Consider the following 57,671-nt stretch of genomic DNA (forward strand, 5'->3'; position numbering starts at 1 on the left):
ACTGCTCTGAAATATTTTTTAACAAGCCTTGCTCATTTTCTTTAGCATACTTGACTTTACACAAAAACCAGGTTCTCATAATATTTTCAATTGGGCTTTGAAGGTAAAGCTTATCAGGGGATTGATCATACTTGCAAGCCTGAAAATTATTTTGTTTTTAATTCAAGAGAATTTAAATCTTTGACTATCAGAAATCTGTGGATTTGAATTTTCTTCTGCTTAAAAAAGAAGTATATTTTAGCGAATACTCCATCATGGCAAACAAGATTTGGTATAGTTTTCCGATTCAGCTTTTGCTCCTGCATTTGCGAAAAAATCTGGCCCTTGTGCTGATTTGGGTGCTATTATTAGCAATCATTTTCGAGTCTTTTGGCGTGGTGTTGGGGATTCCTTTTCTTTTTTTGGACCCGGAGTACTTGCATCAAGTCTCTTGGATCAGTTTTATGCTCATGGGGTTTGGTTTTGCCGCTTTTACGATGGCCTTCCACATGACGACCTACATCATGGACGGGCGGCAGTTTTCTTTTTTGGCGGTGACCCATAAACCCTTCATCCATTACTGCATCAATAATTCCATCATTCCTCTGATTTTTTATCTCTGTTACTGTTTTCGGTTTATTGGTTTTCAATTGCAAAATGACCTGGAATCAGACTGGCAAGTAGCAGGGTACTTTGGTGGATTTACCTTAGGAAGTTTGCTTTCGTATGGAGTGATTTTCGGCTATTTTGCCTGGACAAACAAGGATTTTTTCGTGCTTTTTGCTGGTAATTTGGACCGAAGGCTACGCAAAGTCAAACTGACTCAAGCTAATGCCCTGAGTAGATTTCGAGAAGCTAAAAATCGAAGAAATCAGGTGCATCATTATTTGGATCTTAATCTAAGACTCCAACCGGTAAGACCGGATATTTCCAGATTTGAGCAGGCAAAATTGCTTCGGGTTTTTGATCAAAATCACCTGAATCTCCTCTTGATTCAGGTTTTCTTGATTGCGTTGGTTCTTTTTTTAGGTGTGTTCAAAGAGCAACCTTTTCTCCAATTACCCGCTGCAATGAGTGCCACGATCCTATTGTCAATTTTGATTATGCTTGTCGGAGCAACTAGTTTTTGGCTCAGAAGCTGGTCCACTGTGACGGTCTTTTTTGGAATTTTGTTGATCAATTACTTCTCCAACTTTGACTTTCTCAATCGCCCACATGAAGCCTATGGCCTAAACTATCAAGCTGAGCCTGCTCCCTATACGATTGAGCAGCTGGATGCGCTGCTTCATCCTGATACGGTGAAAAAAGACCGTCAGAATATGATTCAAATTCTGGACAACTGGAAAGCACAGCAGGAAGACTCTCTTCCCAAGTTAGTCATGATCGCTTCAAGTGGTGGCGGGCAGCGAGCGGCACTCTGGACACTGCATGTGCTGCAATACATCTATGGAATCAGTGACGGTAAGGTAATCAAACAAACCGAACTGATGACGGGGGCATCCGGTGGGGTTTTAGGCGCTGCGATGTTTCGCGAACTTTATCTCCAATCTCTGGAAAATCCCGAGATCAATCCAGCCGACACCATTTACCGTGATCAAATATCAGCGGACAATCTCAACCCGATTATTTTCACCTTATTGGTCAATGATCTACTTATTCGAAATCAATATTTCGAATACGCCGGATACCGACATTTGAAAGACCGGGGATTTGCTTTTGAAAATCAGCTGAATATCAATACGGAAAAATTGCTGGATAAACCGCTAAAAGCCTATAAGGAGCCTGAGTTTTCGGGAAAAATCCCATTGCTACCCGTGACTAGTCTAATCACCAATGATGGGAGAAAATTGATCGTTTCTCCGCACTCCATGTCCTTTTTAGGCACCTCTATTTTGGGAAAAACGGGTGCGATGGAGAAAAAGCAAAGTGTTGATTTTCTCCGCTTTTTTCAAAAACAAGGAAGTGAAAATCTTCGCTTTTTATCAGCTTTGAGAATGAGTTCTACTTTTCCTTTTATTACACCTAATGTCCAATTACCCTCTCGTCCCGTGATGGAAACCATGGACACTGGGCTTTCTGATAATTTTGGGATTCAGGATGCTCTTCGCTTTCTATATGTATTTCAGGAGTGGATTGGTGAAAATACAGCTGGAGTTTACCTGATTACGATTCGAGATTCAGAAAAAATCGAGGAGATTCCTGCTCATCCTTTCCCCAGAATTTTTGAAAAAGTTTTTAATCCTTTGAAAAATATTTATTCCAATTGGTCCAATGTGCAGACTATCCAAAATGAAGTACTTTTTAGCTACATGGCTGAATCCATGCCTTTTCCGCTGGAGAAAATAGAATTTGAGTATGCTCCTGAAAAAGTGCAGCCGGGCGAATTGACATCTACACAGGAAACGATGCAGCGTGCTTCCCTCAATTGGCGATTAACGGCCCGGGAGAAAAAATCAATTTTGATGAGTATCTATACCTCGAAAAACCAAGAAGCTTTGGCCAAATTAAGGGAGATTTTTGAAAAATAACCGTTGAGTATCTACCTCCTTTCAAATGGAGAAAAAGCGGATTTTTATTTTTTGAAATCAATAGGCAAAGCCAAATTTTTTGTAAATAAAATGCATCAGCCAAGCCGGGCCAATCATCAAAAACTGAATATCTTTCAGAAAGGATGGTTTTTTCCCTTCGATTTTATGTCCATAAAACTGGAAAATCCAGGCTACAAAAAAAATCGCCAAACTGATTGCCCATAATTTTCCCGGCAGAATCAAATCAATAAAATTGGCTAAGGCTAGGCAAAGAGCCGAGAAGAACAACATCCCAAAAGCTAATGGCGCGGAAAGTGTCACATAATAAATCAAGACTAAAACCAGGGCGATAGTAGCCCAGTTGGCGAAGTTCTCGAGAAAGGGAAGTATTTCGGGTAGTGGACCGGCAGGTATGCTATAAATCAATCCTACTACGCTGAAAAATATAGCGGGTACACAAAACCAATGAATAAGTTTATTCGTGTGGTTTTGGTGACTCAAGCCATATTCATGAAGTAATGCATCTATTTTTCTCATGGTTTTTTGGGTAATTAGTGGTTAGATTGCTATCAAATTACTAATTCTTGATTTTAATATTTCAATCTGAGTTTAAAATGTTTAGCTATTGGGAGAAGAAAAATTTTTTGAAATACGATTTAGTGGTCGTTGGAGCGGGCTTCGTAGGACTATCTACAGCCATTCATTTCAGCCGAAAACGACCCAAATCAAAGGTTTTGATTCTAGAGCGAGGAGTGTTTCCCAGTGGGGCGAGCACAAAAAATGCCGGTTTTGCCTGCTTCGGTAGCCTCACAGAGCTCTTGGATGATTTTTGGCAGATGACCCCTGACGAGGTCCTGGCATTGGTCCAAAGAAGACATCAGGGATTGCAAAAAATCCGAAAGGAATTTGGAGACAAAAGTATCGCTTATCGTCCCAGCAAAGGGTTTGAACTGCTGGAAGAAAGTCAGATTTCGGCACTGGATCGGATGGATGAAATCAATCAGTTTTTGAAGCCAATCTTCAAAAAGCCAGTATTCACCTCCCTGAAAAAAAAGAAGAATTTTGGCTTTTCGGATCAGATCAAGGCAATTGTTCAGAATGATTTTGAAGGAGAACTTGATCCTGCGAAATATATTCAGGCACTATGGTCCGAGGCCGGTAAGAGGGGAATTAAGATTTTAACCGGCACTGAGGTTGAATCAGTGGACCATACTTCTGGAATAGTGCTTGCCAAAAATCACCTTGCTTCTGATTTAATTGAGTTTGAAGCCAACCAAGTGGCGATTTGTATCAATGCATTTTCTAAAAATCTTTTGCCGGATTTGGACCTTGAGCCCGGACGGGGTTTAGTGATGACTTCGAAAGAATTGGATTCTAGTATTCCTTGGAAGGGAACATTCCATATGGATAAGGGCTATGTTTATTTTAGAAAAGTGGGGAATCGATTATTGCTTGGAGGAGCGAGAAATATCGATGTGGAGGTTGAAAAAACGCTAGAGAACCACGTAAACCCGACAATCAAAGCACATCTCACGCATTTGGCAGAGGACATTATTTTTCCTGGCAAAAAGATAGTATGGGAATTGGAATGGACAGGCGTGATGGCTTTTGGTAGCAAAAAAACACCAATCATTCAGCGAATCGGACCCAAATCAGTCATTGGAGTTAGGCTGGGAGGAATGGGTGTAGCCATCGGATGGCAAGTAGGAAAGGAACTTAGCGTGCTACTCAGAAATGGGAATTAATTTTTTTTGTTTAGATTCAAAACTTCATTTCATTTAAACTGATTCATGGAAGAAAAAACTCGAGTGTCTAGTGTCGGGGAAGCCCTTATTCCCTTGATTTTTTTGATAGTCCTTTTGGTTTTAAATATCCAGGTTTTTGGCACTGATGGACTCTCTGGTTCCAATCAAATCGTCTTGATTTTGTCGGCAGGAGTGGCAGCTTTGGTAGCAGTTTACCGTTTGGGATATCGCTGGGATACGCTTCAGGAAGGAATGGTCAATAGTATCAGCTCTGCCATGTCGAGTATTTTAATTCTTTTTCTAATTGGGGCACTAGCAGGTACTTGGATGATCAGTGGAATTGTGCCGGCTATGATTTACTATGGTTTACAGATTCTAAATCCTGTGATTTTTCTCGTAGCAGCTTGTATTGTATGTGGGATTGTGTCGGTAGCGACAGGAAGCTCCTGGACCACGGTAGCCACTGTAGGGATTGCGCTATTGGGAATAGGAAAAGCCCTGGGTTTTGAAGAAGGTATCATTGCAGGAGCGATTATTTCTGGAGCTTATTTTGGAGATAAAATGTCACCGCTTTCGGATACGACCAACTTGGCACCAGCCATGGCAGGTACTGATCTTTTTACCCATATCCGCCACATGGCGAAAACCACCATTCCCTCGATGACCATCACACTTATTTTGTTTATCGTCATTGGGATGAATTATGAGACCCAGGGATCGGTAGAAAATGTGAAGGCGATTTCGGCGATTATTTTAGAAAAATTCAATATCAATGGCTGGCTCTTTATTGTGCCGGTCGTGGTTTTGGTCATGATAATCAAAAAAGTCCCTGCTATTCCTGCCTTGCTTACGGGTGCTTTGTTGGGCGGTGTTTTTGCGGTGATTTTTCAGCCGCAAATCATTACGGGTATTGCCAACGAAAGCAGTGGATCTTATGCCTATTTGAGTTTCAAAGCCGTGATGATGGCACTTTACGGAGAGATCTCGGTGGTTACCAGCAATGATGTGGTCAATGAACTTTTGATTACCCGAGGAATGGGGGGGATGCTCTATACGATTTGGTTGATTGTCTGTGCGATGGTTTTTGGAGGCATTATGGAAGTCAGTGGAATGCTGCGGGTGCTCGCAGAGGCCATCATCAAAAAAGTGCACACCGTTGGTTCATTGATCGCCTCTACGGCGGCTACTTGTATGTTTTTCAATGTGACTACTTCGGATCAATATTTGGCCATCTTAGTTCCTGGCAGGATGTATGCTGATATTTACAGAAAAAGAGGCTTAAAACCAGAAAATCTCAGCCGGACCTTAGAAGACTCGGCAACAGTAACCTCGGTATTGGTTCCTTGGAATACCTGTGGTGCCACTCAGGCATCAGTTTTAGGTGTAGCCACTTTTGTGTATGCGCCGTATTGTTTTTTTAATATCATCAGTCCCATTATGACGATTCTGTATGGGTACCTGAATATTGGAATAAGTTATTACGAGGAGGACGAAGAAGAATTACAGTATGATTCCATTGCAAATAAGTAAGGAGGAAGTTAATCAGCTTCCGTTGGGACAGTTTGAGGGTGAAATTTACTTAATCGACCAAGCAGAAGATGTAGACGAGGTCGTGGAGTTTTTAGAGAGACAGCATGTGCTGGGTTTTGATACGGAAACCAAACCCGCCTTTAGAAAAGGGGTAGTAAATCAGGTTTCACTGCTGCAGATTTCAACTTCCGAGCAGGCATTTTTATTTCGGTTAAATCATGTCGGTTTTCCGGATTCTATCCGAAATCTTCTTGAGCGGGAGCATATTGTCAAAGTAGGTGCTGCCGTGCATGACGATATCAAAGGCTTGGCAAAATTGACAGATTCTTTTTATGCCAGTTCGTTTTTTGACCTCAATGATGAATTAAAGAAAATAGGCTTTCATAATGTCGGGGTGCGAAATCTCAGCGGAATGGTGTTGGGAATCAGAATATCCAAGTCCGAGCAAGTATCCAATTGGGAGGCGGAGGAACTCACCGAGCGACAGCAACGCTATGCGGCGACAGATGCTTGGGCCTGTTTGGAGATTTTCAAAAAACTGAATGGGGAAGGGTATTTTGACTCACTCTTTAACTTCAAGAATCTCAAGTAGCTCGATCGTTTGAAGTGATTGGTGGACTTCCTCAAAGAGATTTTGTCGCATTTGTAGCGTCGTTTCGCAATCCAGATGCATTTCCTGATTCAGGATTTCCAGATCAAGATTTTTTACCAATTTCATGACCTCATTCATCTGGGGATAGGGGAATTTAATTTTTATCACAGACTTGACTTGCTCCTCGATTATTTCATTGGCCTCAATGGCGAGCGCTGCGGAAGTTTTGTAGGCCTGAATCAAACCGCTGATTCCTAGTTTTGTACCTCCAAAATATCGAACCACAACGATCAAAACGTTGGTCAGTTGATGGGATCTGATCTGCCCTAGGATAGGATCTCCGGCGGAGTGATTGGGTTCACCATCATCATTTGCACGATAATTTTCCCCGTCTTTTCCAAGAATCCACGCAAAGCAATGGTGTCGGGCATTGTAAAAGGTTTTTCTCAGTTCACCGAGATGTGTTTTGATTTCTTCTTCGGTTTTTACAGGAAAAGCGAAATAATGAAACTTGCTGCTTTTGTCTTTATAAAGACCCGAGGAAGTATGGGCAAGGGTACGATAGGAATCAGAAAGATCCATGGAGGCGTTCAAAGGGACCAATTCAAAGTGAAGATCAAAAAACGAAGATAGAAAATTAATACAGGGGATTTCCTGAATCCTTTTGAATTGTCTTATTTTAGACTGATAAATAATACAATGAGCTCAAAAATTTCACTTCAAAAAGTTCAATTAATCGATTTTCCGAAGGTAAAAGATTCTACGGGAATTCTTCATTTTTTAGAGCGGGCAGATTTACTTCCAGAAGGAATCAAGCGAGCTTTTTGGATCAGTGAGGTAAGTGAGCAAAGCAATAGGGGCAAGCATGCTCATCTGCGTGAGTCGCAGGTTTTGGTAGCTGTCAGCGGCATCGTGGAAGTATGGGCTCATCAAGCCGGGCAGAAAGCGGTTAAATTTTCTTTAGACCGTCCCAATTTGGGGGTTTTTATTCCAGCCTTAACTTGGGTGGAAACCAAATTTTCCAAGGGGGCGATTTTATTGGGTTTTTCCAATCAGGAATTTTCAGAAAGTGACTACATCAGAAATCTCGATGAATTTGAAAAATATCAATGAAGTAGCTTTAGGTGAATTCACCCTTTCAGTCTCACAGGGATCTAGCTGTAAGCTGGATTACTTTTTGGCCTCAAATTTTGAAGGACCTACTTCCTCTTCCCTGCTGGAATTTGTCTGGAAAAAAGGTTCAAAGACATTGGCCTGTCTGCCCGTTCGGAGGAAAGAAGGAGGAATTATTACTTCTCTGGATAAGTCTCCTTTCGGAGGAATTTGGGCTCATGCTCAATTAAAATCAGGCTGCATCCAAGAATTCATTGATGCGGTTTTGGATCAATGTAGAATAATGGAAATAAAGGAGTTGCACCTGATTCAGGTGCCAAAACCATACGAACCCCATTCAGATTTAATCAATTATCTACTTTTCAAATCCGGATTTGAACTTCAATCCATTTTATCCCATCAGTTTTTTGTAGGGAAGAAGAAAATCAAAAAACTAGTCGATGAACGATTTGTAAAAACCATGGCAAAACTGAAGCAAGAGCATGCGGAAGTTCGCTCAAGTTCGATTCAGCATTTTTCTTTTTTGGACAATATCAAAAAGTGGAACCAAAAGCGAGGATATGATTTTGGAGTAGATGAGGATAGCCTGATCAAACAGGTTTCTTTGTTTCCAGAGCGGTATTTTTTGATTTCCATCGTGAAAAATGATCAGCCAATAGCCCACAGTTTGGCGGTCAAACTAACGTCAAATTCCCTGTATTATTTTTTATCAGCGATCGATCCAGCTTCAGGATTGAAAAACGGAGGGGATTACATGCTGATGAAGTTGTTTCAATTGGCTGTTTTGGAAAAGTCCGAATTTATTGACTTGGGTACCTCCGATCAGATCAGCAGTGCCAATCATCCCTTAATGTTTTTCAAATCGCGTTTTTCCAACGATATTTCTAATAAAGTCAGTTGGATTAAGTTTCTTTGAGCATGGTAAAACCCACGGTTTGTATTATTTGTATCGCTTACAACCATGAAAAGTGGATCCAAGAAGCCTTGGAAAGTGTCGCTATTCAGGACTATTATTATAAAGAACTGATCATCGTCGATAATGGCAGTACAGATGAAAGCCGTGAAAAAATCCAATCTTGGGTCAATGGATTCACAGGTTTGTTTACGGTCAGAACCGTATTCAAAAATGAGGAGCAACCCTATTGTACTCTTTTCAATGAAGTATTGGCAGATGTAGATTGTGATTATGTGGTGGATTTGGCGGGTGATGATGTCATGTATCCGGACCATCTCAGTCAATCGGTCAAGCAATTGGAGAAAGATAAGTATGCGGCTTTTGTTTTTTCGGATGCCTATATTTTGGACGAAAAAGGCGGGATCAATACCTTTTACAAGCGTAATGGCTTTGGGGAATTGATGGAAGAAATCGAGTTGGGGATAATTTATGAAACCCTGCTCAGAAGGAGTTTTATCTGTGCCGCTACGATTGTCTTCAATGCCCGGATTTTAAAGGCCGAGGGTGGATATGACGCAAGTCTGTATTATGAGGATTTTGATATTCAGCTCCGCTTGACGAGGAAATACCCAGTCTTGTTTTCTGATCATGTGGGGGTCTTAAAGCGGCAGCACGGGGATTCGATGTCTGCAGGACAATATACAAGTCATCGCTCAAACATGCTGCCGAGTACAGTTTTGATCTGTGAAAAGGCCAAAGAAATGAATCGAACTCCAGAGGAAGATCGTGCCTTGGGTGAGCGAGTGATGTACGAACTCAAGCATGCGCTTTGGTCAGCCAATTTCGATGCTGCAGAGGCACTTGTAGATCTAGGTAAAAAGCTCAAAATAAAAAAACTGCTTTTTGGCTTTTATAAACTTTGGACGAAGTTCAGAATAGATATTTCATGGATATATGAAAAAGCTACCTAGCCAACGATCACTTCGATGAATGGACTGTTTTTAAAGTATTTTTCTCCAGTTTGGATAATATCTCTGGTCGAGAAACTTTTCAGAAACTCCAATTTTTTTGAATAAAAGTCCAACGCCAAGTCTGAATGATGTACAGCCCGGAAGCGATCCATTAGATCAAAGGACGAACTAAATCGACTTAGCATTTGACCAATCTGAAAATTCCGGACAGTTTCAAGTTCCTCAGGCTCTAAGGGTTCGTTTACCAATCGCTGAATCTCCTGGTGAATTTCGGAAATGACCGCACGATTAAATGATTTTTGAACATCCGCGCTGACTACCCAATAATTTGAGTTTCCGATTTCGGCGAGACTGGAATAGATTCCATAAGTATGCCCTTTATCTTCCCTGATATTCTTAATCAACCTAGACCCAAAATATCCACCCAAAATGGTATTAAAAACACTAAGTGGAATAAAATCTGGATGATTTTTTGGAATGGATAAGTACCCTAATCGAATACTGCTTTGAACCGCTGTTTCACGATTCTCGTACAGATGCTCCAAAGGATTGATCTCAGGTAAAAGAATTCCTTCTACCTTAGATTTGATGGGAAGCTGCTCAAAATACTGTAGTGTGGCATCAAGCTTTTCCGCAGAAAAATCTCCAGAAATAAAAACTTCCGTTTCTTGCCAAAGCAATTGGTCGCTGTAGAAGCGGATTTTCTCAGGAGTAATTATATCCACTTCCTTTTCTCCAACTTCAAATCCATAAGGATGTGTTGCCCCAAATAGCCCCTTGCGAAAAAGTTGTCCCGCACGGGAGTTGGTTTTTTCCCGTTCGAGCTGTAGGCTTAACTTCCGTTGGGATTTTCGTTTGTCCAGCATTTCTACTGGAAAAGCCGGTTTTTGAACCATTTCAATTAACAAATCCAAAACAGGCATAAGGTGCTTTTGGGTACTCAGGACCGAAAGTCCTTCCTTAGAAAAAGTAAGTATTGGACTGATTTCGCTGGCATGGAAATCCAGAAAGTTGGCAAGATCGGCAGCGGTTTTGTTTTCTGTTCCCTCAGAAAGCATCTGAAGGGTAAAGGATGGCAGAAGTGTTTGCTCCAGTGGAAGTTTATCCCGCTGCCCTAAACAGGTGATATCTATTTTTACCGCATCAATACCTTTGGTAGGAAAAAAGAAAACCTGAATTCCATTTTTAAGGGAGAATTTTTCAGGATAAAGCAATTCAAAATCCTCCGGAATTTTAAATTCAGGAGCTTGACTTCGGTCTAATAGCATTAGTTGGAGGCAATCGTATAAAGCAAGGAAAACCGCAAAGTTTCTGCCAATGGATGATTTTGGGTTTGTGGTACTAAATAGGAAAAGTCAAACCCCAGTCTTTTCATGTCAAATCCTGCCCCCATGGTGAAGTACCTTCTCCCACCTTTGGAGGGGTTTTCGTAAAAGTATCCAGTTCGCAGAGCAAACTTTTCATTGTAGGAATATTCCACCCCGAAAGACACCATTACCTCCTGCAATTCCTCAGAAAATCCATCAGGAGCATCAGCGAAGGATCCAAACATTCCGGAGATCAGAGGACGATTGGGATCTTTTCCTCTCAAGACTTCCAAGTTGCCATTTTCATCCGTATAAAGGCTTCCATTGTCATTGGTTCGATAGACAGGTGGAGTGGGCACTAAAAGTTTGTTGAAATCCAAAGCAAAGGTAATCGAGTTCAATTCATTCAATTCAACGCCATAGGCGGTTCCGATTCTAAAATTGGTCGGGATAAAGTCCAAATCATCAGCGGAATTGTAGGTGATTTTTGGGCCAATATTTGTCAAACTGACACCCCAGGAGAAGGTTCCTTCTTTGGAACCCGCTAAAATAGGCTTGGAGTAATAGAGTCCCACATCCGTTCCCACGCTGATTCCAGGTCTGCCTTCTGATCCTCCTACTGAGGAAATACTCCCGGAGAGGTTGGAATGGATAAATCGGGCGGATATACCCAATCCCAAGTTAGATGATAATTTTCTGGAGTAAGTTCCCCCGATGGCAATATCTCGTGGATTAAACTCGCCTAGCGGGTTTCCTCGACCGTCGGTGAGTTGGATATCACCCATATTGAAATAGCGGAGATCAAAGCCAAAAGCAGAGTTTTCATCGATTTTGATGAAGCCAGTCAGATAGCTTAGAGACATGTCGTTGACCAATTTGCCAAGCCAGGGAGAATAGGAAAGCGAAAAGCCTGCATCGTCCTTGACAAAAGCAAGTTTACCGGCATTCAAGTGAGCCGAATTAGCATCTGGAGAGGTTGCCACCCCTACATCACCCATTCCGGAGTGTCTAGAGTCAGGAGCAAAATTCAAAAAAGGAACAGCCGTAGTGATGACACGTCGCTCCGGATCCTGACCGGAAATGATTACGGAATTTTGCGCAATGGTTGAATAGCTAGCCAGAGCGAAAATTGCAATCAGTATGCTTATCCGGTTTGTTTTGGCCATAGATTTCATTCAATTATGATTTTCCCGCTGGCAATATTGGTGGTTTGATCCACTTCTGACTGTAGCGCTATTTTGTAAATATAAGTTCCTTTTGCTGGATATTTGGTTTGGCTTTGTAAAAAAATCCAAGATAAATCATCAATCACAGCATCAGCTTCCACTAAACGAAGAGAATTACTAAATAGTATTCGACCCTCTAAAGTATAAACTTCTAAGGCCAAAATAAGGTTTTCTCCCGGACGATTATGTGTGATACTAAAGTTGCTTTGAATCGAGGCGGGATTGGGAAAAGTCGAGTGGGAAAGGATCTGAATCCGCTCACTTCCTTCAACTTCGATCTCGAAGGTAACTGTAGTTTCATTGCCTGCCAAATCAAAAGCAGTAATCCGAATTGGATTGCTACCTTCTTCCAGTCCTTCCAAATTTAGAATTACGTTTCCTCGGGTAAAGCTTCCATCGAGGGCTTGGTAAGATTTATTCAGTTTGATTTCTGGATTTTCATTGACTTGTAAAATCAAGTTTTTTGTGGGATCTAGTCCGCTGACGTCAATTCCACTGCTGTCTTCCAATAAAATTTCAGCTGGGATTAGGCGGGTTTTGAACGGGCCTGCCTCATCTGCTGAGATACCTTCTAAGTTCAACGTGATTTCTGGTCCTAAATTATCTTCTGGAAGTTCCTCGGCTGTTCCGCCGATTTGCGGGCGACTAAATCCGGCTGCATCTCGATTCAGTTCGATATCTTCTGCGAAAATCCGGATAGCTCCGCGATCGATTTTTCCCTCTACCTGAGCAGGAATTCTAACCTTTCCGTTCATTCTTCCATTCTCAACTTTCACGTTACCCTGAAAGAGCAGGGTTTTTTCTTCGGGAAACTCAGTTGGGCTACTTTCATCTCCTAGTGTTGCGGTAGGCTTAGGGCGGTCCCAGAGTTGGATGGTAGCCATGCCGTTAAAATCCCCAATCAGATCTCCCGAAGGTGGATCGACCACTTCTGCTTCATAGCTTATTTCACCATTTGCCGGAAGTGATTCTACTGATTCTTCTTTCTGATTTTTCAAATCCAATAACCTGATTTCATAATCCGGTGAGGCCAATTTGAGAGATGGATCTCCCAAAAGGCTGAAATTACGATTCAGCGAACCATTTAGGCTGTTATTCTTTGTTTCTCTAAAAATGGATCCAAGGTCGGCGAATTCCTGATTTTCTTTTTGAAAAACCGCTTGGATAAAAGCTTGGTTAAGGGAAAAGTTAATGCTACTAAATACTGGTCTTCCAGTTGTGAGCAGCCCGATGGCTCCTTTTCCCTCAATAGTCAATAATTCCTCAGCCGCAGAACGGATAAATGGACTATCATGCCGCCCAAATTCACATGTGGCCGTAACCCAAAGTGGCAGATTTTTATGATTCGGCCAATCCTGTATGTCCTCGACCCGAAATATCTGCTCAGCCGCGAGGGTGGTTTCATTTCCATGTCCGATGTAATTTAAAAATAGCGTCCCTTCCTCCAAGGCACTTTTTAGGGCTTCTTTCGCTTCAGGAATACGCTGCGAAGTGCCATCGTTTATTTGCTCATATCGATCCAGGTAAAGTTTGGTTTGACTGAATTCTGGATGATTAGCTGCCAAAAATTGACTGTGGGATTCGGCATCTCTGAGGTGAATATTGTTGTCTGCATCATCCGCCATCAAAGTGAAATTTCGTTTCCATTGCAAACCGGAAGAGTTCGATTCGTAGTTGATTATTTTTTGTACTACTATGCTAGCTTCTCGGGCATTGATTACAGGAAGCCTGCCCACCCCGATTTGCAGGAGTTCATCGCCTTCACGGCTTTCGATCCATTCCCCCTGACCAAAATCAATGAGTCCAAAAAAGTCATCGGAGCTGAATGTGGTTAGCGGATTGAGGCTGTTTCTGCTGGTATAGGTTGGGATCAGATTAGGCCGACCACCCAGCTTTGATTTGTAGTCGAAGGTTCCTTTTCCAAAAAGAAGTACATTTTTTAACTGCCCTTCTTGATGAAAATGCCAAGCGATAAAATTTCGGATCGCTACTGGGTCAGGATTGCCGTAGCCAAATTCATCATAAATAGATTGTAGAGAAATTACCTCAGCAAAAATCCCTTGGGAAAGTTTATGAATCCGAAGAGATTCGGCAGCATTGAGTAGCAAATCGGGACTGATAATCAATAAATCTGGCCAAGCCGTCGAAAGGCGAAGGTTAAATTCAAGAGGAGAAATCTGCTCTATGGGTTGAATATCACTTTCATCAAAAAGATAAATCTCTGAAGTATTGATTTGCACCAGATTCCCCGAGTGAGAAATGTTTTTGGGTTGGAGGAAATCCTCAACTGCCCAAATCGATTGATCCGTGGAGGCTTGGATGGTACAAAAATCTTGGTTGGAATGGTAGTTACCGGAGGAGGGGTTTTCTTCATCGATCGGCATTCCGACCAATAAATAATCCAAATAACCTGAGGCTGCTGTATTGCTGCTTTGATATTCGAGTCGTATGGCATTCAATTGTCCATTTTCCGGCCTAAACTCAGCATTAACCTCCGACGCGTTTCCCTTTACACCATACGTGGTCGAGGGGATGGCCGCCATATTCACGGATTGGATGAGTTGCTCCTGAGCAATAATTTCAAAATTGCCTCCTGCTGTGGATGCGCCCATCAATACTCCCTGGATTTTCCAGGGCTCTTGACTGGAGCTGTTTAGGTCAAAAGGAAAAGATCGCGATCCTCCTGCTCGGATGGGTTCTGAATACCAGGTTCTTCCCGAATTCAGGAGATTCACGGCATCTTCCTTTACCGGATGCCATTGGTATAACTGTGTACTGTTGCTACTTGCCTCTGCGGCTTCCACGGTGTTAATTCTTTTGGGTTGATCAGTTGTTCCGATCAAGTAATGCAAGGTGTCCGTATAATAATGATGTCGATACTTTGGATAGTTCGAGAAATCCAAAAGGGTATGCGGTCCAGTGAGGTAAACTCGGAGTCCATTTGAAGTTTGCTGGGCGGGTATTTCCTGAAGCTCCAAACTGGTAGAATCCAGTCGTTGCGGGAGGCGACCGGGATATCCGAAAAAAGAAACTCTTGAAGCATCCTGAATACCTAATTCCGCTAATTTTTCATTGGAAACCTCGTAAATACCGGCTTTTACGATGGAGAATTTAAAAAATCGTTCTTGGGCAAAAGTTTCCTTACAGAGCAAAAAAAGCCCGAGGAATCCTAGAAAGAAATTTTTTTTAGAACTTAAAATCATGCCTTGATGAGGCTGTTTTCTATAAGGGATAAGGCCAGATAGCTCAGAATAATCAAGGGAATACCTGCCAGTCCAAACACCAAAATCAATCCAATCCCTAATCCAATCAGCACATATCTAAATACATTATTTTTGAAGGAAAAGTTTTTGAATTTCAGGGCGATGAGTGGGATTTCGGCCACTAAAAGAAAAGAGAGAATCCATGCTAAAACCAAATAAGTCCATGGAGTCAGAAAGACTCGCTCCAAATCTATCCATTCACTGAAAAGGTACGGAAGAGTAGAGATAAACAGCGCATTGGCCGGAGTGGGCAAGCCGATAAATCGATCTGACTGCCGGGTATCCAGATTGAATTTGGCGAGTCTAAGGGCGGAAAAAAGCGGAATAGTCAAAGTCAAGTAAGGAAGCCAGGATGCTGAGCTGACCTGCTCACACAACTTAAAAAGTACAAATCCCGGCAATACCCCAAACGAAACCAAATCTGCCAAAGAATCCAATTGCTTGCCTAACTCGCCACTGACATTTAACAACCTAGCCGCAAACCCATCCAGAAAATCAAAGAAGGCAGAAAGTATAATAAACCAGGCCGCGTAGTAAAATTTCCCCTCCAAAACCCAGAAAATACCGATGACGCCGGACAGTAAATTCAACAAGGTGAGGGAATTTGGAATATGCGATATCAGCTTCAAAATCTTGCGTTTTTGCCTACAAAGGGATTATTTATTTTTTCGTAACCGATCGTGGTTACCGGTCCGTGTCCCGGGTATACGACAGTTTCCTCTGGAAGGCTAAAGAGTTCTGATTTGATTTTTTCGAGCAATAGATCATGATTTCCTCCAGGAAGGTCTGTTCGACCGATACTCTCGCGAAACAAAGTATCTCCGGCGATACAGGTTCCGCTTTCAGGATGGTAAAATACGACATGACCAGGTGCGTGGCCTGGTACAAAACGGACTTCCAGCGTTTGATCTCCTATTTTGATGTCCTGATCGGTAGATAAGTATCCATCAGGCTCGGTAGGCTCATATTGTTGAAACCCATAATTTGGAGCATAAATTTTCACAGAATTGAGCACGGCTATATCTTTATCGTGAATGAGCAAAGGAATATCAAAAGTGCGCTTAACCCAGGCATTTCCCAAAACATGATCAATATGGCAATGTGTATTAAGCAATAGCTGGGGAGAGAGGTTTTCTTCCAGAATAAAACTCCTTAAAGTTTCACGCTCTTCTGATTCGTAGCAGCCCGGGTCCACAATGGCTGCAGCCCCATTCTGATCATAGATTACGTAGGTATTCTCCTGAAAGGGATTGAATGTGAATAGCTTAATTTTTAACATGGTTTTTGTGTCTGGATGATTAACAAAATAAGGAATAAAACCTTTTATTTGGACTATGGAAACAGATTTTTTGCTTATCGGGCAAGGTTTGGCGGGGACTGCATTGGGCTTTAGGCTCAAGGAGGCAGGAAAATCAGTTAAGGTTTTTGACCGACCGGATCTCAATCAGTCCAGTAGAGTAGCTGCGGGATTGTTCAATCCGGTGACAGGAAGAAAAATGGTAAAAACTTGGAATGCAGATGCATTATTTCCAGAAATTATCCCTTTCTACCGCCAAGTGGAAAAGCTGACTTCGAAAAAATTTCTTCGGGAGCAGGGGATTTATCGACCTTTTTTATCGATCGAGGAGCAGAATGAATGGATGGGACATAGCGCTGATCCGAGTTTTTCCCAATACCTATCAGCAATTCATCAGCAAAGTCAATCTCCCAATCTCCATGACCCTTTTGGAGGAGTGATGCTTAAAAATAGCGGCTGGCTAGATATCAATCCGCTCTTGGATGGGATGAGGGGATATTTTGGAGAGGATTTGATTTTGGATCAAATTGAAGCATCAGACTTTCAGCAGGAGGATGGACATTGGATAATAAAAGGTATTAAAGCCAACTCCATTATATTTTGCAATGGATTAGGAGCTATGAAAACTGATTTTTTCGATTTTTTGCCTTTTGCCCCCGTCAAGGGAGAAATTTTGGAAGTCAAACAAGCCTTTTCCCCAGATTACATCGTAAATAGAGGAGTCTTCAGAGTGCATCTTGGAAATGACCTACATCGGGTGGGATCTACCTATACATGGCATGATTTGGATCAAGGTCCTACCGAAACGGCCAAAAAGGAACTGACAGAGCGGTTAGCCGGCTTGGTCAATTTGCCCATTGATGATTATATTTCTCAAAAAGTGGGCATACGCCCGGCTACCAAGGATAGAAAACCATTTTTGGGAAAACATCCTGAAAGGCAGAACGTTTACATATTCGATGGTTTTGGAGCTAAAGGAGTGTCATTGATCCCATATTACAGCAAGGTTATGACTTCTTTTCTAATAAGAAATATTCCACTACCTCGGGAGGTAGATATCGCAAGGTATTTTAATTATATTTAACCGGTTAAGAAAAATTTTCGAATGCGATTAAAAGTGAACCGTCTTCTTCTATTAATAAGCCTCTGTTTGATTACCGGCGTTAGCTTTGCGCAATTTGATCAGGAGCGATTCGGTAAAAACAGGATTCAGCATAAGGACTTCGAATGGTATTATTTTTCCTCCAATAATTTTGAAGTCTACTATTATGATCGGGGTGGAGCCAATGCCAAAATGGCGATCGAATTTCTTGAAGAAGAATTTCAGCGGCTAACCCAAATGATCGGGTATGTAGCCTATACCAAACCTAAAATTTACATTTACAATTCACCCGAGGAACTGCTTCAGAGTAATTTAAATCTGAACAAAGAAGAATACAATGAAGAGGGGCAGACCAACTTCAGTCGGCTCATCGCAGAAGTAGCCTATAAAGGCAGAGTGGATTTGCTCAAGGAGGATTTGATCTATGCCACCTCCAAGGTTATCATTCAGGAAATGCTGTACGGAGCCTCGGTAGCCGATGCATTCCAATCCAACTTAATGAATTCTTTTCCGGATTGGTATGTGGAAGGAATTGCACTTTATCTGGCAAAAGGATGGAGTAGGGAAATGGATGATTTTACGCGACAATATTTTAAAGAAGAAGAGAATCCAAAAATCCTCAAATTGAACGGCTTGGAGGCCGGGTTGGTCGGTCAATCGGTCTGGAATTATATTGCGGAGCGATACGGAAGGCGCTATATTTCCAGTATTCTCAACTTGTCGAGAATTAATAGAAATGAAGAAAATAGTATTGCTAACACGGTAGGTCTAAACTACCGAACTTTTACGGAAGACTGGAAAAACTATTACCTCAATATCAACAAACAAGTCAATACAAATTTTAAGTCAATCGACCAGTCTCAGTCTGTTGCCAATACCTCAGCCCGGGTGACGGGTTCTATTAGTGATATTAAGTTTAGTCCCGACGGGATTCATTTGGCCTACGTGCTCAATAACGGAGGCAAATACAAAGTCCAAATCAGGGAATTGTCCAGCGGTGTGGAGCGAACTCTACTCCAAGGTGGGGCAGTCCATGAAGATCAAGATGCTAATCTTCTGACTCCTGTGATTGCATGGAGGGATTCGGCTAACTTAGCTATCGCATCTTTCAAAAGAGGCTTGACTACGCTGAGATTAAGATCTATCGACGGTACTAATCAGGATAAGATTTTTCTCCGAAACATCACTCAAATATTGAGTATGGACTATAATAGCACCGGTAGAAACATGGTCCTTTCGGCGATTTCCAATGGCAAAACGGATATCTATTCCCTGAATGCCCAAGGTGGAGGTCGACGACTCACCAATGATGAGTTTGATGATCTTACGCCGATGTTCTTAAATGATTCTACCGTAATTTATTCGACCAATTATTCTGACATTCCAGATTCAGTGGCTGCAGAGAATCCCAGCCTGACCAAATTCGATGAAAGTTATAATCTGTTTAAAATCGAAGTAAGGGACACCATTCGAATTTCTCGATTGACCAATTCCTTTAGTAAGAATTTATTACCTAGGAAAGTCAACACCAATAATCTCGTTTACCTCAGTGATCTCAGTGGCATTAATAATATGATGCGCTTGAATATAGGTAATGAGATTGCTAATCAAATTTCCGCATTCGATAAAAGTGTGGAGGTATTTGATGTCAACAGCAGGATGAATAAGATTGCTTTTGCAGTACGAGAAGGCAGACAATCTTTTCTGGTCGTTCAAAATTACAGTACTGCGGATCAGTTTACCCCGAGTACACCTCGAATTCAATTGGAGCAGGCCAAAAGCCTGAATGAACGAATTGCGGCTAGGCGGCGATTGGAAAACAATAATGCGGAAGAACGGGTGGAAACTCCCCGTACAGCGGAAGAAAGACCTGCAGTAACGGAGCCAGAGGTTCCGGTCGATACCCTTCGAAAAGGCCAGCAGACGTCGAGTATCAATTTGGATCGCTTAAAATTTCAAAATCCTCGAGGAATCAATACTGAGAATTATGAGTTTGACACCATCCCAGGAAATTTTCCTTCCCAAGAATCCGGACAAGGACAAAATCAAATCAATTTGCTGGAGAGTTTCCGTTCGCAAAACCTTCAAAAACGGGTAGTTGGACCGCGATTTATGGAGCCTCAGTTTTTTACCAATAGCATCAATTCAAGATTTGTTGTGGATCCGCTTCGTGGATTTGGGATCAATCTCCATGGTAAGATGACCGATCTATTGGACAATCACGTCTTTCAGGGCGGAATTATGACTGCTTTGGATTTCAGATCCGGTGGCGATATTTTCTTTGAATACGAATACCTAAAAAGCCGTTTGGACTTCCGGGGACGTTTTGATCGAAGAACCATCAGAGTGACTGAGGGTGATATTACCTTTCAGAAATATGTCTTAACCAAAGCTGAACTGGGGGTCTCGTATCCATTTAATATTAATTCGAGATTTACATTGGCTCCTTTCATTGCAAAAAGTCAATATTTTAATCTGAACCCAGATTCATTAATCTTAGCCACTAATCCCGAATTGAACCGATTTGATGTCAACTATGTGGGTGGAAAAGCCGAATTTGTTTACGACCGTACTCAGCAGATCGGCTTATATTCTCAGGCAGGATTGAAGGGGAAAATTGGAATCGTCCATTATCAGGGCCTAAATGAAGGTAACCGTAGCTTCTCTAATTTTTATATGGACATCCGCAATTATCAGCGCATCCATAAAAACATAGTCTTGGCAACTCGTCTTTATACCGGATCATTCTTCGGAAACAATCCCCAGACCTATCTTGTGGGAGGAATGGACAACTGGCTATTCAATGCCTTTTATAGACCTCCTTCCAATAGACCTGAAGTGTCTCCCGTGCGAAATCCAGCTGGTGAGGAAAATTCCAATATCCTCTTTGCTGATTTTGTCGATTTGAGAGGGTATGATTATGATGAAATCCGGGGAAATAATGTGATCACCTTTACTACAGAATTGCGGATTCCGGTATTCTCATATCTGACACGGGGAAATATTACTTCCAATTTTATCCGAAATTTCCAGTTGGTAGGTTTTTATGATATTGGTTCGGCTTGGGATGAAGCGGCTCCATGGGAGCGGGTCAATGATCAAAACACAGAAGTCATCAACACTGAGGGCTCACCGTTTACGATTACGTTGAATAATTTCAACAATCCTTGGCTTCAAAGTTACGGTGCGGGTATTCGTACGGTTCTGCTCAATTACTATGTCAAATTTGACATTGCCAGACCAATCAGGAATTATGAGACTGAAGACTTAAAGTTCTACGTATCTTTGGGCTATAATTTCTAATCGAAAAAAATCATCATGATAAAATCAATGACCGGCTTTGGTAATGCCGGATGGGAAGATGATCACTACGTCGTTCACGTAGAAGTAAAATCCCTCAATTCCAAGTTTTTAGATTTATCCATTAGAAGTCCCCGTCAGTTTTCGGATAAAGAGTTAGAAATCAGAACGGTTGTTCAGCGTATTTTGGAGCGTGGGAAAGTCAGTGTGACGATTGAATTCCTCTCAAAAGCAAGCAGTGATTTGCCTGTGGTAATCAATGCGGACTTGTTTCGGTCCTACTACCACAAGTTTAAAGATTTGGCTGACTCGGTCAATGCTGATCAAGCTGAGGTCTTTAAACTTGCACTTCAAGCCCCGTCAGTGATGAATACTACCGCAATCGAGACAGGGGATGTGGCCGAAGAATGGAACTTGGTCAAGCGGGTTTTGGAAGAGGCGGTATTGAAATGTGATGGATTCCGTCAAGATGAAGGGGAGGTTCTTTTCGAAAAATTGAATGAAAATATTGAGTCTATTGCCCAAAATCTCGACTCAGTAAAGGCTGAAGAAGGAAGGAGAAAGACTAAGATTCAGGATCGGATTCGTAACCATTTTCAGGAATGGTTGGAAGAAAATTCCTTTGATGAGAATCGATTTGAGCAGGAACTTATCTATTATTTCGAGAAACTGGACATTACCGAAGAACTGGTAAGGCTGGATACACATTTAAATTACTTTACCAAAACGCTCTCTGAAGAAACAGGTCAAGGTAAAAAGCTGGGGTTTATTTCTCAGGAAATTGGAAGAGAAATCAATACCATCGGTTCAAAAGCCAATGATGCAGGAATTCAGCGCTATGTCATTCGTATGAAAGACGAATTGGAAAAAATCAAAGAGCAAGCCCTGAATGTATTGTAATCAGGGGTTTAAAATTTAAGGAAAGCAGCGAAAATCGTTTTCGCTGCTTTTTTTGTTCATTATGGCTGATTTTTTCGCAGAACCTGACCATATCCCTGATTCAAAAAGCGATTATCTTCCACCGCCATCTGACCGTTGATGATGACATAAGGAATCCCTTCGGGGTATTGATGAGGATCGGTAAAGGTTGCCTTGTCAATGATGTTTTCGGCATCGAAAATGACAATATCCGCAAAGTTTCCTTCTTCGATACTTCCTCGATCTTGAATTCCCAGTCGTTTCGCAGAAAGCCCCGTCATTTTATATAATGCCGTTTGAAGATCCAATACTCCTTTTTCTCTCGTGTAATAGCCAAGAACTCTGGGAAAGGTGCCATAAGCTCTAGGATGCGGATGCCCTTCTCCCGGACGGGAGAGGCGACCGTCTGAACCGATCATAGTCATCGGATGCTTCATGATATTTTCCACATCTTTTTCATCCATGGCATGGTAGATTGTTCCTGTTCCACCATTAAGTTGAGCTTGGATGACTAGTTCCGCACCATTTTCAATAGTAGATTCCATTTCTTCCATTTCCAGCCAATCCGCTAAGGTTTTGCCCTCTAACTCTTCCTTCCAGCTAACACGTGAAAATTGTATTCTTCGCAAATCGTTTCCACCACGATCATTCAGAATGTTGAAAATAATTCCTGATTTGATACTGTCTTTTAATACGGGATCATTTACTCTTTCTTCAAATTTATCTCCTTCCAACGCCCAACTGGGGATCAAAACGCTAATTCCGGTATGACTGGCGGCGTAGGGGTATTGATCCATCATGATATCCAATCCCGCCGATCTGGCCGAATCCACCAGAGCAAGAGTGCGGGCACTTTGTCCCCACATTTTTACGCCTATGGCTTTATGATGGGTGAGAACTACAGGGATATCGGCATCTTGAGAAATTTGAATCGCTTCCTGTACTGCTTCAATTAATCCCAATCCCTCTTCTCGCAAGTGTGAAGTATAAATGCCGCCGGAGGCTGCGGCAACTTGAGAAAGCGCTATAATTTCATCCAGTTTGGCAAAGGTTCCGGGGAGGTATTTGAGACCTGTGGAAATGCCAAAAGCCCCGGCATCCATCGCTTGGGCAACATAATTCTTGAGTGTCTCCAATTCAGAAGCAGTAGGCTCGCGATCCTCATTTCCCATAATCTCACGGCGGATAGTATTGTGTCCGACGAGATAGGCTAGGTTAGGCCCGATATCCATTTGATCCAGAGAATCCAAATAATCCGAAAAAGGCCAAGGCCCGCCACCATCAGGTCCTCCCAATGCCAAAGTTACGCCCTGTCGGACCAGACTTTCAGCTAAGGGCAATTCCATAATCGGCTCGAGATGGGTGTGCATGTCAATAAACCCGGGAGCAACTGTCAACCCCTCGGCATTGATAGTTTTTCTGGATTTTTGTCCATCGAGCTCACCAATGCTCACTAGTTTACCATCTCTAATCCCCAAATCTGCTTGAAAAGGTGGATTATCCAATCCGTCATAGATGGTTCCATTTAAGATCAGGATATCAAATGTGTCCTGTCGTCCGCAGGAAATAGAAATGAAAAAAATGAGAATTATTGGCCAGATTGGATTTTTCATTAAGGATTTTTTTTAGCTCAATGAAAAATAAGTCTTTTTATTAAAAATACCTGAAACCCAGAATTCAACCAGCTGAATTTGAATTCAAAGAATAAGCGCTTTATAAAAAATAAGGGGCTGTCTCATCAATGCCCAATGACACAGGAGGCTTCTACTTTGGTGAACAGACTTAGAGTAGATTTTTCAGTTCGCCTTAGAAATGACGTTTGAGACAGCCTCTTTAACTAATTTAGCTTAAACTTAATCGGCATCACCATTCGGGATCTGACGATTTGTCCTTTTAATTTTCCGGGAATCCAATCCGGGGAGTTGCTAATCACCTCCATCGCCACTTCATCACACCCACCTCCAAGAGGCCGGAGAACCTCCACATCCTGCACGCTCCCGTCCTTATTGATCACAAATCTCACCAGTACGGTTCCTTCGATTCCCATTCGCTTAGCAAGACTTGGATATCGAAGGTTTTTATTCAAATAGTTATACCAGGCTTTCATCCCCCCTTTAAAAGTAGCTGTGACATCAGTAAAGTCCATGACTTCATCAGCTGTCTCTGTTATAGGGGGATTCTCGTTCAGGATTACTTCAGGGATTTCTTCAGAATCGGAAGGATTAATGTCGATATCCAAATCCAGGTCATCCAACTCGATTTCATTATCTACTTCTTTGATTTCGACAGTAGTTACCGGAGGGGGTGGGGGAGGCGGGGTTTGAATAGTCAATGGGATGTCCTCAATTACCCAATTTTCCGAACTTGTCCCAATCTCCTTCAGTGGTCCTGAGTATGGACTTTTCCATTCAAAAGCTACCAAGACTAAACCTACACTGAAAGTCAGCCCGAGATTTAAGAATAGACTTGATTTGTTTTTGAGATCTGCTTTTTGGTTTTTTTTAGCTTCCATTGTTTTTGTGGTTAAGTAAAACAATGGAAAAGCTATAAAATAAAAAGCTAAAAATGAGCCCTTTAAGATTTGTTAACTAGGTTAAAAGTTGTGAATGGGCATAAAAAAAGCCCGAAAAAATCGGGCTTTCATATTTTCAAAGATTGATTAGCTCAAGGCAAATCGAATCGGTAATCTCATTCTTGTTCTAACTGGACGACCTCGTTGTTTACCAGGTTCCCATTTAGGAGCATTTTGTACAACTTTGATTGCTTCTTCATCGCAACCTCCGCCGATACCTCTCAACACGTCCACATCCTGAATCGAACCATCCGTGTTGATAACGAATACCACGATTACAGTTCCTTCGATACCCATTCTTCTTGCTTGAGTTGGATATTTAAGGTTCTTTCTTAGGTATTCATTCCAGCCGCTCATTCCACCGGGAGGGGTAGGTTGAGTTTCCACCACGTCAAAGATTTCGTCAGCTTTTTCCTCAACTGGAGCTTCAGCAATTTCTACTTCTTTGATGACAGTTTCTTCCTTCACATCCACGTCAAAGTTTACATCGATTTTTTCTTCGATTTCTACTTCATCTGGGATCTCTTGGATGATAGGCTGCTCAACTGGTGGTGGCGGTGGTTGCTCAGTAATAGGAATATCAAGCAGTTCTTCGAAATTGTCATTGACCATACCTAGATCCTTTAAAGATCCATCGTCAAAAGACTTCCATTCGAAGGCCGCAAGGGTAGCACCTACAGCAACTGCCAATCCCAAGTTCAGGAACATTCCTGTCTTTTTGGTTAAGTCAGCGCTTGGAGTCTTTTTTGCTTCCATGGCGAATTTGGTTTATACAGGTTAAGTTTATTCTTATTTACTAACAATTGTAAGTAATCTACTGCATTAATGCAAGAGACTAGGGATAGATGGAGTCTTAAAATATGCTAATATTCCTAAAATTCCACCTAATAAATTGACAATCAGGTCATATTCATCAAAGGATCGATTTCGAATAAATAGCTGCGCTGTCTCAAAGAAAACTCCTGGTAAAAACCCGAGTAATATAAAGATAGCCCAGTTTAATCGATTCCAATCTTTCAAACGTTGCTTCTTAAATACGCCTGCCCAGAGGTAGGCCAAAAGAAAAAAGCAAATGAGATGAATGAATTTGTCCTGATAATCGAAGGCATTAACCTCTGGAAATCGATCCCCCGGCGTAAGCATAGCAAAACCCAATAGGATCAGCCATAGGATACTGGCAGTGAGACGCAAGGTTAAGATTAATCTTTTCCGACGAGCTCGGTGTATTCATCCGCACTCAACAAATCTTCAGGAAGATCTCCGGTGATTTTCACCTTGACCATCCATCCTGATTCGTAGGGAGATTCATTGACTAGCTCTGGAGAACCTTCCAGCTCATCGTTAAACTCAAGGACTTCGCCTGTGAGTGGCATAAATAGATCAGATACGGTTTTTACGGCTTCGACCGTACCAAAAACTTCTCCGGCTTCGATGGTTTCACCTACGGTTTCTACCTCGACGTAGACGATGTCTCCCAACTCAGATTGAGCAAATTCGGTGATTCCAATGGTTGCGACATCGCCGTCGATCTTAACCCATTCGTGATCTTTGGTGTACTTTAATTCCTGAGGAAAATTCATTTTAGAAAGATTTTATAATCGGGATCAAAAATAAGATGATTCGACACTTTAAAAAATCTATTGAGATAAATTAAATCGTAATTGTCCTCCAAATGATGTGGTGGCACGCTTATATGCTGTAGTGACCCGGGGATCATTGATCGTTCGGTCAAAATAAATCGTCAGTTCCAGATTTTGATTGATGATATATCCAATAGTTGGTCGGAATTGAATATTGAGGTTTCCATTAGTCACTGTACTTTCCTCCTCGATTTTTCGCTGAACTTGCTGCGTATCTCCAATTTTCAAATCCAGTCGCATTTGCACATCATTTTTTAGGACTGTTTCTCTTCCCTGAATTTTAAAGGGTATTTTCATTCCAGCTTTGGTATAGGCCAGATTGACTCCAAAGTCCGTAGTCCGCTGTTCGGTGACTTGGGAATTGGAAAAATTCAAACCCAAAGCACGCTCTTTATTATAATTCACTGCGATGCTGAACCGATCCTTTGTCAATAAATCCAATCCTATCAAGGGAGCAAAACGCTCTGATAATACTACCTGATTGAGTACAAATATCGGAATATATTGTCCTTCGGTGGTAGTTCGATCCGCGAGAGGAATATCTTGAAGTCTATTAAATAATTCTAGCCCCTGCTGATATTGGAGGGAATTGGAGAAATTACTCACATCATAGGTCGATGTGTAGGCATGGGTGATATTGATACTGGAGAAAATATCACTGAGCCCTTTCAATCGGGAAAGCCCTCGGTAATCAATTCGCCAGTTGGGAAGAGGGGTTTTGGGGAAAGGATTGAGATTAAACTCCGCCGCATTTTTACCCCGATATGCTGCCAAAAACGCGGGGATCAATACATCCTGCCCATTGATGCTGTATTCTCCTCCCGAATTGAGAGCATCCAACCTGGACTTGATGATGTTTCGATTGTTTTCAAATTCCGTAAAAGCAGGAGAGTTGTTTTGAAAATCATCTCTCGAAAAACTGGTGCCCAGCATCATCGTGGTGATCGAATAGGATCCAATTCTATTGGGACTTATGGAAACATATTCTCCAGGATTATCCATGGAGTTTCTGAATATTTCCTGATAATCCCCACTTTCTCTTCGGGTGGCATTTAAGGTTATTCTAAAATCCTGAAAGGGCTCTACTAATGCCCCTAAACGGAGATTGAAAGACCGGTTTTGAAGGAAAGGCTGAGTAAGTTCGGCACTTGGTGCAATCTCTCCACGCAAAGCCAGTTCATTTCGAATTTGTGGATTTTGACTTCCAAACAAAAAGGCCAGCCCAGGATTGGAAAACTCCCTGTCCATGCCCAAAAGTCCCGTATTGGGCATATATCCCGGCAAATAGGTTCCTTCGATTAAGGTATAATTGTAGGTGACTTCCTTCACCATCATAAGGAATTTCAACAGCTTATTGCTAAAAGGCGTACCGATCGTGTCTTCCGCTGTGATATTTTGCCTGCCTGGTATGCTGGGTCTTTTTGGAGCATTTAACGCATCCAGTTTTTTGCTTTTGGCATACAGTCGCAGCAGGTCAAATTTCCCAGTCAGGGTTTGTTCTCTCGTATTCTGAATGGTATTTCCCAGCGTATCCCGTTGACCAATAGCACCGGTCATCCAGGTATAGGTGGCATTGTACCGGTAGTCAGACTGAATCCAGTCCAAGAGTTTTACTTTGTCCAGTGGAATGGTATAGTTTACATCCAAAATATGATTGTAATTCGTCCTTCGTCCAAAATTCCAGAAGTTGGTTCTCACCGAATCCTGTTTTGCTTCGGTATCCAAATCGCCTTGCGGCTCATCGATCACAGCCATCACCGAAGCTGAATAATCCGCCCGGAGGTTTTGGGTCAAATCCCAGTTCAAAGTGTAAAAGCGATTCATGAAAAATGACTTTTGAAATAATGGATCCACTCCGGTGGAAGTGAGCTGGTCATTTCGATATTGTGATCGGAGAAATCTGCGGTCCACATCCAATCTTGCCAACATAAGAGTGGGGGAAAGATTGAGATTGAAATCCTTGATCAGTTTCAGATTGGGCGAACTTAACCATTCGAAGTTTTTGAATGGCTCAATAGTTAATGGCTTTGGATTAAAAGAATAGGTGATATTTCCCCGGTTTGTTTTGAACTCGTAGTTTTGAATTTGGGCATTGGTTTGGGTCACCGTTCCCACCGAATAGCTGAATGAAAAATTACTCAAATCGTAAATTCGACTCGGTGCTTCTGGATTGGCTTTTATTTTCCGGATATTATTAAAACTAACGTTTTTTCGTTTCTGCTGGTCCAAGGCAATTTCCCGATAGGCTTCCCGCTCGGTATCTGTTTCAAATTTGCCCAGCGCCAGCTCAAAGGGAACGTCCGGATTTAGCGGATCAAACTCTGGTCTCGTCGAGGCATTTTCGATGCTGAAATACATGGGGATGGTAATTCCCAATTGCTCAGGCAAAAGCTTGTGAACATCCACGTTGGTGGAAATATCATACTGGGTAGTGGCTTGTCTAGCCCGCTGGGAAAGACGGGTTTCCAGTCCACCAAACCCAATCGAATTGTGTCGGATCGATGCTGAAACGACCGCTACATCTGCGATTTTGGCATTCATGTAGGCGTTGGCTGCCCAGCCATTGGATTTGGTGGCTCCGGTTACCCGAAGTTCATTTGCCCAAATACAGACACTTTTACTGCCCCCGGCTCCTGTCCCTGGATTCCTGACTCCGATCATACTACCTTGAGTCTGATTGAGTTCAGGTCGGCCGACCACAGTAACTTTATATTGCCTGACTTGCTTAGAATAGGGGAGGTTTAGGGGAATTCGCTGATTATCCCGTTCGATTTTTACATCGACGATTTCTTGGATGGCGATGTCTATTTCATTTTCCAAAGGCCAGATTTGTCTGGGATCTCGGGTGCCTTTTGGAGTGATGATCAAGGGAACTTCGATTTCGTAATAATTGTCAGTATAATCCGTGCCCAACCGTAAGAATGCAGTCAATTCTCCATCCTGAGCATCTTCACTATCAGCATGGAAAAACATCTTGATCCGCTCAAACTGCACCAAATCTTGTTGGATATTTTTGAATACAGCTCGGGCATCCCTAGAAGCCAAATCCTCTACACAAATCCTCAGAGATTGCTCGTTTAATCTCCGCTCAACCGTGGAGGTATTGTCCCGATCCCGGATGATTCCAGGAGGTAAAACATAAGGGCTTTGGGTATCACTACCCTGAGAATTTTCCTCGATACCCACTACGTCTACGACGACATTGGATACATCTGGTTCCGGAATTTCAAAAAATCCACGCTCATACAAGGACTCCTGAAAAACCCGCCATTGACTTCCCACTAATCTGAAATTTGCCATCCGCATGACAACAGGCTGCTCAAAATCAGTCAAATAAGTCCGCATCCATCGGATGGATTTGAATCCCGTGATATCCCCTTGAGTCCGGTCAGGCTGACGAACAGGAATTCGGAAAAGATACCAATCTACATTTTCTCCCGCTTCATTGTGGGTGACTTTATCCACGATGTAGTTTTGCCCCACTTCCATAGTTTCTGGACGAAGGTCGATTTCGTATTCGTAGTAGTTTTCTAGCTCATTTATGGTATTGTCCGTATTGAGATCCTCATTGTCGGGATTGTTGGTGCCGGATGGGGTATAGGGAAGGTTTTGGTCAGAGGTGACCGGAGAGTTCCCTTCCATTCCGTTGAACTTTTTATAGCGCTCTAGAATTTTGACATCATTTTGATCAAACTCTTCATCCAGATAATACTGGAATTGATCTCCCGAAACATCCTGCAAAATTTGATTTCTAACTTGCTGATTGACATTGAGTCGATCGATAAATCGATCCTGAAAAAAATCAACTTCTTCCTCATTTTTCAAGCCATCTAATCCTACATCTTGATTTTCACGGGCGGATTCCGAATTGTCAAAAGCCGGAATCAAAAACTGCTCTCTTGTGATTCTTCCCCACTCATTGCTCCGGGTTTCCGAAGGATCTCCATCTTCGGGAAGTCCATTTTCGAAAGCATGGCTACCATCCTTCATGACATCCTCAGAAATATCTCCAAGGTTGAAAAAGAGCTTACCCCCGGTAGTATTGTTTTCATTGAAAATCCCATCTAATACCCGACCGTTTTCCCCTTCAATAAAGGGATCCAAAAGCCAAAATTCGATGTATTCAATATTCGTCCGGTCAAAATCCACCTCAGTAGTGATCGCTCGGGTTACCCCTCCATAATTTTCTTCGGGATTAGGAAGTAATCCTTCTGCAGTCAAGTTGGGATTGTAATTATACATTCCCCGCTCACTGGGGAAAAAGGCCATTTCGAAAAGTGGCTGAGGAGTAATAATCACTTCTCGGTCCTGATTTGGGAAAATTTCCTGAGGGATGACTCGTCTTACATAATGATTTCTCCTATCCTCTCTGCTGATATTTGGTGGTACTCCTGGACCGTTTTCACGGTAAAAAATATTATCAATATTGTACCAGGCTAATCGAGCTCTACGGTAAGTGGTTCCTAGATTGTCTTCAGTCTGAAAACTCAGGTCAAAGCGATTGTCTTCAGTTTGGGGAGTCGAGGCCAGCTTCCAGTTTTGATTGGCTGCCCCACCCAGATTGAAGGGCGTGATGGCTGCTTCAAAATCATCTATATATGATGCTTGTTCTCCATTGACCCGATTGGATGTACCTGGAATAAGATGGGCAAATTCCCCACTGATGGTGACTTGAGACGGCTCTTTGGTATCAGTAAATGGCAACGCATCAGCCAGTCGAGTCAATAGTCGGGATTCATCGCTGAAATTGGCATCCAAGCCCCATAGACTGTTGCGTAGCGTTTCATTGCCCGTGGCGATACGGGTGACATTGGGACGCTCATTCAAATACAAAAATGTACCTCCGATATTGAAATTTTCATTGAAAAGGTAATCCAGACGGGTTCCCAGCAAACTCCGTGTCTGAAAAGAAACCAAGTCAGCTTTTTCAAAACTGACATTAATTTGTTTGCCGGATTGAAGTATGGCATCATTAATAATTACCAATCGACCTACATTATAATCGATCGTGTAGTCTACCCCTTCGGTCAGGGGAATATTCCCCGCTTGTACAATCACCGACCCTGGAGAAATATTCAATCCGGGCAATTGGATTTCACTGGCTGATCCGGCAGTAAGTCGGCCTTTGATAAAAAACTTATTGAGGCGAGTGACTAGTTCTGCATCTGCCTGAGTGGTTTCATAAAGGGTATCGTACACATATTTTTCCCTGAGAACTTCCTCCGTCGGCAAAAATCTCCGCTCCAAATTTGATCCAAATGGCTCCAACACCGGGAAAATCAACAGACCTCGATTGGAAATCATCGTGATTCCTTCTACAAAGTCAAAATTCCCATCCGGGGCTGGGTCATTTTGCGGATTGAGATTATCGAGTCCGGTTAATCGGATTAAAGGAACATCTTTTACATTTTCTCCTTCGAGAAGGGAGGGATTATCCAGTCCAGTACGGTCGTCCCGATAGATTACCTGAAGCTGAAAACCGTCCCTCAATATCTGAGATGCATTGAGGCTGTAGACGTTTTTCATCATCAAGTCCCAAGTTGGCACTTGTGTACTGATTCGGGCAGGTCGGAGTAGTTTAAGGAAAATCAACTCATCTTCTTGCCGGTTTTGATAATCTTCCGTCAATTCACCGACTTTATACACCTGACCATTGTAGGTATATTCATAGGACACTGCCAAGACTTCGTCATTCTGAAGTCGACGGAAAAGCGAAAGAAATCCCAGTTGTTTGTTGAAAAAGAACTCGGTTTCATCCAGTTTTCTTGCACCATTGATTTGTTCAAAATCCACGCCTTTTCGGATACCAAGCGCATCTTCCATGGATCTGGATCCCGTATCGAAAGGCCTGAAAGATGGATTTCCTGTGATGTTTTGAAACAGGCTGTTGGCAGTATTGCTTGCCGGATCATTGGGGTTTCCAGGACCGATATTAGGATTATCAGGATTGAGTAAAACTCGGCCTTCCCCCAAATCCATAAAAGCGGCAAAGTTTCTGAGTGTCTCGGTATTGGCAGCCCGATTCATGATGTAAACCTCTATTCGGGTGATATTTACTCCGGATAAAACCTGAGGCAGTCCTCGCAACCAACGTTCGTAATTTTCTCTGAAAAAATGGGAAAGAAAGAAATGCCGATTTTCATCGTATTTTGAAGCTTGAATATCAAAACTCCTGCCTTGTCCATTCGCATCGATGACCAGATTGTCCCTCCGGCCACGTTGAGTAGAAGCTACCGCTGTGACGCCAAGTTTACCAAATTGCATTTGGGTTTTGACCCCAAATAAATTCTGTGCACCCTGAATCAATCGATTTTGTACGGGCATGGAGACATTACCGATTTCGACCGATTTGATGATGTCTTCTTCAAAACCATTAAACTCAAGTTTGAGCTGATTTTGAAAATCAAAGGAATTGTTGGAGTCGAAATTGGCTCCGATTTTCATTTTCTCACCCAAAGTACCATTGACGGCCATTTGGATTTGCTGATCAAAATTGAATCCCCCGTTTCTTTGCTGTCTAATGGGTAAGGTGGGATTATCTATTCTTCTGAAAATGGCTCCAAAATCGAGGTTAACATATCCTGTGGGTTCAATATTTATCTCGCTTCCGCCAAAAATCCGATCAAACTGGGGGCTGACAGTCAATGGGGGAATTAATCCCCGTCCCTCAACGGCACTTTCGCCATCACCGCCTCGAGCGCGATTTCTCCAATAATCCTGCCTGATCTTGTATTCCTTAATTCTTGAAAATTGCTCAAAATCGTATTCCTGTTCATTTCCCATCCGGGTCGTATCCAGTTGATCGAAGACACTGTATTTAAGGGTAGAATCGATTTTTACTTCTATGGATTGGGAAATCGAGGGATTGGGAGTAAAGGGAGACTGAGGTTTTAAAAAAGGGTTGGTGAAGGGGAAGAGCGGATTGGTTCTCAAATTTTGCCATAGCAAAAATGAGCGGGATAAACGCCGCTGATTTAAGGTGTCGAGTCGGGTTTGCGTGGTGTCAGTGGCTGTTTGCTGAGATTGGGCAGTTTGGTAGCTAAGAATTAAACCAAACAGGATGAGACCAGCTGGCCAACTGCCTCGGAACCTTCTCCTGCAAAAAGTCAGTATCTTCCGGAAGTCCAATCCAATTGTTAATTATGGTGTCTTTAAAGATGCTTTAATTAAATCTTCTAAAGAAATTTCTCCATTGGTTTTTTTCAGCACCTGTGCAATATTTTTCTCAGCCGCGGCTTTGGGAAATCCTAAAGTAATTAGCGCTTGTAACGCTTCTTCACGGATTTTATTGCTTGATTTCAAAAACCCAAGCTGTGTTGGGCTACTTTCAGAACCCGATTTCCCCACTTTGTCTTTCAGCTCTAAAATGATGCGTTGTGCAGTTTTGGCACCTATCCCCTTGACATGCTGAATAGTAGCGACATCCCCGTCCAAAATTGCCTGCTCTATCTCTGCGGTGCTTAGTGAAGAAAGAATCATCAAACCGGTGTTTGGCCCCACTCCATTGATAGAAATCAACAATAAAAAAAGCCGCTTTTCCTCTTCGTCCTTAAAGCCGTAAAGGGTGTGCGCGTCCTCTTTGATATGCAGAAAGGTGAGGAGCCTGATTTGCTCCTCATCCTTGATTTTACTGTAAGTTTGAAGGGATATTTTGACCTGATATCCTATTCCGCCGACATCAATGATCACATAAGTAGGATCTTTGAATACCAGCTTGCCTTGTAGATAGGCGATCATGAGGCAGAGGCGGTCTGGGCATCTACGACTGCGATCGCAACCATATTGACAATCTCTCGGATCGAACTTCCCAGCTGAAGAATATGCACGGGCTTGTTCATCCCTAAAAGAATAGGACCAATTGCTTCAGCATTTCCCAATTCAGCCATGAGTTTGTAGGCGATGTTTCCAGAGCTTAGATCTGGGAAAATCAAGGTATTTGCCCGCTTATTGACCAATTTGGAGAAGGGATACATTTCTCGCTGAATCTCTTCATTCAAGGCAACGTTTGCCTGCATTTCCCCTTCGATAATCAGATCTGGATATTTGGCTTTAGCCATTTCTGTGGCTTTTGCAGTTTTGGAGGCAATGTCTCCTTTTGCCGATCCAAAGTTGGAATAGGAAAGAACAGCGATTCGTGGTTCGATATTGAAAAACTTAACTGCATCCGCTGTCAGGCCAATGATTTCGACCAATTCTTCAGCGGTTGGATTGAGATTGACCGTCGCATCGGCAAAGAAAAATGGACCTTTGTCAGTGTTCATGATGTACATTCCTGCGACACGGTTGGTGCCAGGTTTGACTCCGATGGTGTGCAGAGAAGGCAGAATGGTTTTGGGATAATCCCTAGTCAATCCTGAAATAAAAGCATCAGCATAGCCGGTTTCGACCATCATGGCTCCGAAGTAATTTCGCTGAGTTACAAGTCTGCTGGCGTCGGCAAGTGTCATTCCTTTTCGCTGTCGCTTCTTATAGAGGATTTCGGCAAACTGATTGGTTTTATCTTTTTCCTCCAGCGGATCGATAATGGTGACATGCTGCAGGTCGAGCGAATTTTCTTCGATGAGATGGAGGATTTTTTCCCGATTTCCCAACAAAATCGGATTGGCGATTTTTTCATCCCGAATGATCTGAGCGGCCTTGAGGATTTTTCGATTATCAGCTTCACCAAATACCACTCGCTTTGGATCCTTTTTCGCCCGGGCGATGACTACCGACATCAATCGCTGATCGATACCGATTCGTTCCTGTAATTCGAGTTCGTACGCATCCCAGTCCTGGATGGGATGTTTGGCTACACCAGAATCCATAGCTGCCTTGGCCACGGCCGGAGCTATGGTCGTGATAAGCCGTGGATCGAGTGGTTTTGGAATCAAATACATTCTGCCAAAACCCAACTTACTTTCACCGTAGGCCTTATTGACTATATCCGGAACCGGCTCTTTTGCAAGCTTAGCAATGGCTTTTGCAGCTGCCAGTTTCATGGTTTCGTTGATTGCTGTGGCCCGTACGTCCAAAGCCCCTCTAAAAATATAAGGGAAACCCAACACATTATTAACCTGATTAGGGTGATCGGATCTTCCTGTGGCCATAATGACATCCTTTCGGGCAGCAATGGCTAAATCATAGGGAATTTCGGGATCAGGATTGGCGAGCGCAAAAACAATTGGGTTTGGCGCCATCAATACGATTTGATCCTGGGAGACGATATTTCCAGCAGAAAGTCCTAAAAACACATCTGCGTCCTTGAGCGCATCACTAAGTGTGAGAATATCTCTATCTGTAGCAAATTCCGCTTTGATGTCATCAAGGTTTTCCCGGTCTTTTCTGATCACACCTTCTTTATCGCACATGATCAAATTTTCGCGCTTGACACCAAGAGACATATAAAATCGAGTACAAGATACCGCAGATGCGCCGGCACCATTTACGACTAGTTTGATCTCGGTAATATCCTTTTCGACGATTTCCAGCGCATTGAGAAGTGCTGCACCGGAAATAATCGCAGTCCCGTGCTGATCATCGTGCATGACGGGAATGTTCATCTCCCGCTTTAAAGTCTGCTCGATCTCAAAGCATTCTGGCGCTTTGATGTCTTCAAGATTTACCCCGCCAAAAGTTGGCTCGAGAGATTTAATAATCTGAATAAGTTTTTTGGGATCCTTTTCGTTGATTTCGATATCAAAAACATCTATGCCCGCAAATTTTTTGAACAAGACACCTTTTCCTTCCATCACTGGTTTGGAGGCATCAGGTCCGATATCTCCGAGGCCCAAAACTGCTGTTCCGTTAGAAATGACCGCCACGAGGTTTCCCTTGGCCGTGTATTTATATACGTTTTCGATATCTGCTGCAATTTCCTTGCAGGGTTCAGCCACTCCAGGGGAATAGGCTAGCGCAAGATCCATCTGACTGGATAAGGGTTTGGTGGGAACTACTTCAATTTTTCCCGGAGAGCCTTGAGTGTGATAATTGAGTGCGTCTTCCTTTCGAATTTTAATTGCCATAAAAAGCTGAATTATTTGGGTTTTAGGCTCCCGTTTCTGGTGTCCAGCTTACATCTGTTTTAAGTAAAATAGTCTCTATCTCCCGAAGTGCGTCCCGATGAACTTCATTCGGGTAATACACAAATCCTTCGATGTAATAAAGTTTCCCTTTTTCCTTATCCACCATGAGGTATCCGAGATAGGATCCGCCCATGCTGATGTTGTTGGTTTTCCAAGAAGCCCTGATTTCGGTAGTAAAATTATCATTTATCACCATGTTTTGGAAAGCAGGGACGATTTGTTTTTCAGTTACTACATAAGAGGTAGGGTCTTCGGGATCCCCAAAGATGTGTTGCCTGGTGATTGAGTCCCTCAGAGTCAGGATGTTCTCAGGAAAAGTTTGCTCTTCGGAGACATAATCTTCCACGTGAAAAAACAAGCTGATATCTGCACGGTTTCCAGTGGGAGTAGGCTGGCGAACCCACAAGAATCCCGGTTCGGACTTCGCAACCTGATAAGAGGCAGGTACATTAATTTCTATGCCTAGGTTATCTTTGGCTTCTGCATTGGCAGCGGTATTTTTCCTTGCCAAAATTGCCTTTTCCAACCGGCCTCTTTCCCGAATCTCAAATAGATTCTCCAGTCGGTCTCCGTTTTTCTCCAAGTTTTCGATCAGCTGCTGCTCGGTATTCCCGAAGAGGTACAGGACTTCTTGTCCCACTGCATATTCATCCTCGACGCGAAGGGAATAGAGGTTTGGATCATTCAGGGCTTTTTCTTTGGATTCTTTCGAAAATTGGGCATTGATCACCTGACTGGCAGCTCCGCGATCATCGAAGGTGGTGACATAGATCAGGTTGGTAGACATGCGGAGCATTCGGGTCATGGCACGCGGGTCCACGCGATTGACTTTGAATTTGGCTTCGGATCGAATCATTCCCGGAAGGTCGGATTCGAAAATATCCCGAATCGCCTCTCCCACAGGTCCTGCATATTTTGCAGAATCCATGACTAAAATAATTTCGCCGATGGACCCTCGGGCTTTTGGTTTGGAGCTGTTGGAGTTACTGCCATCTGAATCACAAGCAATCCAGAGTGATGCGATCAGTATTACAGAAAAGATCCGGAAAATGGTTTTCATTCGAATGTTGGTTTGATTCTTTGGGTGCATACAAAATAAATACTTTCCCCGCGCAAACCTTGTTTCCTCGATCTCTTTTGGCGTTTGTTAAAAAAAATTAACAGATTATCTGTTTTTAGGAGCCAGTTTTCAAATAGTAACCTATCCGATGATCAGTTTTTGACCGGGTTTGATATTATTAGTGTTCAGATTATTTAGTCTTTTGATTTGCTCGACGGTTAATCCGGCATGTCTTTTTGAAATAATCCAAAGCGAGTCTCCCGGTCTGACGGTGTAGAGTTTTTGTCCATTCGAATTTGTCTGCACCTGAGCTACCGAAGCCGCGGCGTTTGATGAATAAATCGTTAATTTCTGTCCAACTCGAATCAAATTTGAGCTCAGACCATTCCAAGCCTTGAGTTGAGCGACGGAGACTCCGTGATTTCCGGCGATTCGACCAAGTACATCCCCGGATCTTACGCGATAGCTGATACCGTTTCGCTGGATCTCTTGAGCTAGGCTTTCGACCGGTTGAACCTGTACCTTATCAGAAGCTAAAAAAGAAAGCGGGGCATTTCCCAGAGAATCACTAATCCAAGCTAGATTTTCTTTTACGAAAGGCATTTTGGCCTTAGGAATCCGAACAGCCATACTTCGGTTTGCTTCTGGTATTCTTCGGTTTTTTACTGATGGATTTAGCTGTTCCAAGTCACTGACGCAAAGGTTTGTCAGCTCCGCAAGCTTGTCCAGACTCATGGCTTGATCAAATCGGATCTTTTCATAAGCCAAAGAATAGGTAGGATCTTCCGGGTGAAAATTATGCTCATCAAGATGATTGAGTATGTAGAGCATCGCTTGTACTTGAGGCACGTAGCTACGCGTCTCACGGGGCAGGTAATTATAGATTTCCCAGAAAGTCTTTTTTCCACCAGATCTACGGATCGCTTTTCGCACATTTCCCGGCCCGCAGTTGTAGGCAGCCATAGCCACTTCCCAATCCCCAAACATGCGGTAAAGGGATTTCAAATACTTGGCAGCTGCATCGGTGGACATTTCCGGGTCCATCCGATCATCTACTTCTGGATTGACATTCATGCCGTACATTCTTCCGGTGGCAGGCATAAACTGCCAAAGCCCCATCGCACCTACTCTTGAGCGAATCTGTGGATCCAATCCAGATTCAATAATCGAAAGGTATTTGATCTCTTCGGGCATTTCATGTTTTCGGAGGGTTTCGTCAAACATGCCAAAAAAGTGATCTTTTCTGGCCAAGACCATTTTGGTGTAATCTCTGTTTCTGACCGTGAAATACTGAATAAATGAAAAAATTCGGTCATTTAATTCAAAAGGCATTTCGGTATCCATTTCCTGAATCCGTTTCTCGACTTCAGCATAGGTGAAATCGGGGATGTATTCGTAATGGTAATTGGGTTGAACTTCCTCCTCAGAAAAAAGCGAAGGTGCTTCAAGAGTTTCTTCTACTTGAGCAAAAGCTTTGGGCAGGACAAGTAAGCCAGTCAGGCTGAATACTGTAAATAAGCTGCGCAAAGTTTTTTTCATAGTTTCAAGGGGTTAGGTCTTTTAGGTAATTGCTAAATGCATAAAGTTCCGCTTCTTTAAACGAATTGCTCATAATCTGAAGCCCAATAGGCATGCCATTCTTGTCTTTTCCATTAGGGATCGAAATGGCCGGAACTCCGGATACGGAAGCTTGTACAGTAAACAGATCCTCAAGATACATCGCTACAGGGTCATCCCTATGCTCTCCAAATCTAAACGCTGAAGTTGGCGTAGTCGGCATGATAATATAATCAAAATCTGATAAAAGATCCTCCGTAAAGTCTTTTATCATTCTTCTGACTTTTTGCGCCTTCGTGAAATATGCGTCGTAATAGCTCGCAGAAAGCACAAATGTTCCCAGCATGATGCGTCGCTTTACCTCTTCGCCAAAGCCTTCGGATCGGGTCAATTTATACATACTTTCCAGATTGTGAGCATTCGGACTACGATAGCCGTATTTGGCTCCGTCAAATCGCGAAAGATTGGAACTTGCCTCAGCCGTGGTCAGGATGTAATAAGTAGGAAGAATGTATTCCAGCATCGGGAAACTTACTTCCTCGACCTCGTGTCCTTCTTCTTTTAATTTATCTAAAATAGCGAACGTGTTTTCTCTAATCTCCGGCTGCAAAGCATGAGATTCCAACGTTTCTTTTAAATAAGCGACTTTGGTTTTTTTCTCAAAATGAAGCAGCTGACTGTAGGAAAGAATGGGCTTTCGAGAAGAAGTACTGTCAAATTCATCATGTCCGGCTATGGTTTCCATGATTAGGGCGTTGTCTTTGACCGTACGTGAAAAAATACCAATTGTATCAAAAGAGGAAGCGTAGGCAATCAATCCCCATCGCGAAACCCGAGAGTAGGTGGGTTTCATTCCGATTACTCCTGTAAACGCGGCAGGCTGTCGGACTGATCCTCCGGTATCTGTGCCCAAAGAAGCTGTGCAAAGATTGGCCTGAACGGCCACCGCTGATCCCCCCGAAGAACCTCCCGGGACACGGTCTTCATCTAAGGCATTGAGTACTTTGCCGTGAGCGGAATTCTCATTGGAGCTTCCCATTCCAAATTCATCGCAGTTTAACCGACCGATGATAATAGCATCCTGATCGATCAATCGCTGAACAGCAGTGGCAGTGAATTGGGCTTCGTAGCCTTTTAAAATTTTTGAGGAGGCATTGGATTCATGGCCTTGGTAGCATAGCACATCTTTTATTCCGATGACCATGCCTGCCAGTTTTCCGGCATTTCCGTTGGCTAATTTTTCGTCAATCTCCTCGGCCTGCTTCAAAGCGGACTGCCCATAAACTTCAACGAAGGCGTTGAGATGCGCCTTCGTTTGAATGTTATTGAGATAATGACTAACTATAGCTTGACAGGTAGTCTGTTTTTTCTCGAGTGATTTTTTAATTTCCTCGAACGAAATAAATTTTTCCAAAGCGGTTAGCCTTTATGAGGATTACTTTTTCTTGTCTTTCAATCCTTCTTCGAGGTCGTTTTGAATGTCTTTGGTCGCGTCTTTGAATTCTCTGATTCCTCGACCTAGTCCCCTTGCGAGTTCAGGGATTCGTTTAGCACCAAATAAAAGGAGGATGACTAGGATGATCAGAATGATCGAGCCTCCGCCCATATTTTGAATAAAACCCAATGTTGTCATAATTACTTTTGTTTTAGGGTAAATGTGGTCACAAAGATATAACTGTCCTTCGCTTACACAAAGAAGCGAAGCTCTAGTATGAATCTTTTTCTTAAATATACGAAATATTAGCCTACTTGGGTGCAATCCATGTTGAAGGATTCATTTTTTGGAGACCTTTCCAGGTTTGGAAATGTACCTCTGATTCCCCGTTGACATCGACTGCTACCTGCCCAATTACGTCTTTTGCCTTAACTGTCTGACCGGTTTTTACAGTAATGGTTTTTAGCTTGCTGTATAAGGTATAATATTCTCCGTGTTTGATGATGACCGTCTCTCCATAGCCGGGCATGGTAGCGACCTTGGTGACCGTCCCGTCAAAGACCGATCGCACGCTGGCATTCGGTTGGGTTCTGATATTTATCCCGTCATTGGGCACGCTGATGCCTCTCAGGGTAGGGTGGGGATTATCTCCGTAAACCTCCGTGACAAAACCGGTTTCCACTGGCCAGGGGAGTTTACCACGGTTTCCAGCAAATGAACTGGACAATGCGGCAACCTCAGGCGTCATGGGCATGGAACTTCCCGCGGATTTGGTAGCCGTACTGTTGTCTTTTTTGGCGGCAGCCTCTGCCAATCGGATTTCCTCTTCGATTACCTGTCTGATGAGTGATTCGAGCTGGGCTTGTTGTTTTTTGGTAGCCGTGATTTTTCGCTTGATTTCAGTCTCTCTCTTGGTAAGATTTTTCACCATTCCCTGCTGCTCACTTCGGAGGCGTTCAAGTTTTCTTCGTTCCTCCTGAGCCTCAGCCAAGACTTTCACTTTTTCGTCTTTTCGAGAATCCAGCTGTATGCGTTCCTCAGCCAATTGAAGAGTGACTTCCTCGATCTGTGCGGCCTGTTGTTTTCGACTGTCGGTATATTGCTTGAGGTATTTCAGGCGCATGTAGAGCTGATTGAAGGTGCTCGAACTGAATACAAAAGCGACGATAGAAATACTTCGGTTGAGTTTGGAAGTATTGTATATCATCCGCGAATACTCCGCTTTCAAATCGATGAGTTCCTGCTCCATCTTCTTTATTTTGGATTCAGTCTCATTGATTTCCTGATCGATTAGGCGCACTTCCCGGTCTAGGGTATTGACTAGACGGTTTTGGGTTTGAAACTGCCGCGTAATGGCATTCAGTTCGCCGATGGTGGTTCTTTTGGTAGCCGTAGTTTTTTTGAGAATCGCGTCAAATTCCCGAAGTCGGGCCTGGACTTCTGCTTTTTCTCTTTCTAATTCTTCCCGACTCTTTTTGGTCTGCGAAAAAGAATCCGTCACTGACCAGCTTATCAGCATCCAAAGCAAGCCTGAAAATAAGAGTAGTTGACGCATGCTTGATTTAGTATCTAAAAGGAAAACTCAAGGGTGAGGAATTACGATCTATGGAAATCCACTCCACATGAATGATAGTATTCTGGGAACCATCGGAGGTTTGATAGACTAATTTATAGAGGGTTTCGGCAGGGAAAGGCATCTCGTCTATGTTCTGGAAATTCGCAAAGCTGGCCAATAAGCTACCTCGATCATCGAGCGAGTTGCTGACCAGTTCGGTCACTTTGGCTTCACTGACTCCTACTTTGCTGAAATATCGGGCTTGATCTCGCACTTGCGTGAGCTCATAAACTTTACCCACTTTTACCAATCTGTCTCGGTAATCGAATCGAAATGGGGGATTGGCCCAAAGGATATTTTGAAAAAGATCTAGGGATAAATTTAATCCGTACAAGGATTTGAATTCTTCAAAGCTCATATTGATGTCCTCTTTTCCGATTCGATCCTTGATCAAAATTTTTTCTTCGGAAATCAATCCGCGAACCGCTTCCATACCCAATCCCGGTGAGATAGTAAACCATAAGAGGCTGTCTTTTTTTGCCCGAAGATTTAAGGTGCCTCGCGTGATTTTTCCAGATCCCTCTTCGATGACCACCTTGGCTCGGGCACTCAAATAATCAAAATCGGCATATTCGGGAGTGAATTCCTTCATTCGCTTATTGGATTCAAAAGGAATTACTCGCTTGGAACATGCATTGAGAAGGATAACCCCCATCAACACCAATCCCAGCCTCAAAAATTTATTCATGGTATTTACCGTCTTTTATTTTCAAAGGCAACTTTTCAGAAGCTTCAGGGCTTTCTGCGGCCTTTTTCCAGAAACTCAATGCCTCGGATTTTTGTCCTAAATGATAAAGTATGTCCCCGTAGTGCTCCAGCATCACCCCACTCGGCTCTACTTCATATTCGATGGCTTGATTCATATAATATTTGGCGCCTTCATAATCTCCCATCTGAAACAATACCCAAGCGTGGGTGTCAAGAAAAGTGCCATTATTTGGAAATCGTTTGACAACTTTTTCCGACATAGATTTCGCTTTTTGGAGATTTTTCTTCTCCAAAGAAAGGAAGTAGGCATAATTATTCAATACCTGCTCGTCATTTGGGTTGATTTCCAAGGCTTTGTCAAAATAGTGAAAAGCCGAATCTTTTTTCCCCAGATTATAAAATGAACTGCCCAAAGAACCGAAGGCGACTTGATCCAATTGCTTATTTTGTCCATTGTTGAGCTCTAAGGCTTTCTGCAGCGAAGTCACAGCAAGACTGTCGTTTTTACGGGCAGATTTGACCACGCCGTCATAAAACCAGAATTCCTGATTTTCCGGAAATTCATCCACCCCCATGATGGTGAATTCCTCGAGTTCCTCAAAATCCGCATCTTCGCCAAAAGATCCCAAGATGACTTTTTCAAGGATTGGGGCATTTTTTGGTTGTAGTTCCAGTGATTTTTTAAAGTAATCAATGGATTTCTCCTGATTTCCGACTTGCCCAGCTCGCTCTCCGAGGGCTTCAAAAATAGCCGCATTTTCAGGTGAATTTTTGACCATTAAAACCTCCAATGAATCCAACATCATCTCACGTTCTTGAGTTTTGATTTCATTCATCAAACCCATAAAAGCTCTGGCCTTCACTTCCGGATCAAGTTCGGTGCTTTTAAATGCAGAAAACAAATATTGATTGGATTGCTCCAGATCGCCTTTTTCTTTGTAAAGGCTATGGGCGGCCATCTGTAGCTCGGGTTGATTGGGGTATTTTTCAATTTCCCCTAAAACCAACTCTATAGCATCTTCCAGTCGATTATTGTTAAATAAAATCTCGACTAAGTTGAGAACATGATTTGGATTGCCAGGTTGGGCTTCGATCAGTTTTCTGCCTTCTTCGATGGCTTTATCGAGTTGATTTTTCCGAAGGTAAATTCGTTGCTTCTGAAGAGTAATAGGTTCGAGAATCCCGTAGTACTGTTCTGCTCGGTCCAGTGCGATCAGCGCTTTATCAAACTCATTGGCATTCAGATAAATCGAAGCCAAATCCAGATTATACTGTTGATTGCTTTGACCATCAGAAGTCAACCGATCTAGAATCTCTGCTGCCTTCATAGGCTGATTAAGTTTGGTGTAGATCTCGGCCACCATCAGCGCGTAATATTTGTTTTCCGGATCGAGTGTTACTGCTTTTTCGGCAAAGGGAAGTGCTTTTTCAGCTTGATCGGCTTTGGCATAGAGCTCCGCTATTTTGTAGTGGATCGCAGGTTCCTCCGTCTCCAGTTCGAGGGATTTTTGAAAATAAAAGTAGGATTTCTCCAAATCACCCAGATTCATCTGCTTGGTGCCTTCGATAAAATACCGACTGGCCAAGGCTTCTTTTTCCTGAGCCTTGCGCTCTTTTTTACTGAGTTTTTTTTGTGCTATCGCCTCTCCTGATAGTACTATGATCAAAAACAGGAAAGTATATATGGTTATTCTTGAAATCACGTGTCTCGAATTATGGGGGATCAAATCACAAACATAATGCCTTTTAACCTAAAGCCCTTGCTAAAGATTCTAAAAGCCACTCAGATGCATAACGATCCTAGCTCAAAAATGATCCTTTTAGGTTTTTATTTTTGTCTTCAATTTGGATAAAAATGACTTTTCACCCAATAAAATCATAAGAATGAAGGGAATTAGAAGGGAATTTCGGATGATGAAGTCTAGCCAGGGATGATCCAAACTCAGGTAAAAACCACCATAACTCAGCAAAAAAGCAAACAAAAGATAGCTAATCCCTTTTTTGCTTTGATATGGGACCGGGTAATAACGCTGCCCAAAATAATAACAGACTATACTCATTACCAGATAGCAGGCCAAAGTGCTCATCGCACCTCCCATATATCCCCAAACCGGCACCAGGAATACAATCACTCCGATACTGACTAAGGCGCCAAGCAAGGTAATCCAAAAGCTATAGTGGGTTTTGTCGGTGACTTTAAACCAAATCGACAGGTTGAAGTAAATTCCCAACAGCAAATAGCCCATCAATAAAACAGGAACAATAAATAAGCCTTCCTCGTACCCTGGACTTCTCAGGAATAAAGGACCAATCCAATTTAAATTTACTGAAATTGCGATCATCAATACGCTACAGAAAATGATAAAGGCATGCATCGCCTGAGCATAGAGTTTAGGAGAATCTTTATTTTCAGATTCTTTAAAGAAAAAAGGCTCAGCAGCATACTTAAATGCCTGAATCACCAGATTCATCAAAATTGCCAGTTTGAAATTGGCGCCAAAAACTCCGCCTGCTTCTCGGCTACTGAGTCCAGGGTAGAAATTCTCCGGCAGAATATATTCGAAAAGCATTCGTGACAGCAACTCATTGGTCACTCCAGCCAAGCCCATAAACAGCAAGGGCAGGGAATAGTCCCACATGGGCTTGAGCAGGGTCTTTTCCACTCCAAAAGAGAAAAAGCCTGCTTTCCACCAGACGAAAGGAATAATCAATCCATTGGCGATTAGATTGGAAAGTAAAATATATTCGACTCCCCAGTCCAGTTGGTAGCCAAGAAAATTTTCCGGTAAGATTCCGGTTTCGATCCAGTGTGGAAATCCAATAATGAGCAGGATATTCAAACCGACATTGAGAAAAATTGTGATCAATTTGGCTGAAGCAAAGGTCAAGGCTTTGTTTTCTAACCTTAGCTTGGCAAATGGAATCGCCAAAACGGCATCAAAGGTCAGAATCAGAGCGGTCCATCGAAATAGGTAGGACTGTCCGGGATATTCCATCCAATCGGCCAGCACTGGTGCAGCCAAATAAAGACCTGTTCCCATGATCAAGCTACTAATGATCAGAAGAGATTGACTATGAGAATAAACCTTGTTGGAGTCTAGATTTTTTCCCGTAGCAAATCGAAAAAAACTGGTCTCCATTCCATAGGTGAAGACAATATTCAAAAAGCCGATCAAGGCATAAATCGCCGTAAACGAACCCAAGGACTCCTTGCTGAGATAGGCCGTATAGACCATGATCAGTAAAAAATTAATGGACCTGCCCAGAATGCTGCTCAATCCATAAATTGCCGTTTGCCCGGCGAGTTTTTTGAGATTACTCATGCGAAAAGGGAATTTACTCTCCCTTGAATACTGGCTTGCGTTTTTCTAAAAATGCAGAAGTCCCCTCCTTATAATCTCCCGATTTGACACAACGCGCAAAACTGTTGGCTTCGGTTTGGAAACCATTTTCGTCTGCCAAATAAGCCGCGTTGACACAATCTACCACCATACCGATGGCTAAAGGTGCTTTAGACATGATTTTACTGACGATTTCTTGGGCTTTTGCCATGGCGTCATCCTTGGTAGGAAGGACATGATTGACCAAACCTAATTCTCGGGCTTCTTCTGCTCCGATCATATCTCCGGTCATCATGAGCTCATTGGCTTTTCCCCGGCCAACTAATATTGTCAATCGCTGCGTTCCTCCATATCCAGGAATGATTCCCAGATTCACCTCTGGCTGGCCAAATTTTGCATTCGCCGAAGCAATCCGCATATGGCAAGCCATGGCTAGTTCACAGCCACCACCCAGCGTATAACCATTGGTGACGGCGATGACCGGCTTGTGGCAGTTTTCGATCATGGCAAAAATCTCCTGCCCATTTTCAGCGAATTTTCGCGCATTCACCTCATTGAGCTCGGCGATTTCTTTAATATCCGCTCCCGCAATAAAGGCCTTTTCCCCTGCTCCAGTCAGAATCACCGCTTTGATGGCCTTGTTATCGACCACTTCATCGAAAATTTCCCGGAGTTCTTCCAGCGTGTCATAATTAAGCGCATTCATTTTGTCTTGCCGATTGATGGTCAAAAACAAAACGCCTTCTTTTTCTTCAGCGAGGATATTTTTAAAATCGTCCATAGAGATTGCTTGTCAGTAGTGAACAAATATACAAGTCGGGTTTTCATTCCCAAATTAAGTCTTTGGAAAATCCAATTTACAAACACTATCCAAAGGCTTTCTTATGATATGCATTAATCTAAAATGATCATTTTCAAACCCTCCTTCTGGCTTTTTTTACTTACTTTTGCGAAACAAAATTTTAAACTAAACCCACAAAATATATGTCTTCAAAAAGAAAGATTACCGTTGCATACGGAGATGGAATCGGCCCCGAAATCATGGATGCTACCCTTCGAATCCTCGATGCTGCCGGTGCCCAACTCGAATATGATGTGATCGAAATCGGGGAAAAAGTTTATCTCAAGGGGATTTCCTCTGGGATGGAAGCCAATGCCGTCGATTCACTCCGAGAGACCAAAGTCTTTTTGAAGTCACCAATCACTACTCCTCAGGGTGGAGGATTTAAGTCACTCAACGTGACCACCCGAAAATCCTTTGGACTTTATGCCAATGTCCGTCCTTGCAAGGCTTTTTCACCGTTTATCCAAACGCATTTTCCTGAGACTGATTTAGTCATCATTCGCGAAAATGAAGAGGATCTCTATGCGGGAATTGAGCATAGACAGACGCAGGAAGTATATCAGTGTTTGAAATTGATCTCTGAGCCAGGATCCGAAAAAATCATCCGATACGCTTTTGAATACGCCAAAAAATACGGTCGCAAAAAAGTGACCTGTATGACAAAGGATAATATCATGAAATTGGCCGATGGTCTTTTTCACAAAAAGTTTATCGAAGTTTCTAAGGAATATCCCAATATCGAGGCTGATCATAAAATTATCGATATCGGAACTGCCTTGATTGCGGATCGTCCGGAGACTTTTGATGTCATCGTGACCTTGAATCTATATGGAGATATCATCTCTGACGTGGCAGCTCAGGTGACTGGTTCAGTTGGGCTAGGCGGCTCAGCAAACGTGGGTGAAGAAGTAGCCATGTTTGAAGCGATTCACGGATCTGCTCCGGATATTGCAGGAATGGGAATCGCCAATCCATCAGGTTTGCTCAATGGCGCCATTATGATGCTGGTTCATATCGGTCAGCCTGAAGTGGCGGAGAAAATCTCCAATGCATGGATGAAAACTCTGGAAGACGGTATCCACACCGGAGACATTTATCAGGAAGGACTTTCCTCTAAAAAAGCCGGTACCAAAGAATTTGCCGACGCGGTGATTGAGCGTTTGGGCCAAAAGCCGGCGACGATGACTCCTGCGGTATTTGGAGAAGAGGCGACCAAGCCTATGAATATCAAAGTCACTCCTAAAACTAAAGCCAAAAAGGAATTGGTCGGAGTCGATGTATTTATTGATTGGGACGAGGACAATCGTGATCCCAATGTCATCGGAGAGCGCTTGCGCAAAGCCAATGCCGATGGACTGCAGCTTCATCTGATCACCAACCGAGGAGTAAAAGTATTCCCGGAGGGACTTCGCGAGACTTTCTGTACCGATCACTGGAGATGTCGATTCAAAACGGACGATCAGCGGGCGATTTCTCACGAACAAGTGCTGGACTTGTTGAAGCAAATCAAGGATCTCGGATTTGATTTTATAAAGACCGAGCACCTGTGTGTTTTTGATGGTCAAAGAGGTTATTCACTTGCACAGGGTGAATAAAGCGATTTACGATTTTTGATTTACGTTATAGTCAGTTAGAATGGGGGGAGAGGAAACTTTCCCCTTTTTTCATTTCAAACTTGCGCTTTGTCCTCGTTAACCAGTATTTTGTAGGTTCATGCAAAAGAGAGTTCTCATCATCACCTATTATTGGCCACCGAGTGGAGGTTCGGGCGTACAGCGCTGGCTCAAATTCGCCAAGTACCTTCCGGATTTCGGCTGGGAACCGGTGATTTTCACTCCCGAGAATCCTGATTTTGACCTGAAAGACCCATCTCTGGAAAAGGAAGTCAGCCCCAGGCTTGAAGTAATCAAATTTCCGATTTGGGAACCGTATTCGATTTTTGGGAAATTAAGGGGAAAGAAAAAGAGTCATCCTTCCCGTATTTTGGAACAACGGGAAAAGTCGCTGTTGGAAAAAGCCGGAATCTGGGCAAGAGCTAATTTGCTGGTTCCCGATCCTAGGGTTTTTTGGGTCAAGCCTTCAGTTAAATTTCTACTTGATTTGGTGGAAAATGGGCAGTTTCAGGCTGTGATTACCACGGGACCACCCCATTCCATTCATTTGATTGGAAAAGCTTTAAAAGAAAAAACCGGAATAAATTGGTTGGCGGATTTTCGAGATCCTTGGTCTGAATGGGAGTTTCTGGACACCTTACCTATGCGGAATAAAATCAAGGAAAAACATCAGGAGCTTGAGCAGGAGGTTTTGGGAAAAGCAGATCGTATTTTGACCATCTCACGGACATTTCAATCGGATTTTGAGCGACTTTCCAAGCGGAAAATTGACCTGCTAACCAATGGATTTGACTGGGATGATCTTCCTAGGGATTTTGAAAACAGAAAACAGAAAAAGTCGGATTTGCATTTGGTTTATACCGGAGTGATCGACTCGATTCGCAATCCCATACCCTTATTAAAAGCGTTTCGTGAGGAGTTTGTCGATACAGATCAGGTAGTTCGGATTTCATTTGTAGGAAAAGTGAGCGAGTCAGTACAGGGTTTTGTAGCTCAGGATTCTTGGTTGGCGGATAGGATATCCTTTCCTGGATATGTGCCACACGAAAAAGTCTTTGATTTTTATGCCAATGCGAGTGGCTTGCTTTTGATTTTGACGGATACCAAAAACGCCCAGGGAAATATCCCGGGGAAGGTTTTCGAGTATCTTTCTACGGGAATTCCCATTTTGGCGATCGGTGATCCCAAAGGGGATACGTCTAAAATTCTACAGGAAACCGGCGCGGGGGAGGTAATTCCGCATTTTGATCAGGTCAAAATGCAGGTAGCCTTACGCCGGATTTGTGAAAGGAAAGTTACTCCTGCAAATCCTGAATTGATTGCGAAATTTTCCCGAAAAAATCTTACTCAACAACTAGCCAAAATCCTCGATGAATATTCCATTTCTTGATTTGTCCAGGATAAGTCCAGTGCTGAAAAATCGTTTGGAACGGAAATTTTCTGAGTTGCTGGAGTCAGGTATTTTTTCCGGAGGGGAAGAAGTAGAAAAACTCGAAGTCCATATTCAGCAACTCCTCAAAACTCGGTTTACCATTCCTTGTGCCAACGGAACGGATGCCCTTGAGCTTGCGCTTCGAGCCTTACAAATTGGACCAGGAGATGAGGTGATTGTGCCGGCATTGACTTGGGTGAGTACCGCAGAAGCGGTTGTTTTAGTGGGAGCCAAACCGATATTTTGGGATACCGATGAGGAAGGATTGCTGCGGCCGGATTGGGATAAAGCGGTGACGGAACGAACCAAAGCCGTGATTCCCGTGCATTTGTATGGGAAAATGGTGAAGATGGAGCAGCTCCTTGAGAAAGCGAAAAAGCTTCGGCTTTTTGTGATCGAAGATGCTGCACAAGCTTTCGGAACAACACAGGATGATAAAGCCGCTGGAACTTGGGGGGATATAGGCTGCCTGAGTTTTTATCCGACCAAAAATCTCGGAGCCCTCGGGGAAGCGGGAATGTGCCTGACACAGGATGAAAATCTGGCTCAGAAAATCCGCTTGCTCTCTAATCATGGGCAGCCGATTCGTGATCAGCACGAATTGATCGGACGAAACAGTCGAGTCGATAGCCTGCAAGCAGGATTTATAAATGTGATGCTGGAAGAGTTTGAATCCAACCAAAAAAAGCGAAAAGCTCTTGCCAAGCAGTATATAAAAGAGCTTTCGGGAGTTTCCGAACTTATTCTTCCCAAAGGACTATTGGAAGAAGATCATAATGCCCACTTATTTGTGGTTCAGACCAAGAAGCGAGATCAATTGCAGGTATTTTTGGCAAAAAATGGGATAGGGACTGCTATTCATTATCCTCGGATTATTCCCGATATGAAGCCCTATCGTGTTGATGGTGATTTTGTAACTGCCCGAAAACTAGCTCATGAAGGTCTCTCTTTGCCTTTGAATCCCTATTTGAAAGCAGAAGAGGTGGATTGGATAGCGGATAAAGTGGAGGAGTTTTTTGGGCTGATTGCATAAAAAAAAGCAAGCCCCTCCGGCTGAGTGTAGTTTTAGGTTGAATTTTAAAAGAGACGTTGCCTAGGTGTAATTTGTAATTACGCTTTCGTATCAAAACAAATTTGTAATTTGCTGATGATACAAGAGTTGAAGAAATATATCCAATTGCAAATTGGTGAGGATATACGGGTGAAGTTTCAAACTTCACCCAGTCCAACGCTACGATTTGACTACGCAAAGAAGGAGAAATAATCAAGGAAAGGTTTAGGGTGAGACGGGTATGGTTTAAATTTTTCTTTTGCCTATTACTCTGAACCTTTTCATTTAAATTAGTGTACCAAATTGTGTACACTAAATTTGAAATCATGGTAGTAATTAGCACAAGAGAGTTTCGGCAAAATCTCAAAAAATATTTGGACCTGATAGATAAGAATGAGCGGGTGATTATTCAACGGGGCAAGGACAAAGTGTATGAAATTTCAAAGGATGTGAAAAATGACCGATTCTTTGATGATCCAGCGGTACAAGAGCGATTAGTCAAAAGTATTCAATCCTACTCCGAGGGTAAAACGGTGAAATTGTCTGATGACCAATTGAAGGATCTACTTGGTATATGACATTTGAGATTGAATATACATTTGAAGCACTAGAAGATATTGAAAAGCTGAAGAAAACAGGAAATAAGTCGATTTTAAAGAAGTTTTTCTCTTTGATTCAGTAACTTAAAAAGCATCCAGAGACTGGGACAGGAAAACCTGAAAGGCTCAAACACTTTCAGCAAAATACTTGGTCGAGAAGGATTGATAAAAAGCACAGGCTTGTATATCTGATCGATGGAACAAAAATTGTCGTGACAATTTTAGGTGCATATGGGCATTATGGTGATAAATAAAGCCAGCTTTAATCCCCCGCTGGGAGTAGCAGAATTATGGTTAGAACTTGGTGTAGTTTGACTGCCCTGCAAACCGGCTTCTTGCTAAAAAGCTTTACTAAGGCTTTTTCTGACGCACGACTTTACCTATGTGTTCATACAAATTTCTAATTTGCAGAAGTCCTAAAAAAATTATGGAAGAAGATTAAATACATAGGTGTTTGGTTTTTGGAGTGGAATTGCAAATACTATCCAGCTCCCACTTGAACTCCAGGGCTGTTGAGGAGACTTTTCGCTTAGTGGAGAAAGCATGGCTGGAGTCCAATCGGTTTATTGTGAAGTTTTAATGGCAAAACAAGATTAACTTAAACTATCTCCATTTAACTCAAAACAGCTATTCGGTTTTGATCGATTCCACGGGATTGGCTATGGCGGATCGCCAGGATTGCCAACTCACGGTGATCCAGGCAAAAAGCAAACTTATCAAGGCTGTCAATACAAAATACCAAACGGAGATGCTGAGCTTATTGGCGAATTGTTGCAGCCACTGATTCATCAGGTAAAATCCGATGGGGAGTGCAAGGATCAATGCCATCAAAATTGGAGAAAGAAATTCTCGGGAAAGTTGAAGGACTATTCCATTTACTGAGGCTCCTAACACCTTTCTGACTCCAATTTCCTTGCGCTTACTCTCTGCGGTGAAAATCGACAAGCCCAACAAACCCATGCAGGAGATCAATAGGGTAAGCCATGCAAAAGCCCCGAGTAAATTTCCTGTTCTTGCTTCCTGCGCATAGCTCAGGGCTAGGCTACTTTCCAGAACATCGTAGTCAAAAGGCAACCCAGGAACAATTTCGTTCCAAGCGTTTTTTAATTGCAGAATTTCTCCCTGGCCAAAATCCCTTTCCAGCCTAACCAAGAGCACATTGCTGGCATCGGCGGCCGCATTTTGAGCAGGTAGAAAAATGGTGGGTTTAATCGAATTTCTCAGGTCCTGGGCATGATAGTCTTGGACTACACCAATGATCTTACCGGAATAATCCGAAAACAGCAGACCGTTTTCTTCAGTAAATACCCTTAAACCTACACCCAATGGTTCCGAATGGGTTTGAGCGATCCATTTCGCAGCGGATTCATTGATGATTATTCCGAGATTTTCAACTTTTGGAAACCGATCCCTCATCATTTCTGTCAGTTCACCCTGATCTTGATAGTCAGGTGAAAACTCCCTTCCGAATTTTAAGGAGACCCCCAGGTTTCGGAAATATTCCTCATCCACATATTGTACAAAAACGGAGAAATCAGCATCTTCCTGCATTCCATCATAGGCTACAGAAGGTTTCCATCCTCCCCCCAAACCTGGAGGAGTGGAAATTGAATTGACAGATTGTACAGAGGAAATCTTTTTCATTTCCTGCTTTATGTTTTCAAGATTTGCTTTGGCAACATTTCCAAGTTTGACCGTAACCAATCCCTCTTCGTCAAATCCCATTTCGGATTCCTGTAGAAACCGATGTTGCATATAGGCTACCGTGGCGCAAAACACCAAAAGTGCGGATAAGGAAAACTGGAAGATGACGAGGGATTTACGTATCAAAACCTTGCCCCCGGGAAATGATGATTGTTTTAGAATCAAATCTGGTTTTAGTCCGGAAAGATAAAAAGCTGGGAAAATTCCTGCGAGTAGGGATGTCGTCACCCAGACCAGGACAACCAGGCCGAGTAAATTTTCATCTTGGAATAAATCAAATGGGAGTTCAAGGGATAATATCTTCGAAAATAAGGGGAGAAAAAGATAAACCAGAAGAATTCCAATAATCAAGGCGATTCCGTTGAGCAGAAATGATTCTGCAAGAAATTGAAAAATGAGTTCTCCTCTTTTTGCGCCATTCACTTTTCGCACCCCGATTTCTTTCATCCGATGTACTGCCCGAGCTGTGGCCAGGTTGATAAAATTGATGCAGGCCAACAATAAGACAAATACGCCTATCGAAAGAAATATCAAAAGCGTTTGTGAATTAATTCCCACGGACCAGTCTCCGCTGAAATCTTCAGTTAAATGAATGGATTGGATGGGCTGCAGAAAGTAGGTGTAATTCTTAGCTTCTTCGGGGTTTCGGTAGTTGGCGTTGATTTCAGGGATCTTTTTGCTGATTTCATTGGGATCCAGTCCCTCTTTTACCTTCACGTAGGTGTAGGTTTGTGGCCACCAAAATGAGCCGAAATCAGCATTTTGAGGAAATTCATTTAAGTTTTTGAAGGTGGCCACCGAGGACAAAAAGTCGAATTTCATGTGGGTATTTTCCGGTAAATCAGCGATTACTGCTTTGACCTCAAAGGCCACATCTCCAGTGGCAAGGAGAATTTTGCCAATGGGACTTTCTTCTCCAAAATATTTTTTGGCTTTAGTCTCTGTGAGAACCAGTCCAAAAGGTTCCTCAAAAAACCCGTTTAAACTCCCCTGAAGAATTTCAAGTCCTGCGATTTGCTCAAATCCAGGTTCTGCATAATAAAAATAATCCTCCCGAAAGCTTTCCCCAGGCTGTAGGCCTTCGGTGGTTTTGAGGTAAGTGTTGATTCCGATTACACTGACGACCGATTCCAGTTGATCTTCAAACTCTTTGCGAAGCATCGGAGCCACGGCTCCCCCTGCCCAGGCCGAATATTCCTGTCCTCGGAATTGTTGTGAAACCCGGAATAATCGATCGGAATCTTCCTGAAACGAATCATAGGACCGCTCAAATTTTACATAAGATGCCAACAAAAGAAAACAAGCCAATCCAATGGATAGACCAAAAATATTGATGAGTGAAAAAATCCGTTGGCGGAGAAGATTTCTCCAGGCGATTTTAAAGTAATTGATAATCATGATTTTTCGGTTAAAAGTATACTCCTCAACTTAATATTAACAACCCATCATTTAAGGATTCTGTCTTGGTATCTTCATTCTAGGATAATGCCAATTCAAAATATCCGATAGGAGGCTTGAAACAAAGATTTTGGTTTTTCTTCTTTTAAAGTACCGAACAATATTGCACGAATTCGGGCGATTGGTCAATTTTTTTTCCCCCGCTGGGTGTAGCAGAATTATGGTTAGAATTTGGTGTAGTTTGGCTGCACTGCAAACCGGCTTCTTGCTAAAAAGCCTTTTCTGACGCTCGATTCTACCTTTCTATACAAACAAATTTGTAATTTACTGCTATCGTCAAACATTGTTTTATGGGGGAGGTCTATCAAATAAGAGATCAAGAAATCCAGCAGAACTTAAACAAAATTTTATAAAAATAGCACTTGAGAGATTCCAAATTCCCATTAAAACTTATTAGAACCATTTGAAATGCCCTATTTCCTTACTTTTCAGGTTGTAGGTTGGGCGGATGTATTTACCAGAAAAGTATATCGGGATCTCTGGCTGAATATGGTTTTAGTTTGAATTTTAAAAGAGAAGTTGCAAACTTCACCCAGCCCAAGCTTTCCCTGCCTTTTAATCCATACTTGACTCTGATTGAATTGAATGGATAGAAGGGAGGGTGATCGGATTTTTGGATAAGAAAAAACCGCAAACCCTTTTTGCAATTATATTTTCAAAAAAATCCCCTATTTTCCCTGATGAACTTTACGCAGGAACCGCTATTTATTGCCGCTACACTCTGTGTTTCGGTGTTTTTTGCGATCTGGCTGACGCGCTTTTCTTGGGGAAGGAGGATCGGAACGCCGATTTGGGTAATTCTGATCTGTGCGCTTTTGGCCAATGTGGGGGTGATTCCCTCGGCTATGGAAGGCAGCCCGATTTATGATGGGGTGTTTCGTTATTTGGCGCCTCTGGGGATTTTTATTGCCCTGCTCGATGTGGATTTGCGAAGCTTGAAAAATGCCGGAATTCCCATCCTGCTGATGTTTGGAATCGGTACCCTCGGTACCGTGGTGGGGGTTTTCGTTTCTTGGTTTTTGGTTCGTCCCGAGCTTGCGATTGGAGAGATGGCGTCAGCCGTTGCAGGAATGTACACCGGCACCTATATCGGAGGAAGCATAAATTTTAATGCCGTTGCTCTGAGCTATGGAGTGAATGAAAACGGGCCGCTGTTTGCTGCCACTACGGTGGTGGATAATCTGATCGGAACGCCTTGGATAATCGCTACGCTGATTTTGCCTCGCTATTTGCAGAAGCTTTTTCACAGGAAAAAATTAGCCTCCGCTGAGCAGGCTGAAAAAGCGAGTTCCTTGGAATTTATCTCTATGTCCTCCCTTGCTTCAGTTTTAGCCTTGGGATTTTTGGCGATGGTGCTGAGTCGGGTAGTGGAAAGTTATTTTCCCCAGATTCCAGAAATCATCACCTTGACCACAATTGCCCTGATTTTGGCGCAATTTCCAGCCGTGCAGCAGCTACAGGGTAAGCAGACTTTGGGGTTTTTTATGATTATGATTTTCCTCGGGGTGATCGGTACGCTATGCGATCTCGGAGCATTGGCCGGGGTAGGGGATTTGGCCGTGACCTTGATTTTATTTGTAGGATTGTTGGTAGCGATTCACGGATTGTTTGTGTTTGGAATCGGTTCCTTGCTGAAAATGGATTGGGATGTGATCGCTGTAGCTTCCCAAGCCAATATTGGAGGAAATACCACTGCGATCGCTGCAGCAGAAAGCCTGAATCGACCCGATTTGTTGATTCCTGGCGTCTTGGTTGGGAGTTTGGGAAATGCCTTGGGAACGTATATCGGTTTTTTGGTGGCGGGGATACTTTGAGGATATTTATAGAGAGAAGAGGTTAGAGATAAGAGACAAGAAAAGCAAACTGGCCATAAAATAAACTCAGCAATCCTTTTTATAAATTACCTTAATTCATTCCCTCAACTGATTTTTATCAGCTAATTTCAGGCTAAGCCATTTTACTTTTGGCTCATCAAATTTTGAAAATAATTATTTGCAATGACCAACGCGATTTATCTGACGACGACCGAACCCTTTTCTGGGAAGTCCATTTTTGCCCTTGGGCTGATGCATATGCTGGCAAGTAAAACGGACAAACTCGCCTATTTCAAACCGATTATCAGCGGGATAAAAAAGAATAAGGACCGGAGGCTGGATTTGCTCGCCAAGCAGTTTAACCTTTCCCAAAGCTATGAGGAAATGTATGCGTTTACCCGGAAAAATGCCCTGAAGGAAATCAATAAGCGCAATGAGGCTTTTCTGATTGATACCATTATCGAAAAGTTTAATTCCCTGCGGGAAAATGCAGATTTTGTCGTGGTCGAAGGAACGGATTTTACCGATATAAATACCAATGTGGAGTTTGATGGGAATGTATCCATCGCCAAAAACCTGGGGATTCCTGCGGCCATTATTCTCAATGCCGCTGGAAGGACTACCTCGGAGATTATTGATTTGGCCTTGGCCAGTACAAATAGCTATTTGAGTAGGGGAGTTCAGGTTCTTACCCTGATTGCCAATAAGGTGGAACAAGGTAAGTTGGAAGAAGTGCTCAGACGGCTTCGATTTGTCTTGCCTGCGAGCATTTTGATCAATGCCATTCCTTCGCATGAGCAATTGAGCAATCCGACTATGGGTGAGATTATGGATTCCTTAAATGCCAAATTGCTGTTTGGAGGGCAGTTTCTGACCAACCGCGTGGATCATTCTATCGTGGGGGCCATGCAGCTGCATAACTTTCTTGCTCGATTATCCAACAATACGCTAGTCGTAACGCCCGGTGACCGGGGTGATATTTTGGTGGGTTCGCTTCAGGCTAATATTTCTAGGAATTTTGGGAAAGTAGCCGGAGTTATCGTGTCAGGAGGGATGTTGCCCGAGGGGACCATAGTGAAGTTGATCGAAGGTTTGGAGACAGTAGTTCCCGTGCTTCAGGTAGAGGACGGGACATTTATGGTAGTCACAAAGGTTAATCAAATCCGTGCTCGTATCGCTCCGGAGGATACCGAAAAAATCGCTTTGGCGATTAAGCTTTTTGAAGATTATGTTGATGAAAAAGCACTGGAAGAGCGGATAATTTCTTTCAGTTCGGATATTATGACTCCGAGGATGTTTCAGTATCAAATCGTTCGTCGCGCCAAAAGTCATAAAAAGCACATCGTATTGCCTGAGGGAAATGATGAACGAATCTTAAAAGCTGCCGACATGCTGATT

At 42.8% G+C, this 57,671-nt stretch carries 42 protein-coding genes and 1 pseudogene (2 of these 43 running past the window's edge); 17 read left to right on the forward strand and 26 right to left on the reverse strand.

Annotated elements, in window-relative coordinates; all coding sequences use genetic code 11:
* A protein-coding gene (locus BM043_RS01845) for a DUF4494 domain-containing protein (RefSeq protein ID WP_092788532.1) crosses the window boundary here: on the reverse strand, positions 1–79 show its beginning. It extends 419 nt beyond the left edge of the window; 79 of the gene's 498 nt are visible here — the first part of the coding sequence; it begins with the start codon at positions 77–79; its stop codon lies beyond the left edge, outside the window.
* A 175-nt stretch (positions 80–254) separates the two neighbouring features.
* Between BM043_RS01845 and BM043_RS01850 the strand changes: the two genes are divergently transcribed.
* Positions 255–2,507, forward strand: a complete 2,253-nt coding sequence (locus tag BM043_RS01850; protein WP_092788728.1) for a patatin-like phospholipase family protein — start codon at positions 255–257, stop codon at positions 2,505–2,507.
* Between the two features lie 57 nt (positions 2,508–2,564).
* Here BM043_RS01850 and BM043_RS01855 read toward each other — a convergent pair whose 3' ends face one another.
* On the reverse strand, positions 2,565–3,044 hold the full coding sequence (locus tag BM043_RS01855) for an Mpo1 family 2-hydroxy fatty acid dioxygenase (RefSeq protein WP_092788533.1): 480 nt from the start codon (positions 3,042–3,044) through the stop codon (positions 2,565–2,567).
* Positions 3,045–3,121: 77 nt separating this feature from the next.
* On the opposite strand from BM043_RS01855, the gene BM043_RS01860 reads away from it, so the two are divergent.
* From BM043_RS01860 to BM043_RS01870, 3 genes are read left to right on the forward strand one after another with little or no spacing between them, the layout of a single operon-like run.
* Positions 3,122–4,252, forward strand: coding sequence for an NAD(P)/FAD-dependent oxidoreductase (locus BM043_RS01860; RefSeq protein WP_092788534.1), 1,131 nt, complete (start codon positions 3,122–3,124; stop codon positions 4,250–4,252).
* 45 nt (positions 4,253–4,297) lie between these two features.
* A complete protein-coding gene (nhaC, locus tag BM043_RS01865; RefSeq protein ID WP_092788535.1) occupies positions 4,298–5,782 on the forward strand; it encodes a Na+/H+ antiporter NhaC in 1,485 nt (494 codons plus the stop codon).
* Entirely contained in the window at positions 5,760–6,374 is a 615-nt protein-coding gene (locus BM043_RS01870) for a 3'-5' exonuclease (RefSeq protein ID WP_092788536.1), read from the forward strand. Before nhaC ends, BM043_RS01870 begins: the two co-directional genes overlap by 23 nt.
* Here the strand turns inward: BM043_RS01870 and BM043_RS01875 are convergent.
* Positions 6,345–6,956: an IMPACT family protein gene (locus BM043_RS01875; RefSeq protein WP_092788537.1), complete on the reverse strand. Its 612-nt coding sequence runs from the start codon at positions 6,954–6,956 to the stop codon at positions 6,345–6,347. The two genes, BM043_RS01870 and BM043_RS01875, sit on opposite strands and share 30 nt — an antisense overlap.
* 117 nt (positions 6,957–7,073) lie before the next feature.
* Here BM043_RS01875 and BM043_RS01880 point away from each other — a divergent pair, with 117 nt between their 5' ends.
* Genes BM043_RS01880 through BM043_RS01890 form a run of 3 tightly spaced genes read left to right on the forward strand, consistent with a single transcriptional unit; the run spans position 7,074 to position 9,353 of the window.
* The gene (locus BM043_RS01880; RefSeq protein WP_092788538.1) at positions 7,074–7,487 is read left to right on the forward strand and encodes a sugar 3,4-ketoisomerase; all 414 of its coding nucleotides are present in this window, start codon (positions 7,074–7,076) and stop codon (positions 7,485–7,487) included.
* The gene (locus BM043_RS01885) at positions 7,465–8,403 is read left to right on the forward strand and encodes a hypothetical protein (protein ID WP_092788539.1); all 939 of its coding nucleotides are present in this window, start codon (positions 7,465–7,467) and stop codon (positions 8,401–8,403) included. Before BM043_RS01880 ends, BM043_RS01885 begins: the two co-directional genes overlap by 23 nt.
* 2 nt (positions 8,404–8,405) lie before the next feature.
* Entirely contained in the window at positions 8,406–9,353 is a 948-nt protein-coding gene (locus BM043_RS01890; RefSeq protein WP_092788540.1) for a glycosyltransferase family A protein, read from the forward strand.
* Here the strand turns inward: BM043_RS01890 and BM043_RS01895 are convergent.
* Genes BM043_RS01895 through BM043_RS01915 form a run of 5 tightly spaced genes read right to left on the reverse strand, consistent with a single transcriptional unit; the run spans position 9,350 to position 16,428 of the window.
* Positions 9,350–10,621, reverse strand: coding sequence for a M16 family metallopeptidase (locus BM043_RS01895; protein WP_092788541.1), 1,272 nt, complete (start codon positions 10,619–10,621; stop codon positions 9,350–9,352). The two genes, BM043_RS01890 and BM043_RS01895, sit on opposite strands and share 4 nt — an antisense overlap.
* The gene (gene porV, locus BM043_RS01900; protein WP_092788729.1) at positions 10,621–11,826 is read right to left on the reverse strand and encodes a type IX secretion system outer membrane channel protein PorV; all 1,206 of its coding nucleotides are present in this window, start codon (positions 11,824–11,826) and stop codon (positions 10,621–10,623) included. The genes BM043_RS01895 and porV overlap by 1 nt, the downstream gene beginning before the upstream one ends.
* A 5-nt stretch (positions 11,827–11,831) precedes the next feature.
* Positions 11,832–15,089 (reverse strand): type IX secretion system sortase PorU, encoded by a 3,258-nt coding sequence (gene porU / locus BM043_RS01905; protein ID WP_092788542.1) that lies wholly within the window; start codon positions 15,087–15,089, stop codon positions 11,832–11,834.
* Positions 15,086–15,778: a CDP-diacylglycerol--serine O-phosphatidyltransferase gene (pssA, locus tag BM043_RS01910; protein ID WP_092788543.1), complete on the reverse strand. Its 693-nt coding sequence runs from the start codon at positions 15,776–15,778 to the stop codon at positions 15,086–15,088. The genes porU and pssA overlap by 4 nt, the downstream gene beginning before the upstream one ends.
* Complete coding sequence (locus tag BM043_RS01915) at positions 15,775–16,428, reverse strand: MBL fold metallo-hydrolase (RefSeq protein WP_092788544.1); 654 nt, start codon at positions 16,426–16,428, stop codon at positions 15,775–15,777. Before BM043_RS01915 ends, pssA begins: the two co-directional genes overlap by 4 nt.
* A 55-nt stretch (positions 16,429–16,483) precedes the next feature.
* Here BM043_RS01915 and BM043_RS01920 point away from each other — a divergent pair, with 55 nt between their 5' ends.
* From BM043_RS01920 to BM043_RS01930, 3 genes are read left to right on the forward strand one after another with little or no spacing between them, the layout of a single operon-like run.
* Positions 16,484–17,530 carry an NAD(P)/FAD-dependent oxidoreductase gene (locus tag BM043_RS01920; RefSeq protein WP_092788545.1) on the forward strand — a complete coding sequence of 349 codons (1,047 nt, stop codon included), beginning with the start codon at positions 16,484–16,486 and terminating at the stop codon, positions 17,528–17,530.
* A 21-nt stretch (positions 17,531–17,551) separates the two neighbouring features.
* A complete protein-coding gene (locus BM043_RS01925; protein ID WP_092788546.1) occupies positions 17,552–20,851 on the forward strand; it encodes a biopolymer transporter Tol in 3,300 nt (1,099 codons plus the stop codon).
* A 15-nt stretch (positions 20,852–20,866) separates the two neighbouring features.
* On the forward strand, positions 20,867–21,748 hold the full coding sequence (locus BM043_RS01930; RefSeq protein ID WP_092788547.1) for a YicC/YloC family endoribonuclease: 882 nt from the start codon (positions 20,867–20,869) through the stop codon (positions 21,746–21,748).
* 59 nt (positions 21,749–21,807) lie between these two features.
* Here BM043_RS01930 and BM043_RS01935 read toward each other — a convergent pair whose 3' ends face one another.
* The 17 genes from BM043_RS01935 to BM043_RS02015 all read right to left on the reverse strand — a co-directional run bounded on the left by BM043_RS01935 (position 21,808) and on the right by BM043_RS02015 (position 46,539).
* Entirely contained in the window at positions 21,808–23,379 is a 1,572-nt protein-coding gene (locus tag BM043_RS01935) for an N-acyl-D-amino-acid deacylase family protein (protein WP_092788548.1), read from the reverse strand.
* 224 nt (positions 23,380–23,603) lie between these two features.
* Complete coding sequence (locus BM043_RS01940) at positions 23,604–24,278, reverse strand: energy transducer TonB (protein WP_092788549.1); 675 nt, start codon at positions 24,276–24,278, stop codon at positions 23,604–23,606.
* A 147-nt stretch (positions 24,279–24,425) separates the two neighbouring features.
* Positions 24,426–25,094, reverse strand: a complete 669-nt coding sequence (locus tag BM043_RS01945) for an energy transducer TonB (protein ID WP_092788550.1) — start codon at positions 25,092–25,094, stop codon at positions 24,426–24,428.
* Positions 25,095–25,160: 66 nt separating this feature from the next.
* The gene (locus BM043_RS01950; protein ID WP_143071019.1) at positions 25,161–25,529 is read right to left on the reverse strand and encodes a VanZ family protein; all 369 of its coding nucleotides are present in this window, start codon (positions 25,527–25,529) and stop codon (positions 25,161–25,163) included.
* Positions 25,530–25,537: 8 nt separating this feature from the next.
* On the reverse strand, positions 25,538–25,918 hold the full coding sequence (gene gcvH, locus BM043_RS01955) for a glycine cleavage system protein GcvH (protein WP_092788552.1): 381 nt from the start codon (positions 25,916–25,918) through the stop codon (positions 25,538–25,540).
* A gap of 57 nt (positions 25,919–25,975) precedes the next feature.
* Positions 25,976–32,911 carry a T9SS outer membrane translocon Sov/SprA gene (gene sov / locus BM043_RS01960; protein WP_245752891.1) on the reverse strand — a complete coding sequence of 2,312 codons (6,936 nt, stop codon included), beginning with the start codon at positions 32,909–32,911 and terminating at the stop codon, positions 25,976–25,978.
* A 207-nt stretch (positions 32,912–33,118) separates the two neighbouring features.
* On the reverse strand, positions 33,119–33,715 hold the full coding sequence (gene ruvA, locus BM043_RS01965; protein WP_092788553.1) for a Holliday junction branch migration protein RuvA: 597 nt from the start codon (positions 33,713–33,715) through the stop codon (positions 33,119–33,121).
* On the reverse strand, positions 33,712–35,982 hold the full coding sequence (locus BM043_RS01970) for an NADP-dependent malic enzyme (RefSeq protein WP_092788554.1): 2,271 nt from the start codon (positions 35,980–35,982) through the stop codon (positions 33,712–33,714). Before BM043_RS01970 ends, ruvA begins: the two co-directional genes overlap by 4 nt.
* Positions 35,983–36,004: 22 nt before the next feature.
* A complete protein-coding gene (locus BM043_RS01975; RefSeq protein ID WP_092788555.1) occupies positions 36,005–37,102 on the reverse strand; it encodes a DUF4837 family protein in 1,098 nt (365 codons plus the stop codon).
* Positions 37,103–37,243: 141 nt separating this feature from the next.
* Positions 37,244–38,641, reverse strand: a complete 1,398-nt coding sequence (locus tag BM043_RS01980; RefSeq protein ID WP_092788556.1) for a LysM peptidoglycan-binding domain-containing protein — start codon at positions 38,639–38,641, stop codon at positions 37,244–37,246.
* A 4-nt stretch (positions 38,642–38,645) separates the two neighbouring features.
* Positions 38,646–40,073 carry an Asp-tRNA(Asn)/Glu-tRNA(Gln) amidotransferase subunit GatA gene (gene gatA / locus BM043_RS01985; RefSeq protein WP_092788557.1) on the reverse strand — a complete coding sequence of 476 codons (1,428 nt, stop codon included), beginning with the start codon at positions 40,071–40,073 and terminating at the stop codon, positions 38,646–38,648.
* A 21-nt stretch (positions 40,074–40,094) separates the two neighbouring features.
* Positions 40,095–40,292 carry a twin-arginine translocase TatA/TatE family subunit gene (tatA, locus tag BM043_RS01990; RefSeq protein WP_091649576.1) on the reverse strand — a complete coding sequence of 66 codons (198 nt, stop codon included), beginning with the start codon at positions 40,290–40,292 and terminating at the stop codon, positions 40,095–40,097.
* Between the two features lie 112 nt (positions 40,293–40,404).
* Entirely contained in the window at positions 40,405–41,649 is a 1,245-nt protein-coding gene (locus tag BM043_RS01995) for a murein hydrolase activator EnvC family protein (RefSeq protein ID WP_092788558.1), read from the reverse strand.
* Positions 41,650–41,656: 7 nt separating this feature from the next.
* Positions 41,657–42,397, reverse strand: coding sequence for a lipoprotein insertase outer membrane protein LolB1 (locus BM043_RS02000; RefSeq protein WP_092788559.1), 741 nt, complete (start codon positions 42,395–42,397; stop codon positions 41,657–41,659).
* Positions 42,390–44,084 carry a tetratricopeptide repeat protein gene (locus BM043_RS02005; protein WP_245752893.1) on the reverse strand — a complete coding sequence of 565 codons (1,695 nt, stop codon included), beginning with the start codon at positions 44,082–44,084 and terminating at the stop codon, positions 42,390–42,392. The genes BM043_RS02000 and BM043_RS02005 overlap by 8 nt, the downstream gene beginning before the upstream one ends.
* 153 nt (positions 44,085–44,237) lie before the next feature.
* On the reverse strand, positions 44,238–45,740 hold the full coding sequence (locus tag BM043_RS02010) for a lipopolysaccharide biosynthesis protein (protein WP_092788561.1): 1,503 nt from the start codon (positions 45,738–45,740) through the stop codon (positions 44,238–44,240).
* 13 nt (positions 45,741–45,753) lie between these two features.
* A complete protein-coding gene (locus BM043_RS02015; RefSeq protein WP_092788562.1) occupies positions 45,754–46,539 on the reverse strand; it encodes an enoyl-CoA hydratase/isomerase family protein in 786 nt (261 codons plus the stop codon).
* A gap of 203 nt (positions 46,540–46,742) precedes the next feature.
* On the opposite strand from BM043_RS02015, the gene BM043_RS02020 reads away from it, so the two are divergent.
* The 5 genes and pseudogenes from BM043_RS02020 to BM043_RS19680 form a co-directional block, all read left to right on the forward strand.
* Positions 46,743–48,197 (forward strand): NADP-dependent isocitrate dehydrogenase, encoded by a 1,455-nt coding sequence (locus BM043_RS02020; RefSeq protein WP_092788563.1) that lies wholly within the window; start codon positions 46,743–46,745, stop codon positions 48,195–48,197.
* Positions 48,198–48,315: 118 nt separating this feature from the next.
* Positions 48,316–49,605 (forward strand): glycosyltransferase family 4 protein, encoded by a 1,290-nt coding sequence (locus BM043_RS02025; protein WP_092788564.1) that lies wholly within the window; start codon positions 48,316–48,318, stop codon positions 49,603–49,605.
* The gene (locus BM043_RS02030) at positions 49,586–50,680 is read left to right on the forward strand and encodes a DegT/DnrJ/EryC1/StrS family aminotransferase (protein ID WP_092788565.1); all 1,095 of its coding nucleotides are present in this window, start codon (positions 49,586–49,588) and stop codon (positions 50,678–50,680) included. Before BM043_RS02025 ends, BM043_RS02030 begins: the two co-directional genes overlap by 20 nt.
* A gap of 344 nt (positions 50,681–51,024) precedes the next feature.
* Positions 51,025–51,276 (forward strand): type II toxin-antitoxin system Phd/YefM family antitoxin, encoded by a 252-nt coding sequence (locus BM043_RS02035; protein ID WP_092788566.1) that lies wholly within the window; start codon positions 51,025–51,027, stop codon positions 51,274–51,276.
* A 119-nt stretch (positions 51,277–51,395) separates the two neighbouring features.
* A pseudogene (locus BM043_RS19680) lies at positions 51,396–51,551 on the forward strand (Txe/YoeB family addiction module toxin); the annotation flags it as partial.
* A 373-nt stretch (positions 51,552–51,924) separates the two neighbouring features.
* On the opposite strand, the gene BM043_RS02045 reads toward BM043_RS19680, so the two are convergent.
* Positions 51,925–54,399 (reverse strand): ABC transporter permease, encoded by a 2,475-nt coding sequence (locus BM043_RS02045; protein WP_092788567.1) that lies wholly within the window; start codon positions 54,397–54,399, stop codon positions 51,925–51,927.
* A 740-nt stretch (positions 54,400–55,139) separates the two neighbouring features.
* Between BM043_RS02045 and BM043_RS02055 the strand changes: the two genes are divergently transcribed.
* Entirely contained in the window at positions 55,140–56,273 is a 1,134-nt protein-coding gene (locus BM043_RS02055) for a DUF819 family protein (protein WP_092788731.1), read from the forward strand.
* Between the two features lie 183 nt (positions 56,274–56,456).
* A protein-coding gene (pta, locus tag BM043_RS02060) for a phosphate acetyltransferase (RefSeq protein ID WP_092788569.1) crosses the window boundary here: on the forward strand, positions 56,457–57,671 show its 5' portion. Its footprint extends 876 nt past the window's final position; 1,215 of the gene's 2,091 nt are visible here — the first part of the coding sequence; the start codon lies at positions 56,457–56,459; the stop codon falls past the right edge of the window.

The sequence above is a fragment of the Algoriphagus hitonicola genome, assembly GCF_900113375.1.
GTDB classification, from domain to species: domain Bacteria; phylum Bacteroidota; class Bacteroidia; order Cytophagales; family Cyclobacteriaceae; genus Algoriphagus; species Algoriphagus hitonicola.

Bases quoted from the DNA above. Each gene is read 5' to 3' on its own strand.
- BM043_RS01850 (WP_092788728.1), top strand. From the start codon at position 255: ATGGCAAACAAGATTTGGTATAGTTTTCCGATTCAGCTTTTGCTCCTG.
- BM043_RS01855 (WP_092788533.1), bottom strand. From the start codon at position 3,044: ATGAGAAAAATAGATGCATTACTTCATGAATATGGCTTGAGTCACCAA.
- BM043_RS01860 (WP_092788534.1), top strand. From the start codon at position 3,122: ATGTTTAGCTATTGGGAGAAGAAAAATTTTTTGAAATACGATTTAGTG.
- nhaC (WP_092788535.1), top strand. From the start codon at position 4,298: ATGGAAGAAAAAACTCGAGTGTCTAGTGTCGGGGAAGCCCTTATTCCC.
- BM043_RS01870 (WP_092788536.1), top strand. From the start codon at position 5,760: ATGATTCCATTGCAAATAAGTAAGGAGGAAGTTAATCAGCTTCCGTTG.
- BM043_RS01875 (WP_092788537.1), bottom strand. From the start codon at position 6,956: ATGGATCTTTCTGATTCCTATCGTACCCTTGCCCATACTTCCTCGGGT.
- BM043_RS01880 (WP_092788538.1), top strand. From the start codon at position 7,074: ATGAGCTCAAAAATTTCACTTCAAAAAGTTCAATTAATCGATTTTCCG.
- BM043_RS01885 (WP_092788539.1), top strand. From the start codon at position 7,465: ATGAATTTGAAAAATATCAATGAAGTAGCTTTAGGTGAATTCACCCTT.
- BM043_RS01890 (WP_092788540.1), top strand. From the start codon at position 8,406: ATGGTAAAACCCACGGTTTGTATTATTTGTATCGCTTACAACCATGAA.
- BM043_RS01895 (WP_092788541.1), bottom strand. From the start codon at position 10,621: ATGCTATTAGACCGAAGTCAAGCTCCTGAATTTAAAATTCCGGAGGAT.
- porV (WP_092788729.1), bottom strand. From the start codon at position 11,826: ATGGCCAAAACAAACCGGATAAGCATACTGATTGCAATTTTCGCTCTG.
- porU (WP_092788542.1), bottom strand. From the start codon at position 15,089: ATGATTTTAAGTTCTAAAAAAAATTTCTTTCTAGGATTCCTCGGGCTT.
- BM043_RS01915 (WP_092788544.1), bottom strand. From the start codon at position 16,428: ATGTTAAAAATTAAGCTATTCACATTCAATCCCTTTCAGGAGAATACC.
- BM043_RS01920 (WP_092788545.1), top strand. From the start codon at position 16,484: ATGGAAACAGATTTTTTGCTTATCGGGCAAGGTTTGGCGGGGACTGCA.
- BM043_RS01925 (WP_092788546.1), top strand. From the start codon at position 17,552: ATGCGATTAAAAGTGAACCGTCTTCTTCTATTAATAAGCCTCTGTTTG.
- BM043_RS01930 (WP_092788547.1), top strand. From the start codon at position 20,867: ATGATAAAATCAATGACCGGCTTTGGTAATGCCGGATGGGAAGATGAT.
- BM043_RS01935 (WP_092788548.1), bottom strand. From the start codon at position 23,379: ATGAAAAATCCAATCTGGCCAATAATTCTCATTTTTTTCATTTCTATT.
- BM043_RS01940 (WP_092788549.1), bottom strand. From the start codon at position 24,278: ATGGAAGCTAAAAAAAACCAAAAAGCAGATCTCAAAAACAAATCAAGT.
- BM043_RS01945 (WP_092788550.1), bottom strand. From the start codon at position 25,094: ATGGAAGCAAAAAAGACTCCAAGCGCTGACTTAACCAAAAAGACAGGA.
- gcvH (WP_092788552.1), bottom strand. From the start codon at position 25,918: ATGAATTTTCCTCAGGAATTAAAGTACACCAAAGATCACGAATGGGTT.
- ruvA (WP_092788553.1), bottom strand. From the start codon at position 33,715: ATGATCGCCTATCTACAAGGCAAGCTGGTATTCAAAGATCCTACTTAT.
- BM043_RS01970 (WP_092788554.1), bottom strand. From the start codon at position 35,982: ATGGCAATTAAAATTCGAAAGGAAGACGCACTCAATTATCACACTCAA.
- BM043_RS01975 (WP_092788555.1), bottom strand. From the start codon at position 37,102: ATGAAAACCATTTTCCGGATCTTTTCTGTAATACTGATCGCATCACTC.
- BM043_RS01980 (WP_092788556.1), bottom strand. From the start codon at position 38,641: ATGAAAAAAACTTTGCGCAGCTTATTTACAGTATTCAGCCTGACTGGC.
- tatA (WP_091649576.1), bottom strand. From the start codon at position 40,292: ATGACAACATTGGGTTTTATTCAAAATATGGGCGGAGGCTCGATCATT.
- BM043_RS01995 (WP_092788558.1), bottom strand. From the start codon at position 41,649: ATGCGTCAACTACTCTTATTTTCAGGCTTGCTTTGGATGCTGATAAGC.
- BM043_RS02000 (WP_092788559.1), bottom strand. From the start codon at position 42,397: ATGAATAAATTTTTGAGGCTGGGATTGGTGTTGATGGGGGTTATCCTT.
- BM043_RS02010 (WP_092788561.1), bottom strand. From the start codon at position 45,740: ATGAGTAATCTCAAAAAACTCGCCGGGCAAACGGCAATTTATGGATTG.
- BM043_RS02015 (WP_092788562.1), bottom strand. From the start codon at position 46,539: ATGGACGATTTTAAAAATATCCTCGCTGAAGAAAAAGAAGGCGTTTTG.
- BM043_RS02020 (WP_092788563.1), top strand. From the start codon at position 46,743: ATGTCTTCAAAAAGAAAGATTACCGTTGCATACGGAGATGGAATCGGC.
- BM043_RS02025 (WP_092788564.1), top strand. From the start codon at position 48,316: ATGCAAAAGAGAGTTCTCATCATCACCTATTATTGGCCACCGAGTGGA.
- BM043_RS02030 (WP_092788565.1), top strand. From the start codon at position 49,586: ATGAATATTCCATTTCTTGATTTGTCCAGGATAAGTCCAGTGCTGAAA.
- BM043_RS02035 (WP_092788566.1), top strand. From the start codon at position 51,025: ATGGTAGTAATTAGCACAAGAGAGTTTCGGCAAAATCTCAAAAAATAT.
- BM043_RS02045 (WP_092788567.1), bottom strand. From the start codon at position 54,399: ATGATTATCAATTACTTTAAAATCGCCTGGAGAAATCTTCTCCGCCAA.
- BM043_RS02055 (WP_092788731.1), top strand. From the start codon at position 55,140: ATGAACTTTACGCAGGAACCGCTATTTATTGCCGCTACACTCTGTGTT.